33 protein-coding genes and 1 pseudogene are annotated in these 43,119 nt (G+C 63.3%); 9 read left to right on the top strand and 25 right to left on the bottom strand.

The window, feature by feature from the left end:
* On the bottom strand, positions 1 to 476 hold a 476-nt coding region (locus G3O00_RS14230; protein WP_346778975.1), incomplete at its 3' end, for a glycosyltransferase family 9 protein.
* A 175-nt stretch (positions 477 to 651) separates the two neighbouring features.
* Positions 652 to 2,046: a phosphomannomutase/phosphoglucomutase gene (locus G3O00_RS14225; RefSeq protein WP_174931098.1), complete on the bottom strand. Its 1,395-nt coding sequence runs from the start codon at positions 2,044 to 2,046 to the stop codon at positions 652 to 654.
* Positions 2,047 to 2,309: 263 nt separating this feature from the next.
* Between G3O00_RS14225 and G3O00_RS14220 the strand changes: the two genes are divergently transcribed.
* From G3O00_RS14220 to G3O00_RS14200, 5 genes are read left to right on the top strand one after another with little or no spacing between them, the layout of a single operon-like run.
* A complete protein-coding gene (locus G3O00_RS14220) occupies positions 2,310 to 3,566 on the top strand; it encodes an oligosaccharide flippase family protein (RefSeq protein ID WP_069247323.1) in 1,257 nt (418 codons plus the stop codon).
* Positions 3,563 to 4,387 carry a glycosyltransferase gene (locus tag G3O00_RS14215; RefSeq protein WP_206143337.1) on the top strand — a complete coding sequence of 275 codons (825 nt, stop codon included), beginning with the start codon at positions 3,563 to 3,565 and terminating at the stop codon, positions 4,385 to 4,387. The genes G3O00_RS14220 and G3O00_RS14215 overlap by 4 nt, the downstream gene beginning before the upstream one ends.
* Positions 4,388 to 4,439: 52 nt before the next feature.
* The gene (locus G3O00_RS14210; protein WP_206143336.1) at positions 4,440 to 5,576 is read left to right on the top strand and encodes a glycosyltransferase family 4 protein; all 1,137 of its coding nucleotides are present in this window, start codon (positions 4,440 to 4,442) and stop codon (positions 5,574 to 5,576) included.
* Positions 5,577 to 5,591: 15 nt separating this feature from the next.
* Positions 5,592 to 6,614 (top strand): UDP-glucose 4-epimerase GalE, encoded by a 1,023-nt coding sequence (gene galE, locus G3O00_RS14205; RefSeq protein WP_174931094.1) that lies wholly within the window; start codon positions 5,592 to 5,594, stop codon positions 6,612 to 6,614.
* 27 nt (positions 6,615 to 6,641) lie between these two features.
* Positions 6,642 to 7,748: a glycosyltransferase gene (locus G3O00_RS14200; RefSeq protein ID WP_011351166.1), complete on the top strand. Its 1,107-nt coding sequence runs from the start codon at positions 6,642 to 6,644 to the stop codon at positions 7,746 to 7,748.
* Positions 7,749 to 7,834: 86 nt separating this feature from the next.
* Here the strand turns inward: G3O00_RS14200 and G3O00_RS14195 are convergent, their stop codons facing one another.
* From G3O00_RS14195 to G3O00_RS14180, 4 genes are all read right to left on the bottom strand, one after another.
* A complete protein-coding gene (locus tag G3O00_RS14195; protein WP_206143335.1) occupies positions 7,835 to 9,718 on the bottom strand; it encodes a nucleoside-diphosphate sugar epimerase/dehydratase in 1,884 nt (627 codons plus the stop codon).
* A gap of 12 nt (positions 9,719 to 9,730) precedes the next feature.
* A complete protein-coding gene (locus G3O00_RS14190) occupies positions 9,731 to 10,747 on the bottom strand; it encodes a glycosyltransferase family 4 protein (RefSeq protein ID WP_206143334.1) in 1,017 nt (338 codons plus the stop codon).
* 4 nt (positions 10,748 to 10,751) lie between these two features.
* Positions 10,752 to 11,717, bottom strand: coding sequence for an NAD-dependent epimerase/dehydratase family protein (locus tag G3O00_RS14185; protein WP_206143333.1), 966 nt, complete (start codon positions 11,715 to 11,717; stop codon positions 10,752 to 10,754).
* Positions 11,718 to 11,785: 68 nt separating this feature from the next.
* Positions 11,786 to 12,970: a glycosyltransferase family 1 protein gene (locus G3O00_RS14180; protein WP_206143332.1), complete on the bottom strand. Its 1,185-nt coding sequence runs from the start codon at positions 12,968 to 12,970 to the stop codon at positions 11,786 to 11,788.
* Positions 12,971 to 13,357: 387 nt separating this feature from the next.
* Here G3O00_RS14180 and G3O00_RS14175 point away from each other — a divergent pair, with 387 nt between their 5' ends.
* The 3 genes from G3O00_RS14175 to G3O00_RS14165 all read left to right on the top strand — a co-directional run bounded on the left by G3O00_RS14175 (position 13,358) and on the right by G3O00_RS14165 (position 16,947).
* Entirely contained in the window at positions 13,358 to 14,803 is a 1,446-nt protein-coding gene (locus G3O00_RS14175; RefSeq protein WP_206143331.1) for a mannose-1-phosphate guanylyltransferase/mannose-6-phosphate isomerase, read from the top strand.
* Between the two features lie 82 nt (positions 14,804 to 14,885).
* Entirely contained in the window at positions 14,886 to 16,004 is a 1,119-nt protein-coding gene (locus G3O00_RS14170; RefSeq protein ID WP_206143330.1) for a glycosyltransferase family 4 protein, read from the top strand.
* A gap of 31 nt (positions 16,005 to 16,035) precedes the next feature.
* A complete protein-coding gene (locus G3O00_RS14165; RefSeq protein WP_206143329.1) occupies positions 16,036 to 16,947 on the top strand; it encodes a Stf0 family sulfotransferase in 912 nt (303 codons plus the stop codon).
* An 83-nt stretch (positions 16,948 to 17,030) separates the two neighbouring features.
* On the opposite strand, the gene G3O00_RS14160 is transcribed toward G3O00_RS14165, so the two are convergent.
* The 15 genes from G3O00_RS14160 to rfbB all read right to left on the bottom strand — a co-directional run bounded on the left by G3O00_RS14160 (position 17,031) and on the right by rfbB (position 38,496).
* Positions 17,031 to 19,247 carry a glycosyltransferase gene (locus G3O00_RS14160; RefSeq protein ID WP_206143328.1) on the bottom strand — a complete coding sequence of 739 codons (2,217 nt, stop codon included), beginning with the start codon at positions 19,245 to 19,247 and terminating at the stop codon, positions 17,031 to 17,033.
* 10 nt (positions 19,248 to 19,257) lie between these two features.
* Positions 19,258 to 20,280, bottom strand: coding sequence for a hypothetical protein (locus G3O00_RS14155; protein ID WP_206143327.1), 1,023 nt, complete (start codon positions 20,278 to 20,280; stop codon positions 19,258 to 19,260).
* 629 nt (positions 20,281 to 20,909) lie between these two features.
* The gene (locus tag G3O00_RS14150) at positions 20,910 to 22,973 is read right to left on the bottom strand and encodes an acyltransferase family protein (RefSeq protein WP_206143326.1); all 2,064 of its coding nucleotides are present in this window, start codon (positions 22,971 to 22,973) and stop codon (positions 20,910 to 20,912) included.
* A gap of 79 nt (positions 22,974 to 23,052) precedes the next feature.
* The gene (locus G3O00_RS14145; RefSeq protein WP_206143325.1) at positions 23,053 to 24,165 is read right to left on the bottom strand and encodes a glycosyltransferase family 4 protein; all 1,113 of its coding nucleotides are present in this window, start codon (positions 24,163 to 24,165) and stop codon (positions 23,053 to 23,055) included.
* Entirely contained in the window at positions 24,162 to 26,387 is a 2,226-nt protein-coding gene (locus tag G3O00_RS14140) for a glycosyltransferase (RefSeq protein WP_206143324.1), read from the bottom strand. Before G3O00_RS14140 ends, G3O00_RS14145 begins: the two co-directional genes overlap by 4 nt.
* Positions 26,388 to 26,534: 147 nt before the next feature.
* Positions 26,535 to 27,596, bottom strand: coding sequence for a hypothetical protein (locus G3O00_RS14135; RefSeq protein WP_206143323.1), 1,062 nt, complete (start codon positions 27,594 to 27,596; stop codon positions 26,535 to 26,537).
* Positions 27,597 to 27,679: 83 nt separating this feature from the next.
* A complete protein-coding gene (locus G3O00_RS14130) occupies positions 27,680 to 28,270 on the bottom strand; it encodes an acyltransferase (RefSeq protein ID WP_241025132.1) in 591 nt (196 codons plus the stop codon).
* A gap of 31 nt (positions 28,271 to 28,301) precedes the next feature.
* Positions 28,302 to 29,702: an ABC transporter ATP-binding protein gene (locus G3O00_RS14125; RefSeq protein WP_206143322.1), complete on the bottom strand. Its 1,401-nt coding sequence runs from the start codon at positions 29,700 to 29,702 to the stop codon at positions 28,302 to 28,304.
* A 17-nt stretch (positions 29,703 to 29,719) separates the two neighbouring features.
* Positions 29,720 to 30,481, bottom strand: coding sequence for an ABC transporter permease (locus G3O00_RS14120; RefSeq protein ID WP_206143321.1), 762 nt, complete (start codon positions 30,479 to 30,481; stop codon positions 29,720 to 29,722).
* 334 nt (positions 30,482 to 30,815) lie between these two features.
* On the bottom strand, positions 30,816 to 34,139 hold the full coding sequence (locus G3O00_RS14115; protein ID WP_206143320.1) for a glycosyltransferase: 3,324 nt from the start codon (positions 34,137 to 34,139) through the stop codon (positions 30,816 to 30,818).
* A 178-nt stretch (positions 34,140 to 34,317) separates the two neighbouring features.
* The gene (locus G3O00_RS14110) at positions 34,318 to 34,929 is read right to left on the bottom strand and encodes a hypothetical protein (protein ID WP_206143319.1); all 612 of its coding nucleotides are present in this window, start codon (positions 34,927 to 34,929) and stop codon (positions 34,318 to 34,320) included.
* Between the two features lie 121 nt (positions 34,930 to 35,050).
* Positions 35,051 to 35,983: a dTDP-4-dehydrorhamnose reductase gene (rfbD, locus tag G3O00_RS14105; RefSeq protein WP_206143318.1), complete on the bottom strand. Its 933-nt coding sequence runs from the start codon at positions 35,981 to 35,983 to the stop codon at positions 35,051 to 35,053.
* Positions 35,984 to 35,993: 10 nt separating this feature from the next.
* The gene (rfbC, locus tag G3O00_RS14100; protein WP_206143317.1) at positions 35,994 to 36,545 is read right to left on the bottom strand and encodes a dTDP-4-dehydrorhamnose 3,5-epimerase; all 552 of its coding nucleotides are present in this window, start codon (positions 36,543 to 36,545) and stop codon (positions 35,994 to 35,996) included.
* Positions 36,542 to 37,423: a glucose-1-phosphate thymidylyltransferase RfbA gene (gene rfbA, locus G3O00_RS14095; protein ID WP_206143316.1), complete on the bottom strand. Its 882-nt coding sequence runs from the start codon at positions 37,421 to 37,423 to the stop codon at positions 36,542 to 36,544. Before rfbA ends, rfbC begins: the two co-directional genes overlap by 4 nt.
* An 11-nt stretch (positions 37,424 to 37,434) precedes the next feature.
* Positions 37,435 to 38,496 (bottom strand): dTDP-glucose 4,6-dehydratase, encoded by a 1,062-nt coding sequence (rfbB, locus tag G3O00_RS14090; protein WP_206143338.1) that lies wholly within the window; start codon positions 38,494 to 38,496, stop codon positions 37,435 to 37,437.
* Between the two features lie 335 nt (positions 38,497 to 38,831).
* Here rfbB and G3O00_RS14085 point away from each other — a divergent pair, with 335 nt between their 5' ends.
* Positions 38,832 to 39,671 carry a symmetrical bis(5'-nucleosyl)-tetraphosphatase gene (locus G3O00_RS14085; RefSeq protein ID WP_206143315.1) on the top strand — a complete coding sequence of 280 codons (840 nt, stop codon included), beginning with the start codon at positions 38,832 to 38,834 and terminating at the stop codon, positions 39,669 to 39,671.
* A 32-nt stretch (positions 39,672 to 39,703) separates the two neighbouring features.
* Here the strand turns inward: G3O00_RS14085 and G3O00_RS14080 are convergent, their stop codons facing one another.
* The 4 genes and pseudogenes from G3O00_RS14080 to G3O00_RS14065 all read right to left on the bottom strand — a co-directional run.
* Positions 39,704 to 40,561, bottom strand: a complete 858-nt coding sequence (locus G3O00_RS14080; protein WP_206143314.1) for a lysophospholipid acyltransferase family protein — start codon at positions 40,559 to 40,561, stop codon at positions 39,704 to 39,706.
* Positions 40,562 to 40,580: 19 nt separating this feature from the next.
* On the bottom strand, positions 40,581 to 41,858 hold the full coding sequence (locus G3O00_RS14075) for a dihydroorotase (protein WP_206143313.1): 1,278 nt from the start codon (positions 41,856 to 41,858) through the stop codon (positions 40,581 to 40,583).
* Positions 41,859 to 41,910: 52 nt separating this feature from the next.
* Entirely contained in the window at positions 41,911 to 42,942 is a 1,032-nt protein-coding gene (locus G3O00_RS14070; RefSeq protein ID WP_041492755.1) for an aspartate carbamoyltransferase catalytic subunit, read from the bottom strand.
* A 73-nt stretch (positions 42,943 to 43,015) separates the two neighbouring features.
* Positions 43,016 to 43,119: pseudogene (locus G3O00_RS14065) on the bottom strand (bifunctional pyr operon transcriptional regulator/uracil phosphoribosyltransferase); the annotation flags it as partial.

Below are 43,119 nucleotides of genomic sequence, written 5' to 3'. Positions count from 1 at the left end.
GAAATACCGCAGTGCTTCAGCTTCTGCGCGTACTTCGGGTCGAACAGCAGCGCCCAGCTGTCGAGCGGCGCGTCGTTGCCGAGCGCGGCCTTCACCTTCTCGACGTTCATCCCGAGCCCGTCGGTGCGGTTGCCGAGCCCGACGAGCGGGCCACGCGCCCAGCTGGCGACCCAGGCCGTCTTGATGAGGCCCTGGCAGTCGATCACGAGGTCGTACTGCTCGGCCGCGAGGCGCTGGCGGAACGCACGGATCTCGCGCCACGTGGCGCCCGAGAACGGCTTCTTGCGCCAGCGGCGCAGCGAGAACGGCAGCACGTTGCGCACGCCGTCGACGAGCTTGACCAGGTCGACGAAGCTTTCCTCGACGAGCCAGTCGATCTGCGCATCGGGGTGGCGGCGCCGGATATCGGCGATCACCGGCATGTTGTGCACGACGTCGCCCAGCGACGACACGCGCACGATCAGGATCTTTTGCACGCTGAAAAAACGCCGGCAGGCAGCCGGCGACAGGCATAAAGGGGGGATTTTATCGCGCCCGGGAGCTCGGACAGACAAAAAGCGGCCGCACGCGTGTAGCGTGCGCCGCTTTTCGGGGATGGCGCGACGATCGGACACACCGTCGCGCCGGTGGCGGCCCGCCGGCCGCCGAGGCTCAGAACGGCAGCTTGACGTCCGGCTTCGCGGCCGTCAGCACGCGGCGGAAGTCCTCCTGGATGCGCTTGAGCCCTTCCTGCGTCTCCGACTCGAAACGCATCACGACGACCGGCGTCGTGTTCGACGAACGCGCGAGGCCGAAGCCGTCCGGGTACTCGACACGCAGGCCGTCGATCGTCACGACTTCCTCGGCACCGTCGAACTTCGCCTCTTTCTGCAGCTTGTCGATCAGGCGGAAGTTCTCGCCTTCATCGAGCCACAGCTGCAGTTCGGGCGTGCTCATCGCGTCCGGCAGCCCGTTCAGCAGCGCGCTCGGATCGGCCGTCTTCGTAAGGATCTCGAGCAGGCGTGCGCCCGTGTAGAGACCGTCGTCGAAGCCGTACCAGCGATCCTTGAAGAACACGTGGCCGCTCATTTCGCCGGCGAGCGGCGCACCCGTCTCGCGCAGCTTCGCCTTCACGAGCGAGTGGCCCGTCTTCCACATCAGCGGCTCGCCACCCTTCGACTTGATCCACTGCGCGAGGTGGCGCGTGCACTTCACGTCATAGATGATCTGCGCGCCCGGGTTGCGCGACAGCACCTCTTCCGCAAACAGCATCAGCTGGCGGTCCGGATAGATGATCTGGCCATCCTTCGTGACGACGCCGAGGCGGTCGCCGTCGCCGTCGAACGCGAAGCCGATCTCGGCGTCGGTGTCCTTCAGCGCCTGGATCACGTCCTGCAGGTTTTCCGGGTGGGCGGGATCGGGGTGATGGTTCGGGAACGTGCCGTCGATGTCGGTGAAACGCTCCACCAGCTCGCAGCCGAGCGCCTTGAACAGGCGCGTCGCGAGCGGGCCGGCCACGCCGTTGCCGGCGTCGACGACGAGCTTCATCGGGCGGGCCGGCTTGATGTCGCCGACGATGCGTGCAATGTATTGATCGGCCACGTCGAACTGTTCGTACGAGCCGTTGCCCGTCTCGAAACGCTCGTCGACGATGCGCTGATACAGCGCCTGGATCTGCTCGCCGTAAATCGCGGCGCCGCGCAGCACCATCTTGAAGCCGTTGTAGTCGGGCGGGTTGTGGCTACCCGTGACGACGATGCACGAATCGACGCGGCGCTCGCCGTCCTTCAGCGCGAGCGGGACGTTCGCCGCGAAATAGCCGACCGGCGTGGGCACCATGCCGACGTCGACGACGTCGACGCCCGCCGCACGCAGGCCGTCGGCCAGCGCGCCGACGAGGTCCGGCCCGGACAGGCGGCCGTCGCGCGCGACGACGACCGCATCGCCGCCCTGCGCGCGCACTTCGCTGCCGAATGCCCGGCCGATCCCGCGCGCGGTGTCGGTGTCGAGCGTCTTGCCGACCACGCCACGAATGTCATATGCCTTGAAGATGGATTGGGAGATCATCGATTCACTTCTCTCAGTTGCGTGCATGGAAAATTGTCTGGCTTGCCAAGCCGCCGCTCGCCGGTGCCGCGCATGATACATGCCCGCCCGGCAAGGAGCGCACCCGCTGGCGCAGAACGGCGGAAGCCACCCCGATCCCACTTATAATCGCGGGTTTTGATGACGCGCATGCCGCCCATTTTAATGCCTAGCCGTCCCGTCGCCGCCAACCTGCAGCCCCCGGGCGCCCTGCCGGCCGCCTTGCGCGCACGCCGCCACAGCGCATGCTGAAGCGCTTCGGCAACCCGGATGTCGCGAAGGCCGTCGCGAATCTCGTCTGGCTGGGGCTCGAACGGCTTACGCAGATCGGCGTCGCGATCGCGATCAGCGGCCTGCTGGCCCGTTATTTCGGGCCAGACGTGTTCGGCAAATGGCAGTATGCGAATACGCTCCTCCTGGTACTGGCGCCGCTCACCTGGGTGTGCGGCGCGGAAATCCTCGTCCCGACCATCGTCCAGCGCCCGCCCGCCCAGCTCGGCGCGGTGCTCGGCAGCGCATTCGCGCTGCGCATCGCCGTCTCCGTCGCCGCGCTCGTCGCGACCTGGATCGCGATTGCCGCGGGCGCCTTCGATCCGCTGGTCGGCGCGATGCTCGCGGGCCTCGCGGTCACGATGGTGTTCCGCGAGCCGTTCGTCGGCGTCATCAACGCGTGGCTGCAGAGCATGACCTACAGCAAGCCGCAGCTCGTCACCAGCATGGTCACCGCGCTGGCGAAGGCGCTGCTCGTCTGGCTGCTGGTCCGTGCGGCCGCGGGCCCCGCCCGCTTCGCGTGGCTGTGGGCGCTCGAGGCCGCCGCAATCGGCTTCGCGCTGCTGCTGTACTACCGGCATCGTAACGGCGGCGCGCTCGGCTGGACGTTCGACAAACCGCTGTTCAGGCACTTTGCGACGGCCGGCACCGTGTTCTGGCTCGGCCTCATCTGCATGTACCTGTTCCTGAAGCTCGACCGCCTGATGCTCGAGCGCCACGTATCGTTCGCCGATCTCGGCCGCTACTCGGCCGCGCAGCAGCTCAACGAGAACTGGATCACGCTCGCGCTGATGCTCGCGCAGACGATCGCGCCCGCCTTCGTCTACCGCGTGCAGGACGTCGCGCGGCTGCGCCGCAACATCGTCCGGCTGATCGCGATGACGGCCTGCCTGATGACGGCCGGCGCGCTCGTGCTCGATGCCGCCGCCCCGCTGATCGTCGGCAAGGTGTTCGGCCACGGCTACGAGGCGTCGGTCGACATTTTCCGCTGGGCGGTCTGGCTGTCGGTGCCGGCCGGCATCGAGGCGATAGGCAATCTTATCGTTCTCAAATATCAAGCAAAATTCGTGTTGCTGTCGAAATGGCTGCTCGCGCTCGCGATCGCCGCGCTCGTCAACCTGTTCGCCATCCCGCGGCTCGGCCTGTACGGCGCGCTCGTCGGGCTGGCGGCCGGCTACCTGGCCGCCGCCGCCGTTAATTTTTATTACATCCGTTTCAAGCTGCGACCATGACGTCCCCTGATTGCCCGACCCCGCTCGACGACGTGGCCGTGCTGATGCCGGCCTACAACGGGCACGACGACGTCGTTCGGACCCTCGCCTCGTTTCGCGAGGACACGCCCGTGCACGTGCTGATCGTCGATGACGGCAGCACGCCGCCGATCGTCGCGCCCGACCTGCCCGGCCTCACGATCGACGTGCTGCGCATGCCGCAGAACGGCGGCATCGAGCGTGCGCTCGCGGCCGGCATCGACGCGCTCGCCGCACGCGGCTTCCGCTATGCGGCGCGCATCGACGCGGGCGATCTCGCCGCACCGCAGCGCCTCGCGAAGGAGCGCGCGTATCTCGGCGCCCACCCGCGCGTGGCCTGCGTCGGCATGTGGACGCAAGTCGTGTCCCGCGCCGGCGAGCCGCGCTTCATGCTGACCCCGCCCGCCGATCCGGATACGCTGCGCCGCACGCGCTTCCTGCGCTCGCCGCTCGTGCACCCGTCGGTCATGTTGGGCATCGACGCCGTGCGTGAAGTGGGGAACTATCGTGCGAAATACCGTGCGGCCGAGGATCTCGATCTTTTTTTGCGGTTAATGCAACGCTACGATTGCGCGAACCTGCCGGAACTGGGCCTCTATTACGAATTGAACGAGGGCGGGATCAGTGCGACCAAGCGCCGGCGCCAGCTGGTGTCGACGCTCACGCTGCTGCTGAGCCACTTCAACGTGCTGAACCCGTACGACTGGGCCGGCCTCGCCAAGAACCTGCTGCATTTCGTGACGCCGTACCGTACGTTGCAGCGAATCAAGCAGACGCTGTTCGCCGCGCGGCCGTCCGCGTGACGCCGATTCGGCGTATCCGGCATTTACGACGCTTTATTTATTCTTTTTTTTCATGTCCGCCACTTCCCCGCTGCGCATCGCGCTCGTCTGCAACACGGCCTGGGCGATCTACACGTATCGCCACGGGCTGATCCGTGCGCTCGTCGCGCGCGGCGCCGAGGTCATCGTGATCGCGCCGCACGACCGCACGGTGCCGTTGCTCGAGCAGATGGGCTGCCGCTACGTGGCGCTCGCGGTCGCGTCGAAAGGCACGAGCCCGCGCGAGGATCTCGGCACGCTCGCCGCGCTGGTGCGTCACTACCGCGCGCTGAAGCCCGATCTCGTGTTCCATTACACGATCAAGCCCAACATCTACGGCTCGGTCGCCGCGTGGCTCGCGCGCGTGCCGTCGATCGCGGTGACGACGGGGCTCGGCTACGTCTTCATCCAGAAGAGCCGCGCGGCAAGCGTCGCGAAGCGCCTGTACCGGTTCGCGTTCCGCTTCCCGCGTGAAGTGTGGTTCCTGAACCGCGACGATCTCGCGACCTTCACCGACGAGCAGTTGCTCGCGCATCCCGATCGCGCGCGCCTGCTGCACGGCGAAGGCGTCGATCTCGAACAGTTCGCGCCCGTGCCGCTGCCCGCTGGCGACGCCCCCGTCTTCATCCTGATCGGCCGGCTGCTGTGGGACAAGGGTGTGCGCGAATACGTGGAGGCCGCGCGCATCGTGCGCGCGCGTGTCCCGAACGCGCGCTTCCAGCTGCTCGGGCCGCTCGGCGTCGACAATCCGAGCGCGATCGGCCGCGCGGATGTCGATGCGTGGGTCGGCGAAGGCGTGATCGAATATCTCGGCGAGGCGCACGACGTGCGCCCGCATATCGCGGCGGCCGACTGCGTCGTGCTGCCGTCGTACCGCGAAGGCGTGCCGCGCACACTGATGGAAGCGTCGGCGATGGGCCGCCCGATCGTCGCGACCGACGTGCCGGGCTGCCGCGACGTCGTCGCCGATGGCGAAACAGGCTTCCTGTGCCGCGTGCGCGACAGCGCGAGCCTCGCGGAGCAACTGAATCGCATGATCGCGCTCGGACCGGAAGGCCGGGCGGCGTTGGGCGAACGCGGCCGGCACAAGGTCGCGGCGGAGTTCGACGAGCAACAGGTCGTCGAGCGCTATAGGGAGACCATCCATTCGTTGACCGGATTCACACTCTGAAGGAGCGCATCTGCAATGACCGCTAAAGGCACCATCCTCGTTACCGGCGGCGCGGGCTACATCGGCTCGCACACCGCCGTCGAGCTGCTCGACAACGGCTACGATGTCGTGATCGTCGACAACCTCGTCAACAGCAAGGCCGAATCCGTGCGCCGCATCGAGCGGATCACGGGCAAGACGCCCGCGTTCCATCAGGTCGACGTGTGCGACGAAGCCGCGCTCGCCAAGGTATTCGATGCACACCCGATCACCGGCACGATCCATTTCGCGGCGCTCAAGGCCGTCGGCGAATCGGTCGCGAAGCCGCTCGAGTACTACCAGAACAACATCGGCGGCCTGCTCGCCGTGCTCAAGGTGATGCGCGAGCGCAACGTCAGGCAGTTCGTGTTCAGTTCGTCCGCGACCGTGTACGGCGTGCCCGAGCGCTCGCCGATCGACGAATCGTTCCCGCTGTCCGCGACGAACCCGTACGGCCAGTCGAAACTGATCGCCGAGCAGATCCTGCGCGATCTCGAGGTTTCCGACCCGTCGTGGCGAATCGCCACGCTGCGCTACTTCAACCCGGTCGGCGCGCACGCGAGCGGGCTGATCGGCGAGGATCCGGCCGGCATCCCGAACAACCTGATGCCGTATGTCGCGCAGGTCGCGGTCGGCAAGCTGGAACGGCTGCGCGTGTTCGGCTCCGACTACGCGACGCCGGACGGCACCGGTGTGCGCGACTACATCCATGTCGTCGATCTGGCGAAGGGGCACATCGCCGCGCTCGACGCGCTCGCGAAACGCGACGCGAGCTTCGTCGTGAACCTCGGCACGGGCCAGGGCTACAGCGTGCTGGAAGTCGTGCGCGCGTTCGAAAAGGCGTCGGGCCGCCCGGTGCCGTACGAGCTCGTCGCGCGCCGCCCGGGCGACATCGCCGAGTGCTATGCGAACCCGCAGGCCGCGGCCGACATCATCGGCTGGCGCGCGACGCTCGGCATCGAAGAAATGTGTGCCGATCACTGGCGATGGCAGGAGGGGAACCCGCGCGGTTTTGTATAATCCGCTGTCCATTTTTCGAGCGATCCCATGCTCAGCTTCGCGTCCGGCTTTATCGTCTCCCTGCTCGTCACGCTGTTCATCGTGCGCTATGCGCACCTTCACGAGAAATTCTCGGTCGACAGCGACCTGGCCGGCGTGCAGAAATTCCACGTGCGGCCCGTGCCGCGGGTCGGGGGCATCGGGATCCTCGCGGGCGTCGTTGCATCGGCACTGATCCTGCTCGAACGCTATCCGACGATCGCCGGCAGCATCCTGGGCATCACCGCCTGCGGCATGCCGGCGTTCCTGTCGGGCCTCGTCGAAGACCTGACCAAACGCGTGTCGCCGCGTGCGCGGCTGCTCTGCACGATGGGCGCGGCCGCGCTCGCGTTCTGGCTGATGGACATCGCGGTCACGCGCATCAGCGTGCCGCCGCTCGATTTCCTGCTCCATTACGCGGTCATTTCGGCGTTCATCACCGTGCTCGCCGTCGCGGCGCTCGCGAATGCGGTCAACATCATCGACGGCTTCAACGGGCTCGCGTCGATGGTCAGCTTCATGATGTTCGCGTCGCTCGCGTACGTGGCGTTCCAGGTCGGCGACCCGGTCGTCATGTCCGCGTCGATCATCATGATGGGCGCCGTGCTCGGCTTCTTCCTGTGGAATTTCCCGGCCGGGCTGATCTTCCTCGGCGACGGCGGCGCGTACTTCATCGGCTTCATGCTCGCGGAGCTCGCGATCATGCTCGTGATGCGCAACCGCGAGGTGTCGGCGTGGTACCCGGTGCTGCTGTTCATGTACCCGATCTTCGAGACCTGCTTCTCGATCTACCGGAAGAAATTCATTCGTGGGATGTCGCCGGGGATTCCGGACGGCGTGCACCTGCACATGCTCGTGTACAAGCGGCTGATGCGCTGGGCCGTCGGCACGAAGCACGCGCACGACCTGACACGCCGCAATTCGCTGACGTCGCCGTACCTGTGGCTGCTGTGCCTCGTCGCGGTGATACCCGCGACGCTGTTCTGGCGGCACACGGTGCACCTGTTCGTGTTCGTCGTGCTGTTCGCGCTGACTTACGTGTGGCTGTATCTCAGCATCGTGCGGTTCCGCGTGCCGCGGTGGATGGTGGTGAGGAAGGAGCGGCGCAGCCACTGAACGGCCCGCCGGCATCGTCAAAAAAACGCCCCGTGGGGCGTTTTTTTTCGTCATTGCCATGCGGTTCGAACCGCCGCCCGGCCAAGTTACCCGTTCGATACGACGCGCACCGACGGCACGCTCTGCAGCGTCGGGGGCACGGCCGTTTGGTATTCCGGCACCCAGCGCCGCAGATCTCGCCGCACTTCGTCATCGGGCAGGACACGATGCTGCATCAGCCACGGCAGCAGCTCGTCGAGGAAATTGTCCGGTACTTCCCGCGCACGCGCGATCCGCAGCTTCGGATGCGGGGTGCGCGTCGTCGCCTCGTCGTCCGCGAGCAACTCCTCGTAGAGCTTCTCGCCGGGCCGCAGGCCGGTGAACTCGATCCGGATCTGCTCTTCCGAGAAGCCGTACAGGCGGATCAGGTCGCATGCGAGATCGACGATCTTCACCGGCTCGCCCATGTCGAGAATGAAGATCTCGCCGCCATGCCCCATGCTCGACGCCTGCAGCACGAGCTGCGACGCTTCCGGGATCGTCATGAAGAAACGCGTGATCTCCGGGTGCGTGACCGTGACCGGGCCGCCCTTCGCGATCTGCTGCTGGAACTTCGGAATCACGCTGCCCGCGCTGCCGAGCACATTGCCGAACCGCACGGTCTCGAACTGCGTACGCCCGCTCGTCTGCTGCAACGCCTGGCAGGCCATTTCGGCAAGGCGCTTGCTCGCACCCATCACGTTGGTCGGATTGACTGCCTTGTCGGTCGAGATCAGCACGAAGTGACGCACATCGTGGCGGATCGCCGCCCGCGCCACCCGATACGTGCCGAGCACGTTGTTGCGCAGCGCTTGCCACGCGTTGTGCTCCTCCATCAATGGCACATGCTTGTACGCGGCCGCATGGAACACGATGTGCGGCGCGTGGCGCGACATCACGTGGTCGAGCAGCAGCGAATCCTTCGCGTCACCGATGATCGGCACGACGGGCAGGTCAGGGAAGCGTTCGTGCAACTCCTCGGTCAGCCGGTACATCGCATACTCGGACAGGTCGAATGCAACGAGTTGCGCGGGCGCGAAGCGCAGGATCTGCCGGCAGAGCTCGGAGCCGATCGACCCGCCCGCGCCCGTCACCATCACGACGCGGCCGCGCAGCAGCGCCTCGACGTGCGGCGTGTCGATCGTCACCGCGTCGCGGCCGAGCAGATCCTCGAGATCGATGTTCCGCACCTGCGACAGGAAGCCCTGCCCCGGCATCAGCGCGGTCAGCGACGGCAGCACCATCGCTTTCACGCCGGCCCGCACGCACAGCGTCGCGACGCGGCGCTGCGTCTCGACCGATGCCGACGGAATCGCGATGATCGCGTACTCGACCTTCATCGCGTCGGTCCAGTGCTTGAGGTCGTTGAACGAGCCGAGCACCTTGTAGCCGTAGATTTCGCGGCCCTGCTTCGTGACGTCGTCGTCGAGCAGGCCGACGAGGCGCCATTCGCCCGAGCGCGACAGTTCGCGCGCGAGGCTCGCGCCGGCCGTACCGGCGCCGAGCACCAGCACCGGCTTGCCCTTCCCGACGAGCCCGCCGTACAGGCAGTACTCCTTCGTCGCGCGATACAGCGCGCGTGCGCCGCCCATCGCGAGGAACAGCATCAGCGGCGACACGAGCAGCACCGAGCGCGGAATGATCGGCTGCGGCTGGAACATCACGGCACCGATCATCACGATCACGCCGCCACCCACCACCGCCTTCGAGATACGCATCAGGTCGGGCAGGCTCGCGAATACCCACAGCCCGCGATACAAGCCGAAGCAGTGAAACATCAGCGCGTAGACAGGCAGCACCCAGATGAGCGCTGCCAGCGCACCGCACAGGAAATCATGCGGAACGCTACCGTTGAAACGAACGAGATAGGCGAACAACCATGCGGCGACAACCGCCGTCAGGTCGAACAGGAAAGCACTCAGTGACAGCCAAGATGCTTTGGATCGCAACATCGGCGGGAGACCTCAAGAATTGTTTTCAGCGACCGGTCCGACCCGGCGCCAGCGCGCGTCGATCACGCATCCGATACTCGCGAGAACGCCGCACCAGACGACGCACAACCCCCACTGCTGCATTGCCGGGCGACTCAATGCCCACAGGGCTAGGATTATGCCCCCGAGCATCACGAGGTACCAGCAAATGGCGGTACGCCGGTGACCGATGCCGGAACGGACCATCCGCTGATAATAATGCTCGCGGTGCGCCTGCCAGAACTTTTCTCCGCGTAACAAACGTCTCAACAATGTTACAGATGCGTCGGTAATAAAGGGCGAGAACACCATGACCGGAAACCAGACGGGCCAGACGCCGCTGCGCCAGCCCCAGTAGCCGAGCGCGCCGGCCATGAAGCCGAGCGGAATCGAACCGGCGTCGCCGAGGAACAGCCGCGCGGGATGGAAATTCAGCAGGAGAAAGCCAAGCGACGCACCGGCGACTGCCGCGCTGCCCGCCAGCAGGCCGGGCGACGGGTGCGCGCCGAGCAGCGACGCAGCGGCCAGCGCGCCGAATCCGAACAGCGCCATCCCGCCGGCCAGCCCGTCGGAGCCGTCCATGAAGTTGTAGAGGTTGGTCAGCCAGACCATCGCGAAGCCGACCGCGACCAGTGCCCACCACGGCGCATCGGCCGGATACGCGACCAGCAGCATGGCCACCGCCAGCACGTGCACCGTAAAGCGAACCCGGGCAGGCAGCCCGCGGCGATCGTCGATCTGCGACATTGCCGCCAGGCAGGCGGCACTCACGGCGATCAGCCACAGTTCCGGCGCCAGGCACCCCAACGCGATCACGGAGACCGGGACGATGCCCCAGCCACCGACGCGTGGCGTGGGAAGCGTGTGAAGCGAACGATCATTAGGAATGTCGGTGGCAAGCCGCCATGCGAGGCCGGTCGCCAGCAGCGTGCGCAGGATCGCGGCCGAAACAGCACCGGCGACCAGCCCCACCACCACCGCCGCCGTCCACGTCGTTATTGCGAGGTGCATGTGTTTATCGTCGAGTATCGCGCGAACGATACCACACGGCCGTCGCGTCAAGCCCCGCTTCGGTCGTATGCGACGGCCGCCAGCCGAGCACATCGCCGATGTGGCCGGAGTCGAGCCGCAAATCGGACGTCAGACGCTCGATCGCACCGCGCCGCCCCGTCAGCATGCCGGCCAGACGCAACGCCGCGACCGGAACCGGAAACAGCCGGGCACGCTTGCCGAGCGCGACGCCCGTCATGCGCAGCAACCCGGGCACGGTCGGCGGATCATCATCGGCGACGTGAAAGCAATCATCGACGGCACGCGAATCGATTGCGCATCGCAGCAATGCATCCGCGAGGTTGTCGACGTAGACGAGGCTGCGGCGGGCCGGAATGGCGCCGAGCGGAAGCGGCACGCCCTTGTCTACCGCCCGCATCAATGCGAGGAAGTTGGCCCCGACGCCCGGACCGTAGACGAGCGGTGGACGGACGATCGTCATCGCGATGCCGTGACTGCGGCCGAACGACTGTAAAGCGGCTTCCGCCTCGAGCTTGGACACACCATAGGGATCGGCTGGCGCCGGTGGATCGTTCTCACGCCACGGCCTGCCCGGCTCCGCCTCGCCCAGCGCCTTGATACTGCTGACGAATACGAAGCGGCGCGCACCGGCCCGCACAGCAGCACGCGCCGCATTCAACGCGCCGTCGACGTTCACCGCGCGGAACGCAGCGAGTGGATCGGCAGCTTGGTCATGCATCACGTGAACCCGAGCCGCAAGATGGATAAATGCATCGCACGTGCCGACCCGCTCGTCGGCATCCGCCGCGATGCCCGCGAAGTTGTCGTCGTCGATCACGCACTCGCGTACCCCCGGAGCGCAGGTCCCGGGGCGACGTACAAGCGCGACCACCTCGTGGCCGCGCCCGATCGACCACACGCTGACGGCTCGTCCGACAAATCCATTCGCACCGCTAATCACGATTCGCATATCGCCCGTCCATTCATTCGTCCGTTCCGTTTACCGCACAACCGCAATATGCAGTCGCCCGTCAGCATTCATGCGCCCAGCGAACGGTAAACGCCGCACGTCTTCTCCACCGTCGACGCCCACGTGAACTCCGCCGCCCGCAGCAGCCCTTTCGCGGCCAGTGCTCCACGCAACGCGTCATCGCCGGCCAGGCGCGCTAGCCCGTCGGCGATCGCATCGACCGAGCGGGGATCGACCTCCAGCGCCGCGCCGCCCGCCACCTCCGGAAGCGACGTCACGTTCGACGTCAGCACCGGCGTACCGCTCGCCATGGCCTCGAGCACGGGCAGGCCAAAGCCTTCGTAGAGCGACGGATACGCAAACAGCGCTGCGGACGCAAACAGACGGCCCAGATCGTGACGCGATACATAGCCGGGCACGATCACTTGCCGGGCTTCGACGAGCGGTGCGATCGCACGCATCAGTCCCGAATTCATCCAGCCGTCGGCCCCGACCAGCACGAGCGGAAACGCGTCGCGCACGCCGGCCGGCAATCGGCCGAAGGCTTCGACGAGACGCGGCAGGTTCTTGCGCGGCTGCAGGGTGCAAACCGACAGGATGAATCCGCGATGGCTCAGACCATGCGTCGCCAGCGCCGCCTCGCATTCAGCCGCATCGTACGGGCGGAACGACGGCTCGACACCCAGGTGGATCGCGACGACTTTCTCGTCCGGCAATCCGAACAGGTCGTGAATCGCCTGCTTCGTGTAATGGCTCACCGCAATCACCGCCTGCGCCTGTGCGAACGTGCGCGGCAGACCTTCGTCAAGATACCTGACGGCCTCGCGCGGATGAAACTCCGGATTTGGCCGGTGCGACAGGTCGTGAATCGTCACGACCGTCGGCCCGCGATAGCGGGACGCGATGAAATTGGTTTCGTGGTACAGGTAGCCGCGACGCGCGAAGTCGTCGCGCAGGCGCGCAGACGAACGATCGCGCAAGAAAGTGCGTGCCTGATACGCGCCGGGAATGTTGCGCGCGAAACGGATTGCGGCGGCCGTCGGCCCGCGCGTGGTACGCGCCGCGTTCGCGGGCGCAGCGTCGTCCCGCAGCAGCGCCTGCAGTTCGTCACCTTCGCGGACGGTCGCGCCGGCCCATCCGGCAAGCGCGTCGACCTCCGGCCGATGCCACAACCCCTCGAGCAGATGCTGCGTGTAATAGCCAACGCCGCTACGCGGCGGCCGCAGGGAATTCAGGTCAAAAAGCAACTTCATGCAGTCGACGCACAAGCGAAGGGTGGAAATCGGCAATGGGCCGGTAGGCCGTGCGCGCCACGAGGCCGGTTCGAAGGTGCGGCTGCCGGCGCCGGTGGAGCCGTCTGACGAGGGTACCGCCCCCGCATGCAGCGCCGGGACACGGCGGCGGCGGGCCGGCCCAGCCGACGTCCCGTCAGGGCGCCAGCGTGAAAGTGGCGTCATTATGCCGACAAACGCCGGCAAAAACCACGCTCGCTGCCCATGCCGGAGCGGCTAAGAAATAATGGGGAGCATCCAATCTAAAACGGTGAAAATTCGGTAACCATATGTACTGAAGCCGAATTCTGGGGGGACGAATTCGGCTAAAATCGCCGTTTGGCTTACTGAATGGCGCCGCTCAGTCTCATGAACATCATTCCTGTCATCATCTGCGGGGGCGCAGGCACCCGCCTCTGGCCGGTGTCACGCGAAGCGTTTCCGAAGCCGTTGCTCAAGCTGGCCGACGGCCAGTCGCTGCTTCAAAAAACCTATCTGCGCGCTTGCGGCATCCCCGGCGTCGACGAAGTCCTCTTCGTGACCAATCGCGATACGTACTTTCTGACGAAAGACGACTGCACCGAAGTCCGGCAGCGCGACGTGCGGATGGGCTTCGTCCTCGAACCCGTTTCCCGCAATACGGCCGCGGCAATCGAGGCAGCGGCCGCCGTCGTGCGTGAACGGCACGGGCCGGAAGCGGTCATGCTCGTGATGCCCGCCGATCACCTGATCAACGATCTCGACGCGTTCAACGCGGCAGTCCTGCAAGCCACGCAGGCAGCAGCGGCCGGCAAGGTCGTCGCATTCGGCGTGAAGCCCACGCGTGCAGAAACGGGGTTCGGCTACATCCAGTACGAACAGGGCGACGATACCGCCAGCGTCTACGACATCGTGAGCTTCGTCGAGAAGCCGAATGCAGAAGTCGCAGCACGGCTCGCGGTCGACGGCAAGCACGCATGGAATGCCGGCATCTTCTGCTTCGCGGCCCAGACGATGCTCGACGAAATGGACGTGCATGCACCGGAAGTCGCAGGCCCCGTGCAACAGGCAATCCCTGCCGGCAGCTGGTCGAGCGTCAACGACGACTATGCAGTCGAGTTGTCGGGCGCCGAATTCGGTACCGCAAAGGACATCTCGATCGACTACGCAGTCATGGAGCGCACGGACCGCGCAGCCGTGGTGCCGTGCGACATTGGCTGGAGCGACATCGGCTCGTGGCTCGCGATCAGCGACCTGACACAACCCGACGAGCGCGGCAACCGGATCGAAGGCACGGCACTGCTGCACGACACGTCCAACTGCTATTTCCGCTCCGACGAGCGGACGATCGGCGCCGTCGGCATCGAAGATCTGGTCGTCGTCGATACGCCCGACGCACTGCTGATCGCGAAGCGCGACCGCGCGCAGGACGTCAAGCAGATCGTCTCGCAATTGAAGCTTTCGAATCACGACGCCTATCGAATTCACCGCACCGTGCACCGCCCCTGGGGTACGTACACCGTGCTCGAGGAAGGCGACCGCTTCAAGATGAAGCGCATCGTCGTGAAGCCGGGCGCGTCGCTTTCGCTGCAGATGCACCATCACCGCAGCGAGCACTGGATCGTGGTGCGCGGCTGCGCCGACGTGGTCAATGGCGAACAGGTCATTTCGCTGCAACCGAACGAATCGACCTACATCCCGGCCGGTCACAAGCACCGCCTGATCAACCCCGGCGTCGTGGACCTGGTTCTGATCGAAGTGCAGTGCGGCGAATACCTCGGCGAAGACGACATCGTCCGCTTCGAGGATGTCTACGGTCGTGCGCCTGCCGCCTGATCGCAGCGCGACAGAAAAATCCGGGGCGGCACGGCCGCCCCTTCCCTGTTCCGCCTGCGCCCGCCCGGCACCCTGAAGCCTTATGCACGTTTTACATTTCTACAAGACCTATCGCCCGGACTCGATGGGCGGAGTCGAGGAACTCATCGGCCAGGTCTGCTCGGGGGCAAGCAAGCGCGGCGTCACGAGCGAAGTCCTGACGGTCAGCACCGATACGACATCCGTCGATTTCGGTGATCACGTTCATCACCGTGCGAAGGTCGACCTTCAGGTCGCGTCGTCACCGTTCTCGATGGCCGCGTTCCGCCGCTTCGCCGATCTCGCGAAACGGGCCGACGTCATCCACTACCACTTCCCGTGGCCGTTCATGGACGTCGTGCATTTCGCGACCCGCTCGGGCAAGCCGTCGCTCGTCACCTATCACGCCGACATCACTCGGCAGAAACTCCTCCTCCAGGCATACAAGCCACTGCAGCACCGCTTCCTGAGCGACGTCGACCGCATCGTCGCGACGTCGCCCAACTATCTCGAGACGAGCCCGGTGCTCCGGCGGTACAAGGACAAGGTCGAAGTCATTCCGATCGGCCTCGACGAGCAGCGCTACCCCGCCCCCGATCCCGCACGCATCGCATACTGGCGCGACCGTGTGGGGCCGAAGTTCTTCCTCTTCGTCGGCAACCTCCGCTACTACAAGGGATTGCACGTGCTGCTCGACGCACTCGCCGGCTCGTCGATGAAGGCAGTGATCATCGGTGCCGGCCCGGTTGAAAGCGATCTGAAGGCGCAAGCCGCGCGACTCGCGCTCGGCGATCGTGCGATTTTCGTCGGCGCCGTGCCAGACGAGGACAAGGTCGCACTGCTGAGTCTGTGCCACGGCCTGACCTTCCCGTCACACCTGCGCGCGGAGGCGTTCGGCATCTCGCTGGTCGAAGGTGCGATGTTCGGCAAGCCGTTGATCTCCACCGAAATCGGCACCGGCACGTCGTTCGTGAACATCGCAAACGAAACCGGACTGGTCGTACCGCCCGAAGATCCCGTCGCGTTCCGCGGCGCAATGACGACACTGTGGGATGACCCCGAACGCGCCGCTGTATTCGGCCGTAATGCACGCGCACGGTTCGAACGGAACCTTACGTCCGAGCAGATGATCGAACGTTACGTCAATCTCTACCGGCGACTCGCCGGAAACGGCCGGACATAGCGCGCGTCGTGCAGTGGCTGGGCAGTTCCGCGTGACTCTCGCATCGATCCAGCCCTTTCTTGCATTACGCGACATGCCGCAGTCCATCGATATCGCTACCCTTCGCACCCGCCTCGAACAGGCGGGTGTCGAACACACCTATACGATTGCATTCACGCCGCGTTGCGGCAGCACTGCGTTATCAAACGCACTGACCTACGCCGGTGTGGGCCGGCCGGCCGAATATTTCCAGTACCCCTACGATACCCAGTCGCCGTTCGGACGCACGCCATCCGGGGACTTCAGCCACGACCTCGAGGCACTGATCCGCGACCAAAGCGCAAACGGCATCTTCGGCGCGAAGATCATGCACGACCACCGTGCCCATCTGGATGACTGGCTCGAAAGCAGCGTGACCGGCTACACGACGCTCGACGACGTACTGCCGAATCATCGCTGGATCTACGTACGCCGCGAGGACTCGATAGCTCAGGCCGTGTCGTTGTACATCGCAGACGAAACAGGCACCTGGCACATGCCGGCCGCAGATGCGGACATGCCGGCGCCCGACGTCCGTTACGACTTCCTCGGGATTCTCGCAAAACTGATGATGCTGCACTCGCACGAAGCGAACTGGGATGCCTACTTCCGCAAGACGGGCATCCAGCCGCTGCGCGTGAGCTATGAAGCATTGTCCGACGCGTCGTCGCAACTGCTCGACGTGGTCGCCACGCATCTGGAGCTCCCGGCCGATCGACTGGCCGGCGTTCAGTTGACGAGAACGGGAGGGCTCAACAAGATTTCGGATCGTTTCGGCGATGTGTATCGAACCATCCGGGAGCGGTTTACAGACGATTTTCTCGCCATCGGCCGCAGGGACAACCGCGCGACGTACGGTGCCGATCTCGACCGATGGATCGATTTCTTCGGCAACCGGCGGTGGCGGGGAAACGAGGTCCGATAGTGACACGGGCGCCCCGGCCATGATGCCCGGAGCGCCCGCCATTGAATCGGGGTACCTGCCGCCGCCGGCAAGCACGATGCCCGTCAGGCCGCGCGTGCGGCGCCGGTACTTGCCAGTTCGTACAGTTCCACGCTCTTGCCGGCCATCTCGTCTGCGGTAAACCGTGTCTCGAAGATCTGCCGGCCACGCGCGCCCATCGCCGCGCGCTCGACAGGATCACGCACGAGACGCAGGATCGCCTGCGCGAGGGCATCGGCATCGCCCGGCGGCACCAGCAGTCCGTTCACGTCATGCTCGACGACTTCCGGCATTCCGCCTGCCGAGCATCCGATCACCGGTTTACCGACACGCATTGCCTCCAGGAATACGAGCCCGAACGACTCGAACCGGCTCGGCGCAACGAACACGTCGCACGTCGCATACGCTTCGTTCAACGCGGCGTCGTCGATTCGTCCGTCGAATCTGATCCGATCGCGCCAACACGACTTCCCGTGCTGCTTCTGGAACGCCTCCTTGTAGGTTCGGCCATCGGGCAGCTTCAGCGAATCGTCGCCGACAATTCTGAGCCGGACGTCCGGCACCGCCTCCAGCACGACCGGCATCGCTTCGAGCAACACGTCGATCCCCTTTCGCGGCTCCAACCGGCCGACGAACAGGACTTCGATGCCTGTCGCGCGCTTCGCACCCGACTGAATACCGGCCGGCTCAGCCATTCCGTGCGGAACGACGCGCATGTTCGCCGCATCGAACGAGATCTCGTACATCCGTTCGATCTCGCGCACAATCGCGCGACTGTTTGCCCGCACCGCATCGGCCTTCGTCATGAGCTCGCGCTCGAGCGTGAGCATCGGTGTACCGAACGACGCCATCCACGCAGCATCCTGCCGGTGTTCCGGGTGGGATTCGAGCCAGAAGTGCAGCGTCGTGTGCAGGCTCGTGACGAGCGGCCACTTGCCGTCGAGCAGGAACGCAATGCCCTCGCAGTCCCAGATCGGCGACTCGACAATGTCGATGTCGCGATGCTCGGCGATCCGGCGCGCTTCTGCCAGCGCGGTCGCCGACCAGTTCCAGATATGTTGCGGGACGTTCCGCTCGACTGCCGCCGGCGTCCGGTCGATTTCACGTGACACGATCCGGTGAACCCAGACGCCGTTCTCGAAGTCGACCCGATTCGTATCGGGACTCTGCGTGATGACGTGCACCATGCTGCCCTGCGCGGCAAGTGCTTCGGCCAGGTCCTTCGTGAACGTCGCGATGCCCCCGCCGTGATTCGGCGGAAAATCGCGCGAGGTCAGCACGATCGTGCGGCCGTTGTTGAAGGTGTCGAACGGCAGGAATTCGCCTGCATGACGTTCGAGCTTGTGCGCGTCGATCATCGCCTCGGGCTTGACGCCCTCGAAGCCGCGCTGTACGCCCGTGTCGTACGCGCGCACGACGTCTTCCTCGAATTTCGTGACATCGGCGCGAGTCAGCAGCCCCTCGCCTTCGGCCCAGACGACTTCCTTGCGCTGCATTTCGACGAACTTGGAGAGTTCCTCCATCACGCGCTCGGTCGGAAAAAATTCGCGCGCATGCTTCAACGAAAAGTAGACCTTGTTCTTGATGACGGAATAGCGGTTGCGCACCACCTTGTTTTCGCCGCGGAGGTTGCTGGGTGCGTACTTGTGATGCACGTACGCACGCGGCAGTTGCGCGATCAGGTAGCCGGCGTCCACGATCCGCATGCAAACATCCGTTTCGTCCAGGAAATATTCGAACTCCTCGTCGAACCCGCCGATCCGCAATAGCGCCGAGCGCCGGAACGACGAGTTGCAGCCGAGCAAGTGCGGGATGCGCACGCTCTTCGGAAACGAAAGACGTGGCGACGCCTCCATCATGTTCAGATAGGCGTGCGCATAGCGGTCAACGACCGCGTACCTGTACTGGAACGTGTAGCCCGTGTGATCATAGACGAAACCGCCGACCGCACCGACGTCAGGATCGAGATACGGTTCGGCAAGCTGCATCAGCCACTCGGGCTCCGGAATCGCGTCGTCATCGATGAACGCCACGACGTCGCCCTGCGCCATACATATCCCGACGTTGCGCGAGACCGACAGATTCGCGACATCGCATTTTCCGGCACGGATCTTCGGTAGCCACGACGCAATGACTTCGTCCGAGTTGTCGGTCGACGGCCCGTTGACGACGATGACCTCGAATTCGCCCGGGAACCGGAGCCACCGGAAACTCTCGAGTGTCTTCTGGAGGACCGGCCCCCGATTCAACGTGTTGATGACGATGGAGATACGTGGATACATGGCCACGGCGTCAGGCTGCCAGCATCTGTGCCACCGGCTTTTTCGCCGTAATCTCGAACTCGTAGCATCGGCCGTTCTTGCGACCACGATCGATAATCGTCGGCGTCTCGAAGCCCGCCTCGGTCAGCAGCTTGATCATCGAATCCGGCGTGAACATGTTGAAATGGAAATCGCCATCGTAGTCCTGCCCGCCATACATCACTTCACGCAAATCATCGTATGGATACGTGCCATTCGAGTATTCGCGGATCATCGCCTCTGCATCGGGCACGATCGCCTTCAACTCGCCTCCGGTCCGGAGCAGCCCGAAGAAATACGGCAGCAGCTCGCGACGCAGTTGCTCCTCCGGAAAATGTTCCAGCAGGTGCGCCGAAAAGATCTCGGTCAATTCGCCCTTCCCGAACGGCAATCCATCGACCTCCGACACGACGTCGACACCTGGCAGCGCACGTCGATCGACGTTCAGGTAGCCATTCAGCGGAATGTGGCCACAGCCGAGATTCAGGCGAATACCCTCGCGACGCGCGACTTCTAGCTTGTCCTGCGACAAAATTTCGGCCTTGACCCCGATCGCGCCGCCGTCTGGCTGCACTTCCCGTGCCCCGTACCGCATTTCGAACATCAGCTCGCGGCGCACGAACTCGATCCGGCCAAGCAAGTAGTCGATGGACTGTGTGCGGTCGGCCAGCGCCGATTCGCCATACCCCATCCGGTCTCGCAAGGCCGACACGTCCGAGAGCAGTGCATCGACCTTCGCCGCCAGTTCATCGATATCCCGCGTGTGCTTTCGCAACGTCATCGGCATCGCATGCACGAGATTGTCGAGATCGACCTGATGATCATCAGCAGCGGACAGCGCGCGCAGCAGCTCCGGCAATTGGTCGGCCTCGAATACGTGCTGACGATGGTTGATGCTCGCCACCGATTCACGGATCTGCGGCAGGCGTACGATCCCGACGCCAATATGAACCAATCGTCCGATTACGGGCCAGCCAGCCACTTCGCGGGCAACTTTTCTAAGTTGTTCTTTCATCTGACCACAACGCTATAAAAAAGAATAATCAAACCCATCGCCATCGCTGCACGCCGGCCCCGCCGCTGCCGTTATTGACGACAGCCCCCGACAGGCACACTTCTGCTTCGCACCGGCGCACGATACGCGGCGATCATCTGACCGTCGAACCCGTTATCGGGCCGACGAAAACGTGCTTAACCTCCGTTAGCGCAAATTCGTCGCAGGCTACGCATGGGCACCTTGCACCTGCAACACAACGTCCGCGGACTGACGACGCATTCGAATCGTCGCAAGTAGACGTTGCGGCCCGCCGTAATCACGGCCGACCGAAACCCGCATCATAAATCGGCAATACGAATATGTCTTCGGCGCGTAAACACGGTCGCTGCAAAGATCGCAAGCGATTCGAATAAATGATAATCCCGGTGTAGAGAGCAAGCCCCACCGTTCGGCAGGCTTGCCCTGCGGGCGCGCCCCGTGATCGTGGACGGTCCAGTCGAAAATTGTCTCCAGCTCACGGCATGTCCGAACGCGACGAAACCGCAAGCCCTGCGGAATGGCGTATGGATTTCCTCTGTCGTACATCACATGGATTGCGACCCCACAATCCATGCGACCGTGTATTGTATTTTTCCTTTTCCGGCGTTTTAAAGCAGCTTCAACATGAACGACTCGAAACTTGGCAAGACTCGCAGATTCCCGTATCCACTGATGTGGTCGCCATCAAAGAACAGCGGACGGCGGCCGTCATATGCCGAACACGTTGTGTCTGAACACAACGACGGCAACGGATCCCACGTATGCACGCCAGGCACTGCCGCTTCCATCCGTGAATACGCTTTCAGAATCGGCGCCCGCATTTCGTCGATTTCACTTCGGCTGATTATCGGGCCCCGTTCGCAGATCGGGTTGTGTCGATTGAACCAGTCGGAGCAACGATACGGAACCATTCGGAAAATCGGCTTCGGCGCCTCCAAGACGACCTTGCCACCACGCCTCTCGATGTCGCGCAGCTCCGGAATGGCCTCCTGGACAGCCTGGTCTCGGCCTTTGTCTGCCTCGTCACCGAACAGTTGCTTTCTCGCGGTCTCGTCACCGAAATACGCCCATTGATCGATCATCCGGGGCAAACGCAGGGAGGGCAGAAAAACGACGTCCCCCGGTTGCAGTCGGGTCAACATGTCCTTCAACGCCGAATCGCCGTATTGATGGCAAACGGGATTGCCATCCTCTCGCCAGGGCTGCAAGCTGAGGAACGGACAACCGGCATTGTTGTACGCATAGACGGTAACACCCGTTTGAACCACAAACTGCTTGAACATGCCGGAATAGGCCATCGCGTGCGAATCACCGATCACGAATATGCGATGCTGACTCTTCTGGGGCAGATCACAATTCTTGCGCGAGTAGATCCACAGCTGGCCGCCTTGCACATCTTGTGGTGCAACGTCGGTATGGCACCCGGGGAACGCGGGATTCGTGTCGGTCCCGTACGGATACCAGTCTTCCCCATGTCTGGTGACGGTGCTGAGCGAAAATCTCGGCTGATCTTCGGCCATCTTCGCCGAAACCCACGCCCCTCCGCCCATTAGACACAATCCGAGCGCAACGACGATCAGCCGCGGAATTCGAACCGCGGACAATCCGTGACGGAACGGCTCCTCGATGAAGCGATATGAAGCAATCGCAAATGCAAAGGTCAGCGCGACAGCACAAACAATCGCGACCGGCGACTCGAGCCCGGTCGTCCAGCGCAGCACGACGTATATCGGCCAGTGCCAAAGATAGAGAGAATAGGAAATCCGGCCGATGAAGCGTGCGGGAGCGCTTTCGAGAAGCGTGGAAATCAGGCCTGCGTGCTGCCGGCCATAGAGGAATCCCAACAGCCCGACAGTGCCGACAACCGGCAGAATCGCCCCGGGAAACGGATAATGATCCGACTTCGAAATCACGAGCCCGACCATCACGACGAGTGCCGACAGCCAAGCGCCTGCCTTGGTCCACGCAGTGGCAGGGGCGCGCGTCGATTCGGTCGTGATGAACCCGGAAAGCACGAAGCATTGGTAAAGGAGAACACCGGCGGCCAATTCCCAGAACCGGCCGAAAATGAAATAGAAAGCTTGTGTCTGATTGGTTTGCCCCAGCCAATGTCCCCAAGCCAGCGAAGCACCCAACCCTGCCGCAATCAGGATAACGGACAGATGGCGCCAGTTCTTGCGCGCAAGCCAGGCCCAGAAGAGGAACGGAAAAGCAAGATAGAACTGCTCCTCGACGCCAAGCGACCACGTGTGCGTGTACGGATTGAATTCGGCAGTCGGTGAAAAATAGTCGTTGCCGCCGGCGCCCAGGATGAAATTGCTCAACCCGAAGAACGCGTACAGTCCGGTCATCTGACTCTTGTCGCTCAGGTAGGACGACGGAATGACGAGCGCCGAAACGAGACCGGTTACCAGCAACACCACGATCAGCGCGGGCAGGATCCGCCGCATTCTTCGTGCATAAAAGAGCAGCAGAAGCCGCCCGGGCGATATCGAACCGAGGTTCGCGACAGACGAACTGACCACAAAGCCAGATATCACGAAGAAGATGTCGACCCCTGAAAAGCCACCTGGAAGCCAGTGCCCATTCAGGTGAAAAAGCATGACCGACAGCACCGCCAATGCGCGTAGGCCGTCGATATACGGAAAGTAGGCTGTCTTCTCACTTGCCATCGTTAGATATCTGCGAAATAAGGTGCGTCTCTGTTGCCCGCTTGGTGAAGCACGTCGCACGCGAGCGTGCACCCTTGAATTACTGGATGTTGTTGACGAGATTGACGAACCGTCGCGCAACCTTGTTCGGAGAGAACTGTTCGGCATATCGGGTCGCGTGCTTGACGAACGACGCGTAACTCCCCTCCTCCTTGCCGCGCCACGTTGGAGACGTCATCCGCTCGACCGCCCGGCCAAGTTCCGAGGAAAGGCCTTCCAGGCTGCCGGTATCAACGAGTTGCCCGAATCCGTTGGTTACGGACGGGACATTGGAGTTGTCGTAGGCAATGACGTAGCAGCCGTTTGAAATTGCCTCGATAATCGGAACACCGAATCCTTCGTGATAGGTCGGCAACACGAACAGATCCGCGTCCTGGAGAATTTCATGCTTCTGCGCTTCCGACGCATTGCCGTGAATCTTCAATGAAATGCGGTGGCCGTACTGTTGCGTCAGCGACGCCATCATGGTCTCGATCTGCGCCAGCAATTCGGGATCGGAGAACAGCAGGTTGCCGACCATGTCGAGCCTTAGACGACATGCCTGGTTCGATTCCAGCACATTGCCGAGCGCCATCAACAACTCGTGCGGCCCCTTCGATTTGACGAACCGGCCGATGAACGCCATACGGACGGTATCATCGTCGACGCTCGGCTTTTTCGCAGGCGCGTGCGACATCGAATGAATGGCCAGCGGCAACACCGTTGCTGGCGTATTGATACCGGCCTTGCGCAGCACGTCCAGATTCGTGTCGCTCACACAGACGACATGATCGGCCCACGCGATGTTCGACATCTGCGAGAAGGACTGATCGATCAATGCACGGCTCTCGGGCTTGACGAACTCACGAGGTGTGACGTTGTGGAACACTACGACTCGCTTCGCTCGGGCCGGAACGATCGATAGCAAATCGAACAGCGGGTAATAAATGCCGAAGTGAAAAATCACGACGTCGCTTTCAAGGAAGTGAGCGTCGTACGCGATATCCGCGACATTGCTGACGACCTTCGACGGAAGGTCATCATGTTCACATACATAGGCGAACAGACGAATGTCATCGATGCCGCTCGCGCGTAAAGCACGAACCTCGTCACGAATGCTGTTCGAGATCGCGTCGTTCTTTACGCAAATTCCGTTCACGTAGGAAATCTTCATTGCGTGACCGGCTCGAGCTGGTTACGAATCGCAAGCGCGTAGAGCGCCGAACTTTCGGACGCCATGCGCGTTGCCGTGAATCGTTCTTCAAACAGCCGCTTGCCTTCCGCCCCCATGCGCGCACGCACATCCGGAGAATTCGCGAGCGTCCGGATCGCTTGCGCGAGCGATTTCGAATCGCCCGGCGTGACCAGAAGCCCTGAAATGTCATGTGAAACGACTTCCGGCATCCCGCCTGCAGCGCATCCGATGACCGGTTTTCCTTCACGCATCGCTTCGAGAAACACGAGGCCGAACGACTCGAACCGGCTCGGTGCGACAAAAATATCGCACTCTGCATACGCGGCACGCACGACTGCGTCCGGGGCCCGGCCTTCGAATGACACGCGATCGCCCCACTTGCGGCCTGCCTCCGAATCGACGAACGCATCCTTGAACGTGCGCCCGCCCGGCCCGGGAAGCGTATCGTCACCGATTACCCGTACCTTCAGGTTCGGTATATCGGCCATGACCTCCGGCAACGCTTCCAGCAGTACGTCGATTCCCTTGCGCGGCTCGAGTCGACCGACAAACAACAACGTTACCGAATCGGTCTTCGCCGCGGGCTGCCCTTCCTGCGCAATCGACTTGGCCGCGAGGCCATGCGGGACGACGACCGTCTTCTGTCGATCGAACTTGAAGCCATACGCGGCCTCGATTTCGGTCACGATCGCGCGGCTATTCGCTCGCACCGCGTCAGAACGCGTCATCATTTCCGCTTCCAGCGCGAGCATCGGCTTGCCGAACGACTTCATCCACTCCGCGTCGGCGGCATACTCCGGGTGGGTCTGAATCCAGAAATGGAGCGTCGTATGCAGGCTGGTCACCACCGGCCAAGTACCGTCAAACAGGAACGCACATCCCTCGCAATCCCAGATCGGCGCCTCGATGACGCCGATCTTGCGGTGCGATGCGATACGCCTGACTTCCTGAAGCGCCGTCGTCGACCAGTTCCAAATGTGAGCCGGAATCTTCCGTTCGACTGCAGCCGGAGGAAGCTCCGATTCTTTCGTCACGATGCGATGGATCCATGCGCCGTTTTCAAAGTCCACTCGATTGAAATCCGGGCTTTGCGTAATCACGTGGACAACGCGTCCCTCGGCCCCCAATCCTTCAGCGAGATCCTTGTTGAAGGTAGCGATCCCGCCGGACTGCGCCGGCGCATAGTCACGCGCGATCAATACGATCGCGTCCTGATCCGGATCGCCGAACGTCTCGAACTTCTTGAACTGGCCGGCAACGCGTGCCTTCTTTTCTGCCGTGATCAGCTCTGCGTGCCCGCGCAGGCCACGCTCGACGCCCGTATCCCAGGCACGCGTGCTTTCTTCCTTGAATTTCGCGAGCTCGGACGTGTCAAGACGGCCTCCGTCTATATGGAAGCGAATATCGTTCTCATGCCCTTGCGAGAACTTTCGATTGTCATCGAAGATCTCGTCCAGCGGCAGATACTTGCGTGCATGCTTGAGTGAAAAATAGATCTTGTTCTTGATGACCGGATACCGGTATCGCGTGATCTTGTGATCGTCGCGCACATGGCTCGGCGCAAACTTGTGATGCACGTATGCATTCGGCAATTGGCGGATGACGTATCCTGCATCGACCAGCCGGCAACACAACTCCGTTTCATCGAGGTAATACTCGATCTCCTCGTCGAAGCCGCCCACTTCCATCAGGGCCGAACGACGAAACGATGCGTTCGTTCCCTGAAGATACGGAAATTCGTAGGACCCCGGAAAACACAGATGCTCTGCGCTTTTCTTGGCTGCCCAGTTTGAATTGCCGAGGCGATTGGCCGTGCTGTATTCGTACTGGTACGTATAGCCGGTTTGATCGAACACGAGACCGCCCGCACCGCCGATCTCCGGGGAGTCGTATGCCGCAGCGAGCTGGGTCAGCCATTCCGGCTCGGGTATCGCGTCATCGTCGATGAAGGCCACGACATCGCCTTCCGCCATACAGATGCCGACGTTCCGGGAGACCGACAGATTTGCGACTGGACAGGTTCCGGCGCGGACGAAAGGGGCCCAGGACTCAATCACTTCCGCCGATGCGTCGGTCGATGGGCCGTTGACTACAATGACTTCGAAGTCACCAGCGTACCGAATCCAGCGAAAACTCTCCAAGGTCTTCTGCAATAATCCGGCACGATTGAGCGTATTTATGACAATCGAAAAGCTCAACATGGGTTACCTCGATCTATCGGTACAGTATTTAATGGTGAAACGACACCGCGCGCGACATGTTGTCGTTCGCCACATGCATCGCTTCGTCACGTCACGCCACGCCCACTCGGCCTCCGGAGGAAGGGAGCGGATACGCAGGCCATCGCATCAGGCTTTCGCTGCGCGCTTCGCGACAATTTCAAATTCGTAACAGTTTCCGTTGCGGCGTCCTGCTTCCACCAGCGAGACGTCGGCAAACCCAGCTTCCTTCAGGATTGCCGACATGGACTCGGGCGTGAACATGTTGAAATGGAAATCGCCGTCGTAGTCCTGACCACCGAACGTGACTTCACGCAAATAAGCGTAGGGGTAGTCACCATCGATGTAGTTCTTCATCATTGCCTGCGCGTCCGGCACGACCGCATGAAACTCGCCGCCCGGTTTCAGAAGATCGAACCAGTACGGCAACAACTCGCGGGCCATCTGTTCCTGCGGAAAATGCTCAAGCAGGTGTGCCGAGAAAATCTCGGACAACTCCCCGCTCTTGAACGGCAACTCGTCGACTTCCGACACGATGTCCACGCCGGGCAGCGCACGACGGTCCACATTCAGATAGCCATCCAGTGCGATATGGCCGCACCCGAGATTGAGCCGCAACTCGCCATTGTCGGCAGCGGCTGCCACTTTCTCTTTTGCAATGATTTCGGTTTTCGCCTTGAGCGCATCGTCGTGCTCACCAGGCGACGATGCGCCGTAACGCATTTCGAACATCAATTCCCGGCGGACGAACTCGACGCGTCCGAGCAAATACCGGACCGAATCGTCCATGCCGCTCAGGCGATCATTCATCTGACCGACAAGCGTCGCAGCTTGCGACAGTTGCTCACCCACGCGTTCATCCTGCTTCTGCTGGTTCTCGCGGCCGAACGCCTTGCCTTCCTCGATCAGCGATTTCAGCTGCTTGACGTCGCTATGAAGTCGTCGCAACGCGACGGGTACCGAGCGGACAAGATTGTCTTGGTCGTTATCGAGCAACCGCTGACGATCGTTCAACTCCGACAGCGTTCGCAAGAGCATCGGCAGTTGATCTCTCTCGTACACTTCCTGACGACGCATGACGTCGGCGCGGAATTCGGGCAACCGAATCGCTGCGACCACGATGCGAACCAGCCGGCCCACTACCGGCAAGTCCGCAACGACGCGGACCGCCTTTCTGATTTCTGCCTTCATTTCATTCAACTCTCAAATTCGCTCGGTAAGCTTCTACCGCGTGTTATGGCCGTTCGACGACCAGCACTCACCGGGGACCGGACTCAAACCAGCTTCCTGATTTTTCGTGCCGGAACACCTCCGTACAACCATCCGGCGTCGACCTCACCACACGTCACAACCGCACCCGCGGCGATGACGGCATGGTCGCCTATCGTGCAAGGCCCCGCGACAACCGCATTGGATGCAATCCAGACCCCTTCTCCGATCACGATGTCACGCCCGTCGCGGGGATAGTCGTGTCGGGCAGACATTTTTTCCGTCACCGGGTGTGTTCCCGTAATCAGGCTGACGTTGTGACCGAAGAACGTTTGAGCACCGATCACAATGCGTCCCGACGACACGTTCATCAGTGTGTTGACCAACTGCACACCGTCTCCCAGCGTGACACGATCCCAATCCCCGCCGAACAGAACCGGCGTCATGACGAGTCGCTGCGCAATCGCCGGCGTCATGCGGTCGACGAGACGCTCGATCAGGACATCGGATTCCGGTATGTCGGACAACTGCTTCGCGACGACCTGCCGCGCAATACGGTCCGCGAATTCCGGCGACCCGACAAGCCGGGCGACCACGCGCTCGGTCACGGCTTCGGTCAGGCGATCGCGGATCCTTGTCCTAAGACGCTGAAACATGCGAATGTCCGAGTGATATGTGCACGATCGATCAATCCAGTGAATGCATCGAGACTGCGTAGTTCACGTGCACGACACCCCACAGATCGCGCTTCACGACTTCGTCCGGGAACCGTACGGCAAACCGCGCACCGCCCACGCAATAGTCGATCACGTTCGTCACGAGGCTCTGCCCGCGGTTTTCCGGGTGTTCTGTCGTCACGCCGACCCCCGCGATCAGGCCGTATTCGCCCGGACACAGCGGATTGGCAAACGAAAACTCGATCATGTGCTGGATGTGCGGAGCCGCATCCGACGGAAAAACGTCCTGTACCTCCGAACTGAAATGCAGGATTTGTCGGCCCGACGAGTCCGTGATGCCGAGCGCCAGTGAACTACGTTTCGGCGGCTGCGATTCGACATGGAAGAACACGCGAACGCGCAGCGTCTTCTCGATATCGACCGTGTCGCACTCGTTGCCTTCCGGATCGATCACGCTGATGTCATCGATCCGAATCTCGCCGGTACCCGTGCGCAGGGGCTCGACACGAGATGAAAAGGCACGGGTACGCGCCTTGTCCGGGCGCATGTGCGTGACCGTCGTCGATGCGCCGCCCTCGCCAGTTGCAACGCCTGCGGTCACAGGCGTGTCGACCGGCTCGTCGTCATCGTCGATTTCCGTCACGTCGATGCCCGCACGTACCATCCGGCTGAACACTTCGCTCTGGTACGCAGCGCCGACCTGCTTCGAACTGCCCAGCAGACGAACGCGCCCTTTCTCGAGCCACAGGCCTCGATTGCATAGCGCACGAACCGAATCCGCTGCATGCGTGACGTAGATGAAAGTCGTCCCTTCATCGAGCATCGTGCGAATTTTGTGCAGACATTTGTTCTGGAAATACGCATCGCCGACGCTCAGCGCTTCGTCGACAATCAGGATGTCCGGCTGCACGTAAACCGCGCACGCGAACCCCAACCGGACGGCCATCCCGCTGCTGTACGTCTTGACCGGATGATCGACCGCGCCGCCCAGCTCGCTGAAGCGGATGATTTCAGGCTGCGCTGCGAGAGCTTGCTCCTGAAGCATTCCGTGCAGCATGCAGAACTGAACAATGTTCTCGCGGCCAGAAAGCTCGGGGTTGAAACCGGCCCCCAGCTCCAGCAGCGCAGATACGCGGCCGGAGACATTGACCAGCCCCGTGCTCGGGTTCAACACGCCAGCCAGAATCTTCAGCAGTGTGCTCTTGCCGCTGCCGTTTTCGCCAACCACACCGAACCTGTCCCCTCTCTCGAGCGAAAAGGATACGTCGTCCAGGGCCCTCGTCTCGCGAAAATACTGTCGCTTGCCGGCCGACATGAGCTCGAGCAGACGATGGCGCGGCGACGAATACGAACGGTAGATCTTGCTGATGTTGTTCAGCTCTATAACCTTTGAGCGATCTTGTGTCGACATGAGCTAACTCTTCAGCCTTAAAGAACGTCCGCGAAGCCGGGCTTCAGCTTGCGAAAAATGAATGCGCCGATCGCAACCGTGGCCACCGCCACGACAACAAGCACTCCGATATATTCCCAATTGAATGGAATACCTGGAAACACCGCCTGTCGCGAAGTCTCGACCATGTAGTAGAACGGATTGAGCGTCATGACGATATTGCGCACCCAGATCATGCGCGACGCCTCGACCATCGTGGCGGGATACAGGATCGGCGTAAGCCAGAAAACGATGTTCGTGCAAAGCGGTACGATCGGCACCATGTCGGGAACATAGGCGGAAATGGCTGAAATCCCGTACGCGAAGCCGATCGAAATTGCGAGCGAAAGCGCCCAGATCACCGGGAACATCCAGATCATGGTTCCCGGCACGACGCCCTTGATAATCAGCAGGCCGATGACAAACACGAAGATGATGCCCTGACTGATCAACGCGGAGGTCAACGGAATCAACGGCAAGACCCACACGGGAAATGCGATCTTGCTGATCAGATAGCTGTATTCGCGCAAAATTCCGGTGCTACGCCCGGTCACTTCGGTAAATACGGTCCACAGCGAGAACGGGACAAAATAGAAGAGCGCGAACGGAATGTCGCCGTACTGCGCCCCCATTCGCCCTCGCATCAGAATCGAGAACACGACGACGTTGATCAGCGAGTAGAGCAACGGCACCCCGACGTTCCAAGCCGTACCTGCGTAGGAACTCGCATAGCGGTTCTTCAGATCGCGCTTTGCCAGCATCCACGCCAACCTCAGTGAACTCGCGCTGGAGTGATGTGATTTTTCCTGCATCGGTTTTCAATACCCAATTAATTGGAGTCCCATCGATCGCGGACTCGAATGACATGCGCCGAGTCGCACATACGGCGAGACGAACACAAGCGCCTATAACCCTTGTCACCATGCGGATCGGCGCGATGGCCCGCACTCCGGCTTTGCTGCCGATCGCCGAAATACGCATGCGCCCCCGCGAAAGGGAACGATGTTGACATCTCATGTGCCAGACCGGAAAGATCCGTAGTCGCCGAACCGCACGAAAGGCCGACTCGGCGCACGTTCGGCCAGCGTATCGGCGTCATTTTATCAGCCCGTCCTGATCGATTGACCGCCCGACAACGAGCCCCCGCACCATCCCGCCCAGCCGCGCCGACATCTCGTCCCACGAGCGCGCCCGGATCCAAGACGCCTGCGCGTCGGCCTTGCTGCCGAGCAAGGCCCGGTCGCCCAGCAGTTCGCCCAGCGAGGTCCCGATCGCATGCGCATCGGTCCCGGCAAAGCGGTGCACCATGTCGCCGAGATCGTCGAAGATCGGGATCGGCGTGCAGGCAACCGGGCGATTGGCCGCGAGGCCATACCGTACGGCGCCGCTCGCGGATTCGGCCGTGTCCTGATAGGCGAATACGATCAGATCCGCCGCGTCCAGGTAAGCGAAGCTTTCCCGGTCCGGCAGGAAATCCGTGATCATCCGCACACGATCGCCCAGGCCGAGCGCCTTGATCCGTTGCCGACAGCGTTCCGCCACGGCCTCCGAGTCGGCGACCGGATAAAGCGCATTCACCATCAGCAGATGCGCTGTGGCGAAATCCACCGACATGACCGCAAACCCTTCGATGACCTCTTCGAGTCCCTTGTGCGGCAACAGGAAACCGTAAGTCGCGATCACCGGCGCACCCGCCGGAATATTCAACGCGGCCCTGCTGGCGAGCCGGTCCGACGACTCCCTTGCATGCACGCCGTGCGGGAACAGCGTCGCATTGCCGGCAAGACCCAGCGCGCGTAGCCGATTCAGGTCGTCGATGCCGTGCACCAGCAGACGATCCGCGCGCGCCAGCGCACCGGCTATCTCCGACAACGATGCGCGGAGCTCGGGCGTATCGACGTCCTTCGTCGAATGGAACGTGACGACGATCGGGATCGCATACGCATGGGCGTACTCGACGAGCCGGGCCGTCGACTCCATGCTGAAGAAGCCATAGTTGTGCTGCAGCACGATCGCGTCCGGTTTGCACTGATCGAGCGCCGCGAGCAGTTCGTCGACGCGTCCGCGCTGGTCCGTCCAGCAGCGGGTGACCTCCGGGCCGTCCGCCACGACGACGGCAGGATCGCGCGACGCCAGAATGCGCACGTCGAACTGCGCCGGATCGAGCCCCGCGACCAGGAACGACGAGTAAGTGGCAATCCCGCACTTCGTGTTCCACGACGAGATCCACGCCAGCCGCGTGCGGCCCGACGCAACCGGTTCGACCGCGCCGACCACCGTCTGCAGCGCCCCGAAACGCTCGGCACAGCGATCCCACGTAAACGCCGCTTCGAGGAGTGAGCGGCCCCGCTCCGCCTTCGTGCGACGCACGTCATTCGTCGCAGCGTGTACCGCCCGCAACTGGGCAACCAGGCTATCCACGCTCGGTTCGGCCCACACCGAATCGAACAGGCCAAGATGCGACTTGGCCCCCTCGAACGTATAGTCGACGAGCCATGCGGTTTCGTCGGTGCAAAAATCGGTCTGACCACCGAACGCCGTCGTGATCACCGGCAGCCCGAACCACATTGCCTCGCCCATCGGCAACCCGAAGCCTTCGCCGCGCGACGGCGCCACGAACGCGTTGCAGCGTTGATACAGATCGACGATCTCGCCGGCATCGAGGTCAGCGTCGATGAGGACGATCTCCGGACAGTCGGGATGGCGCCGACGCAACGCGGCGATCTGTTCAGCTACCGAGTTGTGCGGATTAGGGAACGTCTTGATGATCAGCGATACGTCATCGCGCGCGGTAAACGCTTTCGCGAACGCATCGAGCAGCACATCGACGCCTTTGCGCGGGAAACACGACGACACGTGCAGGAAACGGAAGCCTTTGCCGAGCGGGCCGCGGTACTCGCGACGCGGCGTGCGCGCGACATGGTCGACACCAAGGCCGACGTTCGCGATCGGGCCGGCAAAGCCGTTGTCGCGCGAGACCTTGGCGACGAACGACGACGTCGCCGCAATGCCATCGAGATTCTCGTTGAACGATGCAACCCACGCGCCCGGCAGTTCTGACTCCTCCCACGCGAAGTGCAGGAAGTTGAACAACCCGTCCATGTCATGCACGCGCGGTGGATAGAGATCGCGAATGACGACGCCGGCACCGCTGCGCTTGCTGCCGCGCGCCACCAGACCCGGCAGCCCCGGGATCGCAGCGATCCGCTGCTTGTCGGGCGCATAATCGCCGGGGCCTTCCGTCGCGAACAGACCGACTTCGCCGGGGCTCGCGCGGTCGAGCGCAAACGCCAGCTCGCGATTCACCAGCGCGAGACTGTACGACGTTTCGAACGGGCCTTCGACCTGATAGCGCGGCGCGAGCACGCAGTCGTCCGCGGTTTCCGCCGTGATCGGCCGGGGAATCTCGACGCCCTCCTTCCGCAGAAAGCGCTGCAGTTGATCAAGCAGCGCAGGCCGCTCGAACTGTCGAACCCGCTTGCGCTGTTCGATTACGACTGCACGATGCAGCGCACGATCCTCCATCACCGTCCGCACGAGCGCAGCGACCGCCTGCGGATGCTTGTCGTGCACCAGCAATCCGGCGCCCCCGAGCGTCGACTCGATATTGCTGCTTGCGTAAGCGATCACCGGAACGTCGAAGGTCATTGCCTCGATCAGCGGGACGCCGAACCCCTCGTGGTCGCTCAGGCACAGGAACGCAGCCGCGGAGCGATACCACCCGTACAAATCTGCGTCGGACACCTTTCCCGCGAAACGGACGATCTCGCCCAGTTCGAGATCGGCGATCAGCTTGCGCAACTCGCGATAGTACGGCTCCTCTTCGCCATATCCGCCGACGAACACGAACTGGAACGGACTCGGCAGGATCGCGCGCAACTGGGCGGCGGCCTCAACGAGATCGCGATGCGCCTTGTTCGGGGAAATGCGTCCGACGAACAGGATGGTCGGGATTTGCGACTGCTCCTGGACCAGCGCATCGTTCCACTCCGCCGTGCGAATGCGTGCGGCATCGATCAGCAGCGGAATCGTTTCGACCTTCTGGTAACCACACTCGCGAAGCTCCTGGGCATTCAGGTCGGATACCGCGATCGCGGAAGCGACGTGCTCGCGGAACGTATCGAGTTGCGCCCGTCCTTTCACCGAGTAATGCCGGAACGGTGACTGTTCGTCGAAGAACGATTCAGGCGTGATGTTGTGATAGATAAGGACCGTCGTACACGGGAGATTCAGAATCCACTCATCCTGATCGTGTCCCATCGAGTGATGCAGCAGCATCACGTCGTCCGCCGATCCGTCGTATTCCCGGAAATAGCGAATGCGACCAACCAGTTCCGGCGCAACGTGTTCCGCGAAAATCTCGGATTCGAACCCGAGCTCGCGCAACAGCGCCTGGATCATGAACATGCTATTCGTCACCGCGTCTGCAATCGCGCTTCCGGAGTGAAACTGATTGATCGAGCGGACGCGCCTTGGACGAGCGCCCTGCCCGGAATTCGTTGCGTCAGACGTGCTCTGGAGTGCGATATTTGGGGAAGCCACGGCGGCAGTTGCTCCGTTCTGCATAAGGTTCAGTCTGAAATCCGTGCCGGCATGCTCAACGCCCGGACGCAGCGTCGTCGCGCGCCGGTGCCGTCGCCGCACAGATCTCGGTCAGCCGCGCGGCGAGCTTGCGTGTATCGACACCGACCACCCGCGCATCGAGGAAGCCCTCGACGGTTGCGCGGTCGCAATGCGGCACACGTGCCGCCATGCGCTCGGCGTAATATCGACGCGATACGCTTCCTTCCTTCCAGCGTGTAACCGAAATGGACTGTGTGCCGGCAAAACGCGGAGCTGCGAGACGAGCCACGCGAGCCCAGATCCCAGGGTGGTTGTCGCGAAGCCAGAACACCAATTTGCGCGCGAGCGTGCTCCGTCGCGCCGTCTCGCGAAACGCCGTCATGCTGCGCCGCTTCAGCACCGCCCACGACGGGTCGCGCGCGAACCTGATGGCCGATTGCGCGACGCGCACGGCACCGCGCAACGGCGCCGTGACCCTCCATGAAGTGCTCGACAGTACGTCGTTCAACTGTCGCTCTGCCGCGTCCGCGCGGGCCTGCGTCGCCGACATGTCGTAGCCCGTGCGGCGCATGTGCGCAGCGGTCTCACGCGCCAATGTCTGCGCCCGCTCGAATTCCGCCTCGAGTTCCGCGATACGTGCGCGCAACGTTTCCGCATCGGCGACATTCGCCTGCTCCGCTTCGGCGGCGGGATGACGATTGCTTGAATCCATGAGTACTACACCATTCCTTGAGTCGATCAGGCCGACGTCCCTTCTCGCACCGCGCTCATGCGCGGACGAGACTGTTCTCAGTGTCGAGACGTCGACAGCACTGCTTCAGCGCGTCATGCCAGTGCGGCACGCGCACGCCGAACGCACGCTCGAGCTTCGCGTTCGACAGTCGTGAATTACATGGTCGCGCGGCGGGCGTCGGATACTCGTCGGACGGAATCGGCACCACCAGCGGCCGGCGGGCAAGCCGGCTTTCCGCGAATATCGTGTCGGCGAACCCGGCCCAGCTTGTGTCGCCGGCCGCCGTCATGTGATAGACGCCCGAATGCGCTGCCCACCACCGCGCATCGTCGCGCCGCTGCGCGAACAACTGCGCCACGACGTGCGACGTGAGATCGGCCAGCGTTTCCGACCAGGTCGGCGCACCGATCTGGTCCGCGACGACGCGCAACGTATCGTGCTTCTCCGCCAGCGCTCGCATGGTCAACAGGAAATTCTTCCCTCGCGTGCCGTACACCCAGCTCGTACGAAACACGAGATGCTTGCCGCCGGCCCGTGCGATCGCCTGCTCTCCGGCCAGCTTGGTCCGGCCGTACACATTCAGCGGCCCGGTCGAATCGGTCTCGATGTACGGTTCATCCTTGCGGCCGTCGAACACGTAGTCGGTCGAATAGTGGATCACCATCGCGCCGGCCCGCACTGCCTCGTCGGCAATGATGCCCGGTGCCTCGCCATTGACGCGCATCGCGAGATCGGGCTCGCTTTCCGCCCCGTCCACTGCCGTATAAGCCGCCGCATTGATGATCAGATCGGGGCGGAGGTCGCAGATCGCGCCGCGCAGCCGGTCAAGATCCGCGAGGTCGACGACCGTGCGGTCCGCCGCAATCACATGCCCGTGCGGCGCCAGCGTGCGCGCGAGCTCGAACCCGAGCTGCCCGTTCGCACCCGTCACGAGAATCCGCGGGTGATCGCCGGTCGCTGTGTTCATGCCTGCCCCTTCACGGATAGACCTCCGCCTGCGCCAGCCGCTTGCCGGCGCCATCTTTCGCCGCCAGTATCGGCTCACCGTCGATCGGCCATTCAATACCGATGTCGGGATCGCTCCACAGGATGCAACGCTCGAATTCCGGATACCAGTAATCGGTCGTCTTGTAGAGGAACTGGGCCGCATCGGACAACGTGAGGAATCCGTGCGCAAACCCCGGCGGCACCCACATCTGCCGCTGGTTCTCGGCAGACAGGATCACGCCCGCCCATTGCCCGAATCGCGGCGAATCGCGGCGGATATCGACGGCGACGTCGAACACGGCACCCTCGATCACGCGCACGAGCTTGCCCTGCGCATGGTCGATCTGATAGTGCAGGCCGCGCAGCACGCCCTTCACCGAGCGCGAATGGTTATCCTGCACGAACACGACGTCCGGCGCGACATGCTCCGCAAACTCGCGCGCATTGAAGCTTTCGTAGAAATAGCCGCGCGCGTCGCCGAACACCTTCGGCTCGATGATCTTGACTTCCGGCAACGCCGTTGCCGTTACCTGGATGGTCATGCAATCCTGTCCGACAGAATCTGTTGGAGATAGCGCCCGTAACTGTTCTTCGACAGTGGCGCCGCGAGCTTGAGCAACTGATCGCCGTCGATCCATTTCTGGCGATACGCGATCTCTTCCGGGCATGCGACAACGAGCCCCTGCCGCTTCTGCAGCGTCGCAATGAACACCGCGGCATCGATCAGCGAATCGTGCGTTCCGGTGTCGAGCCATGCATAGCCGCGCCCCATGATCTCGACGTCCAATGCGCCGTCGCCGAGGTAGCGCGAGTTCACGTCGGTGATTTCGAGTTCTCCGCGCGCGGACGGGGTGATCTCCGCCGCGATGTCGCACACGCGGTTGTCGTAGAAATACAAGCCAGTCACCGCGTAATTCGACCGGGGCTTCGCCGGCTTCTCCTCGATCGACAGCGCCCGGAACGCACTGTCGAATTCAACGACACCGTAACGTTCGGGATCCTGCACGTGATAGGCGAATACCGTCGCACCCGACGATTTCTCGCCCGCGCGATCGAGCCGTTTCACGAGATCGTTGCCGTAGAAGATGTTGTCGCCGAGGATCAGCGCAGACGGGTCGCGACCGATGAAGTCGCGACCAATCACGAATGCCTGGGCCAGGCCATCCGGCGACGGCTGCACCGCGTACTGGATATTCATCCCCCACTGGCTGCCGTCGCCAAGCATCGCCTCGAAACGCGGCGTGTCTTGCGGCGTCGAAATGATCAGCACGTCACGGATACCCGCGATCATCAACGTCGACAGCGGGTAATAGATCATCGGCTTGTCGTACACCGGCAGAAGCTGCTTCGACACCGCATGGGTGATCGGATACAGGCGCGTGCCGGAACCGCCTGCGAGAATAATGCCCTTGCGTGCCATCTCGGATGCCCTCAAGCGCGTTGCGCGTAGTTGGTCTCGACCCAATTGCGGTACTCGCCCGATACGACGTCGTTCACCCACGCCTGGTTGTCGAGATACCACCGGACAGTCTTCGCGAGTCCCGATTCGAACGTCTCGGCCGGCTTCCAGCCCAATTCGCGCTCGAGCTTGCGCGCATCGATCGCGTATCGGCGGTCGTGACCGGGACGATCCGTCACGTAGGCGATCTGGTCGCGATAGGATCCCGATGCTTTCGGCCGCGCGTGATCGAGCAGATCGCACAGCGTATGCACGACGTCGAGATTCTTCTTTTCGTTCCAGCCGCCAATGTTGTACGTCTCGCCCGGCACGCCGCGCGCAAGCACCTCGCGAATCGCGCTGCAGTGATCGCTCACGTACAACCAGTCGCGCACGTTCTGCCCGTCTCCGTAGACTGGCAACGGCTTGCCCGCGAGCGCATTTGCAATCATCAGCGGGATCAGTTTCTCGGGAAACTGGTACGGCCCGTAGTTGTTCGAGCAGTTCGTCGTGAGCGTCGGCATTCCATACGTATGATGATACGCACGCACGAGATGATCCGAGCCGGCCTTGGTCGCCGAGTACGGACTGTTCGGCGCATAGGGCGTCGTCTCGGAAAACTGCGGATCGGTGGCAGACAGCGAGCCGAACACTTCGTCCGTCGACACATGCAGGAAGCGGAACGCCGCCTTGTCTGCTTCGCCGAGTCCGTTCCAATGCATACGGGCGGCTTCGAGCAACGTGAACGTACCAACCACGTTGGTCTGTACGAAATCGGCGGGACCGTGAATCGAGCGGTCGACATGACTCTCTGCCGCGAAGTGCACGACCGCTCGAGGTCGGTGCTCAGAGAAGAGCGCATCAAGCGCCGCGCGGTCGCAGATGTCCACGCGCGTGAACACGTGCCCCGGATGGCCATCCAGAGGCTCCAGCGTGCGAAGATTGCCTGCGTAGGTCAGCTTGTCAACGTTGAGTACGGCCTCATCGGACCGATTCAGCCAGTCGAGCACGAAATTGGCACCGATAAAGCCTGCGCCACCCGTAACCAGGATCATGTAGCTCCCTCTAGTAATGTGCGACAGCCACAAGGGGGCCGACCGAACGCCAAGTCGCAGTGGCAGTGTGCAGCCCTAGGGCCGGCATTCTACCCGGTCGCAAAGTCCGACAATGCAATCCGGTGTTAATTTTAAGAAGGCAACCCCTCATTATAGGAAAGCACTTTCGGTAAAAGCTACGCTGCTAACAACTTGAAACAGCCCGGCGAATTCACGACGCGAAAGGGAAACGACATGCCAGCAAAACCGATTCGGACAGAATACAATTGTGCACGGTACTCATTTTCGCGATGGCTGTTCTTCACGCCGATCAAAACGTGACAACCTGACCCCTCATGCATCCAACTCCCATCGCAATCGGCGACATCCAAGGCTGTCATTCCGCTTTCCAGTCGTTGTTCGAAAAGCTTTCAGCGCCCGCCGACACCCCGCTGTGGATCGCCGGCGACGTCGTCAACCGCGGCCCGGACTCCCTCGCCGCGCTGCGTGCGCTCGTCGACCTCGGCCCGCGCGCGACCGTCGTGCTCGGCAATCACGACCTGCACCTGCTCGCGGTCTCCGCCGGCCTGCGCACCGAACGCCCGGGCGACACCATCGGCGAGATCCTCGATGCACCCGACGCCGATGCGCTGCTCGACTGGGTCCGCCACCGGCCGTTCGTCCATGCGGAGAACGGGATGCTGCTGGTGCATGCGGGCGTGCTGCCGCAGTGGGATGCGACGCTCGTGCTGGAGCTCGCCGACGAACTCCAGCGCGCGTTGCGCGCGCCCGACTGGCGCGACACGCTGCAGAAGCTGTACGGCAACGAGCCGAATCAATGGAGCCCGGATCTGAAGAAACGCGACCGGATGCGCGTCGCGTTCAACGCATTCACGCGTGTGCGCTTCTGCACGCCCGACGGTGCGATGGAATTCAAGGCGAACGGCGGCCCCGACAGCGCGCCGCCCGGCTACCTGCCGTGGTTCGATGTACCGGGGCGCCGCACGGAGGACGTGACGGTCGTGTTCGGCCACTGGGCCGCGCTCGGCCTGATGGTGCGCGAGAACGTGGTCGCGCTCGATTCGGGATGTGTGTGGGGGAACCAGTTGTCGGCCGTGCGGCTGACGGCCGATCCGGCGCAGCGCACGGTCACGCAGGTGCAGTGCGACGCGTGCCGCGCGCCGGGAGGAGAGTGATTAAGCGCTGATTCGCGGGGCCGGGAAGCGCGTCAACCCTCGCGCCCCGGCACGGGCGCATCGGCCGCCTCGCCGCCTGCCGCTCCGGCGCCAACCTCGGTCGCCGGATAAGCATGCTTCTGCAATTCCGCAAGCGACTCGGCCGTCGGCTTGTCGACCTTCGCCTGCAGCGTCGCGAGCGCAGCCGCGATCGCATCGCGCGCCGCGGCGGACGTCGCCCGCCGGTCGCCGCCCGGCGCGATCGGTTCGCACACGTACAGGTGCGCGATGATCGGGCCGCCGCGCAACACCATGTCGAGCGACTTGCCGAGCGCCAGCTCGCCCGTATAGGCCGGCGCGACCGACTGCCGCCGCTGCCCGTCCTCGTACATCAGGCAGATCGGCTGCACCGCGCAGCCAGCCGATACCGCGGCCTGGAACAGGTTCGCGTGGAACGGCAGCAGTTCCTGCCCGTCGGTCGTCGTCCCTTCCGGAAACACGCACATCAGCCCGCCGTTGCGCAGGCGCTCGGCCATCTCGTGCATGACCCGCATCGCCTCGGTGCGCTTCTCGCGCTGCAGGAACACGGTGTCGAGCTTCTCGGCGAGCCAGCCGACGACCGGCCACTGCCGCACCTCGGCCTTCGACACGAACGGCGTCGGCCGCCACGCGTTGACCGTGTAGATGTCGAGCCACGACACGTGATTGCCGACCACGAGCGCGCTCGCGTCGAGCCGCGCGCCGTCGTTGTGGACGACGAGGCGCATCCCGCAGATCCGCAGCAGCTTGAGCGACCAGCGGCGCGTCATCTCGGCGCGCCGCGCGGGCGTGACGTGCGAGAAACGCAGCGCGACGATCGCCATGCCGCGCAACAGGTGAAAAACGAGACGCAGCTTGCGAAGGGCAATCATGGCGAAGGTCCGGCGTGGTTCAGGAGCGCTCGAACGCGATCTGCCCGGCGACGAGCGTCGTGCGCACGCTGGCGGGCAGTTCGTAGCCGAGGAACGGCGAGTTGTGGCCCTGGCTCTTCAGCGCACGCGGCTCGACGCGCCAGTGTGCGCGCGGGTCGAACACGCACAGGTCGGCCGCGCCGCCTTCGGTGAGGCGGCCAGCCGGCAGCTTCAGCACGTCGGCGGGTGCGGACGTGATGCGGCGCAACGCGTGCGCAAGCGGCGTACGCGTCTCGTCGGCCCACTTCAGCGTCAGCGACAGCAGCAGTTCGAGCCCCGTCGCGCCCGGCGTCGCTTCGCCGAACGGCAGCAGCTTCTCGTCGTCGTCGACCGGCGTGTGGTCGGAGCAGATCGCGTCGATCGTGCCGTCGGCGAGCGCCACGCGAATCGCTTCGCGATCGCGCTCGCTGCGCAGCGGCGGATCGAGCCGGAACTGCGAATCGAAGTAGCCGATGTCGACGTCGATCAGATGCAAGTGATTCACGCCGACGTCGCAGGTCACGGGCAGCCCCTCGGCCTTCGCCTCGCGCACGAGTGCGAGCCCGGCCGCCGACGACAGCCGCGCGAGGTGCACGCGTGCGCCCGTCACGCGCATCAGTTCGAAGATCGTGTGCAGCGCGATCGTCTCGGCTGCAACCGGCACGCCGGACAGCCCGAGCCGCGACGCCAGCGCACCGCTCGCGGCGACACCGCCGCGGCCGATGAATGCGTCTTGCGGGCGCAGCCACGTGGTGTAGTCGTAGGTGCTCGCGTACTGAAGCGCACGCAGCAGCACCTGCGTGTCGCGCACCGGCACGTTGGCATGGGTGAAGCCGACGCAGCCGGACTCGGTCAGCGCGACCATCTCGGTGATCACTTCGCCCTTGAGGCCGACCGTCAGCGCGCCGAGCGGATGCACGTTCGCCTGGTGCAGATTGCGCGCGCGGTACTTGAGCATCTCGACGAGGCCCGGCTCGTCGAGCACGGGGTCGGTATCCGGCGGGCACACGAGGGTCGTGACGCCGCCCGCGACGGCCGCGGCCATCTCGGACGCAAGCGTCGCCTTGTGCTCGTAGCCGGGCTCGCGCAGCCGCGCGCACAGGTCGACGAGGCCGGGCGCGACGATCAGGCCCGCGGCGTCGATCGTCTTGTCCGCGTTGAAACCGGCCGGCGCCGTGCCGAGCGCGGCGATCGTGCCGCCTGCGACGAATACGTCGGCCTGCTGCTCGGTGCCGGCGACCGGGTCGATCAGCGTGCCGCCTTTGATATGAATCTTCATGCGCTGTCTGTGAATGCGTTGATTGCGTGAATAAGGATGCGCGAAAGCGGGCTCAGTCGCTGTTGCCGGCGACGATGCCCATCACCGCCATCCGCACGGCGATGCCGAACGTGACCTGGTTGAGGATCACCGACTGCGGGCCATCGGCGACCTGCGAATCGATCTCGACGCCGCGGTTCATCGGGCCCGGGTGCATCACGATCGCATCGGGCGCGGCGAGCGCGAGGCGCTCGGGCGTCAGGCCCCAGGTCTTGAAGTATTCCTGTGCGGAAGGCAGCAGCGCGCCGCTCATCCGCTCGTTCTGCAGGCGCAGCATGATGATCACGTCGACGCCCTTCAGCCCTTCGTCGAGGTTGTGGAACACCTTCACGCCCATCTGCTCGAGGCCACCCGGCAGCAGCGTGCGCGGGCCGATCGCGCGCACTTCCGGCACGCCGAGCGTGGTGAGCGCGTGAATGTCGGAGCGCGCGACGCGCGAATGCAGGATGTCGCCGACGATCGCCACGCGCAGCTTCGTGAAGTCGCGCTTGTAGTGACGGATCGTGTACATGTCGAGCAGGCCCTGCGTCGGATGCGCATGGCGGCCGTCGCCGGCGTTGATCACGTGCACGTGCGGTGCGCAGTGCTCGGCGATCAGGTACGGCGCGCCGCTCGACGCGTGACGCACGACGAACAGGTCGGCATGCATCGCCGACAGGTTGTTGATCGTGTCGAGCAGCGATTCGCCCTTGCTCGTCGACGATGCGTTGATGTTCAGGTTCAGCACGTCGGCCGACAGGCGCGTCGCCGCGATCTCGAAGGTCGTGCGCGTGCGCGTCGAGTTCTCGAAGAACAGGTTGAACACGGACTTGCCGCGCAGCAGCGGCACTTTCTTCACTTCACGGTCCGTCACGCTGACGAACTGCTCGGCCGTATCGAGGATGTGGTTGACGATCGAGCGCGGCAGGCCCTCGATCGACAGCAGGTGCTTCAGCTCGCCGTTTTTCGTGAGCTGCGGGTTGCCCTTCAGGAAGCCGTAGCGGAACCGGTCGGGGCTCGCGGTCGCAGCGGGATTGCCGGTGCGGCCAGTGGTGTCGGTGGTCATGGTGTGCGTGATTCCAACTATGCAAACGGGCCGCGGTGCAAACCAGCGGCCCGGGATACGGTTCGCGTGTCGTTCAGGCGCCGTGCGCCTCGACGCGCAGCGTGAACTGCGCATCGTCGCGTGCGAGCACGAGCGTCGCATCGGCCGGCACGTCGAGCGCGCCGCCGGCGAAACGCG

The organism is Burkholderia sp. Ac-20384 (assembly GCF_017104605.1).
Taxonomy (GTDB): Bacteria; Pseudomonadota; Gammaproteobacteria; order Burkholderiales; family Burkholderiaceae; genus Burkholderia; species Burkholderia lata.
The sequence above is the reverse complement of the archived record's forward strand: the minus strand, read 5'-3'. Positions and strand labels throughout refer to the sequence as shown.

Coding starts and splice junctions, on each gene's coding strand:
- G3O00_RS14130 (WP_241025132.1), bottom strand. CDS start 28,270: ATGTTTCAGCGTCTTAGGACAAGGATCCGCGATCGCCTGACCGAAGCC.
- G3O00_RS14160 (WP_206143328.1), bottom strand. CDS start 19,247: ATGTATCCACGTATCTCCATCGTCATCAACACGTTGAATCGGGGGCCG.
- G3O00_RS14070 (WP_041492755.1), bottom strand. CDS start 42,942: ATGACCACCGACACCACTGGCCGCACCGGCAATCCCGCTGCGACCGCG.
- rfbD (WP_206143318.1), bottom strand. CDS start 35,983: ATGAACACAGCGACCGGCGATCACCCGCGGATTCTCGTGACGGGTGCG.
- G3O00_RS14190 (WP_206143334.1), bottom strand. CDS start 10,747: ATGCACCTCGCAATAACGACGTGGACGGCGGCGGTGGTGGTGGGGCTG.
- G3O00_RS14225 (WP_174931098.1), bottom strand. CDS start 2,046: ATGATCTCCCAATCCATCTTCAAGGCATATGACATTCGTGGCGTGGTC.
- G3O00_RS14085 (WP_206143315.1), top strand. CDS start 38,832: ATGCATCCAACTCCCATCGCAATCGGCGACATCCAAGGCTGTCATTCC.
- G3O00_RS14155 (WP_206143327.1), bottom strand. CDS start 20,280: ATGAAAGAACAACTTAGAAAAGTTGCCCGCGAAGTGGCTGGCTGGCCC.
- rfbB (WP_206143338.1), bottom strand. CDS start 38,496: ATGATCCTGGTTACGGGTGGCGCAGGCTTTATCGGTGCCAATTTCGTG.
- G3O00_RS14195 (WP_206143335.1), bottom strand. CDS start 9,718: ATGTTGCGATCCAAAGCATCTTGGCTGTCACTGAGTGCTTTCCTGTTC.
- G3O00_RS14135 (WP_206143323.1), bottom strand. CDS start 27,596: ATGAAGGCAGAAATCAGAAAGGCGGTCCGCGTCGTTGCGGACTTGCCG.
- rfbA (WP_206143316.1), bottom strand. CDS start 37,423: ATGGCACGCAAGGGCATTATTCTCGCAGGCGGTTCCGGCACGCGCCTG.
- G3O00_RS14215 (WP_206143337.1), top strand. CDS start 3,563: ATGACGTCCCCTGATTGCCCGACCCCGCTCGACGACGTGGCCGTGCTG.
- rfbC (WP_206143317.1), bottom strand. CDS start 36,545: ATGACCATCCAGGTAACGGCAACGGCGTTGCCGGAAGTCAAGATCATC.
- G3O00_RS14140 (WP_206143324.1), bottom strand. CDS start 26,387: ATGTTGAGCTTTTCGATTGTCATAAATACGCTCAATCGTGCCGGATTA.
- G3O00_RS14210 (WP_206143336.1), top strand. CDS start 4,440: ATGTCCGCCACTTCCCCGCTGCGCATCGCGCTCGTCTGCAACACGGCC.
- G3O00_RS14175 (WP_206143331.1), top strand. CDS start 13,358: ATGAACATCATTCCTGTCATCATCTGCGGGGGCGCAGGCACCCGCCTC.
- G3O00_RS14220 (WP_069247323.1), top strand. CDS start 2,310: ATGCTGAAGCGCTTCGGCAACCCGGATGTCGCGAAGGCCGTCGCGAAT.
- G3O00_RS14120 (WP_206143321.1), bottom strand. CDS start 30,481: ATGCTGGCAAAGCGCGATCTGAAGAACCGCTATGCGAGTTCCTACGCA.
- G3O00_RS14180 (WP_206143332.1), bottom strand. CDS start 12,970: ATGAAGTTGCTTTTTGACCTGAATTCCCTGCGGCCGCCGCGTAGCGGC.
- G3O00_RS14145 (WP_206143325.1), bottom strand. CDS start 24,165: ATGAAGATTTCCTACGTGAACGGAATTTGCGTAAAGAACGACGCGATC.
- G3O00_RS14170 (WP_206143330.1), top strand. CDS start 14,886: ATGCACGTTTTACATTTCTACAAGACCTATCGCCCGGACTCGATGGGC.
- G3O00_RS14200 (WP_011351166.1), top strand. CDS start 6,642: ATGCTCAGCTTCGCGTCCGGCTTTATCGTCTCCCTGCTCGTCACGCTG.
- G3O00_RS14150 (WP_206143326.1), bottom strand. CDS start 22,973: ATGGCAAGTGAGAAGACAGCCTACTTTCCGTATATCGACGGCCTACGC.
- G3O00_RS14075 (WP_206143313.1), bottom strand. CDS start 41,858: ATGAAGATTCATATCAAAGGCGGCACGCTGATCGACCCGGTCGCCGGC.
- galE (WP_174931094.1), top strand. CDS start 5,592: ATGACCGCTAAAGGCACCATCCTCGTTACCGGCGGCGCGGGCTACATC.
- G3O00_RS14185 (WP_206143333.1), bottom strand. CDS start 11,717: ATGCGAATCGTGATTAGCGGTGCGAATGGATTTGTCGGACGAGCCGTC.
- G3O00_RS14125 (WP_206143322.1), bottom strand. CDS start 29,702: ATGTCGACACAAGATCGCTCAAAGGTTATAGAGCTGAACAACATCAGC.
- G3O00_RS14080 (WP_206143314.1), bottom strand. CDS start 40,561: ATGATTGCCCTTCGCAAGCTGCGTCTCGTTTTTCACCTGTTGCGCGGC.